The sequence below is a fragment of the Streptomyces sp. NPDC001153 genome (genome assembly GCF_053598315.1).
Genome location: NZ_JBSFJZ010000058.1, coordinates 1 through 49,018, shown reverse-complemented (window position 1 = coordinate 49,018; position 49,018 = coordinate 1). Strand labels below are relative to the sequence as shown.

Sequence of the window (49,018 nt, the reverse complement as noted above, 5' to 3'; positions counted from 1 at the left end):
TCGGAGACCACGCCGACCACCCGGCCCTCGCCCTCGATCACGGGCAGGGCGCTGACCTGCCAGTCCTGCATCAGCTGCACGATCTCCTTGAAGGGGGCACGACGGCCGACGACCGCGACCGTCCGGGTCATGACGTCGCAGACGATGTGCGGGGTGCCGTACATGGTGACCTCCGTACGGTCCTGGCGGCGGCCGGTCCGTTCCCAGCATGTGCCGGTGCCGAAGAACCGGCCAGGGGCCACCGGTCCTCGGGGTGGGCCGGTCGGCCCCGCATGGGGACCTGCGGCCCTTCGCCCCGCGAACGCGGCGGCACCACGCTGGAACTGGATCCCTCGACCCGGGAGGTGGAGACGATGCCCCGAACGGTCACGGCAGGCCTCGACGGCTCGTCCGAGAGCCGGGCCGCCGCCGAATGGGCGGCGCGCGAGGCAGCGTTGCGCGGTCTGCCGCTGAAGATCGTTCACGTCTGGAAGCCGGTGCCCGACCCCGTGACCCAGGCCCCGCTGCTCGGCGGCGAGGCCCAGCAGCACTGGACCGAGGAGGTTACCCGTGAGGCCGCCGAAGGGCTGCGGCTGCGCCATCCCGGCGTCGAGGTGGTCACCGACCGGGTCACCGGGGAACCGGCCCACGCCCTGACCGAGGCGGCGGACGCCGCCGAGCTGATGGTGCTGGGCTCGCGCGGCTTCGGCGGGATCGCGGGCTTCATGGTCGGCTCGGTCAGCCTGGCGGTGCTCGCCCACGCCGAGCGTCCCGTGGTACTGGTCCGGGCCGGGGAGCAGGCCGCCGACGAACACAAGCCGGACCCCGCGGGTGTACCGTCCGCCGCGACCCCCTTCCGGCCCGTCGTGCTCGGCCTCGACATCGGCACCCCCGACGAGACGCTGCTCGGATTCGCCTTCGAGGCGGCCGCCCGGCGCGGCGCGTCCCTGCGGGTCGTGCACGCCTGGAGCGAACCGCCCACCTCCTTCTACCGCTTCTACGGGGACGCCGAGCTCTACGACGACATCGCCCGCGGGCAGGCCAAGGCCCTGACCGAGCTGCTGCGCTCCTGGCGGCAGAGGTTCCCGGACGTGGAAGTGATCGAGGCGAGCCGGTGCGGCAGCGCCGCGCAGGTTCTCGTCGACGCCTCCCGTGAGGCCTCCCTGGTCGTCGTGGGCCGGCGCGTCCGCACCAGCCCGCTCGGCATCCACATCGGCCACGTCGCGCATGCCGTGCTGCACCACGTCGTGGGCCCGGTCGCCGTGGTTCCGCACGACTGATCCCCTTGATCCCCCTGATCCCCCTGATCCCCCGAGGGAGCGGTGAACTCGATGGAGCTTCCGGTCGTCGTCGGCGTCGACGGTTCCGAGCCCAGCCTGCGGGCCGTCGACTGGGCGGCCGACGAGGCCGCCCTGCGCGGGGCCCCGCTCCGGCTGGTGTACGCCTCCCTCTGGGAGCGCTACGAAGGCGCCCTGCTCGCACAGGAACTCGACAAGCCGCTGGAGGAGGTGATGGCCCGGGATGTCCTCGGTACGGCGGAGGAGCGCGCCCGACGCCGCCGGCCGGAGCTGAAGGTCACCACCGATGTGCTGCCCGAGGAGCCGGAGTACGGGCTCGTACGGGAGAGCAGCACCGCCCTCGCGCTGGTGCTGGGCTGTCGTGGCCGCAGCGGCATGGCCGAGGCGCTGCTGGGGTCCGTCAGCCTCGCGGTCGCCGGGCACGCGCACTGCCCCGTGATCGTGCTGCGCGGCACCCACGACAGCCAGGCCCGCACCGGGATCCGGGGCCGGATCGCGCTGGGGGTGGGTGAGAAGCCGGCCGGCTCGGCCGCCGTACGGTTCGCCGTCGAGGAGGCCGTCCTGCGCGGGGTGCCCCTGGAAGCCGTACGGGCCTGGCGGTGCCCCGCGCACGCGACCCCGCATTCCCAGAGGCGGCAGGCCCTCGGGGTGCTGGAGGAGGCTTTGCGGGACGTGCCGGCCGAGCTGAAGGCGGACCGCCGCACCGTCGAGGGCCACGCCCGCGACGCCCTGATCGCCGTGTCCCGCGAGTCCGACCTGCTCGTCGTCGGCGCCCGGCGCAGGCACGGTCCCTTCGGCCTCCAGCTCAGCCGCGTCGCCCACGGGGTGCTGCACCACGCGGCCTGCCCTGTGGCCGTCGTCCCCGAACACGCCTGAGGGAACGCCGGACGGATGGCGAGACCCGTGCGGCGGCGGTGCGGATCAGCCCGTCCGGTGGCCCCAGCGGGGTTCGACCAGGTCCCACTCCCGGTCCCAGCGGGCCATGCGCCGCCGGTCGAGCCACACCCTTGCGAGCGCTCCGGCCCCGTAGACCGGGGCGGCGACGGCCAGGCCGGCCGCCGCACCGAAGAGACCGGCCTCGATCGCGCCCTCGGTGGGGTTCACCGGCTTCGCGGGGGTGAGACCGCCGTGGTCGTCCTGCCAGACCACCACCCGCGCACCCGCCCCGAGACCGCTGTCGACCAGCGTGTCTCCGGTGCGGGAAGTACCGTCCGGTGCGGTCCAGCGCACCGTCGCCCGGACCAGTCCGCCCGCCGGCCAGGCGGCCGTGGTGCCGTGCGGTGCGTCGGTGAGGAGCACGGCACGGACGGGATGCCGGTGGGCGCGCTGAGCCGCGAACACATCTGCGGCAGCGCGTGCCGTCAGCAGACCCGCGACGGCCCCGCCGACCACGACCGCGAGCCAGACGGCCAGGACGAGCCAGGCCTCCACGACGTCCCCGCGTCGCCGCAGCGGATTGCTCCGCCAACGCCACAGCCCGGGCCTCGCGTTCATCGCGCCGGTCCTCACGGGGGCCCCGGCAGCGGCAGGGGGAGTCGCGTGTGCACCTCGAAGACGTCCCCCAGTCCCGTGACCCGCAGGATGCGCCGGAACTCCGCACTCTCGGTGATCAGCCGCAGCCGGCCCTGCCGGGCCAGCGTCCGGTTGCGTGCGCGGCACAGGACCCCGAGTCCGATGCAGTCGATGAACGTGACCGGCCGCAGGTCGAGCACCAGGTCGGGCCGGGGGGAGGTGGTGAGCGCGTCGAGCCGGCGCGACAGCGCGGGGGCGGTCAGCACATCGATCTCGCCGTGCAGGGCCACGACGGTCGCTCCGCCGGCCACGCGATCGGCCGCGAGCACTTCCGGTGCGGTGTGGTGCTCCGCCGCGCGGGCCGCGTCGTTCTCGGACATGGCACGAGCGAACCGGGCGTGCCGGGCGGGGGACTAGGGCCATCCGGCCCCTGTCGCCGGTCCGTACGGGGCACCCCTCGTCCTCGCGACGGGCGCGGCCCCGATCGGCACCGTCCGGCCGCGGGGCGAGGGCCGGACGGCCCAAGCGGCACCGGTCCCCCGCTGGGGAAGCTGGACGTGCGGGCGGTCCCGGCGCCGTGCCGGAACCACGATCCCGCGGCGGAGTCGACGAAGAGCGACAGGGAGCTGCCATGAAGGGCTTCGTGTTCCACGGTCCGGGGCAGGCGTCCTGGCAGGACGTCCCGGACCCCGCCGTCAAGGAACCCACCGACGCCATCGTCAAGGTCGGCGCCGTGACCATCTGCGGGACGGACCTGCACATCCTCAAGGGCGATGTCCCCGAGGTCCGCTCCGGCACGGTGCTCGGGCACGAGGCGGTCGGCGAGATCGTCGAGGTCGGCAGCGACGTGCGCACCGTACGGCCGGGGGACCGGGTGCTGATGTCCTGCATCACCTCGTGCGGCCGGTGCCGCTTCTGCAGGGACGGCTCGTACGGCCAGTGCCGGGGCGGCGGAGGCTGGATCCTCGGCCATCTCGTCGACGGCACCCAGGCCGAGTACGTCCGCGTCCCCTACGCCGACCTGTCCGTGCATCCGCTGCCCGCCGCCGTGCCCAGTGAGGAGGCCGTCCTGCTCGCGGACATCTTCCCGACGTCGTACGAGGTCGGTGTCCTCAACGGGCATGTGCGGCCCGGCGACACCGTCGCCATCGTCGGCGCCGGGCCCATCGGACTCGCGGCCGTCGCGACGGCGCGACTGTTCGCCCCGGAACGGATCATCTCGGTCGACATGGCTCCGGCCCGGCTGGAGGCCGCCCGGCGGCTCGGCGCCGACGCCGTGGCCGACGCCCGCGAGGAACCCGGCCAGCTGGTCGCCGATCTGACCGACGGTCTCGGCGCGGACGTGGTCATGGAGGCGGTCGGCGTCCCGGAGAGCTTCGAGCTGTGCACCCGCATGGTCCGCCCCGGCGGGCACGTGGCCAACATCGGCGTGCACGGCAGGCCCGCGACACTGCACCTCGAAGACCTCTGGATCAGGAACGTGACCATCACGACCGGCCTCGTGGACACCTCCTCCACGCCCACCCTGCTGCGGATGGCCGCCGCCGGCCGGCTGCCGACCGGGCAACTGGTCACCCACACCTTGCCGCTGGACCACATGGAGGAGGCCTACGACGTCTTCTCCCGGGCCACCGAGACCGGCGCGCTCAAGATCGTGCTCGGCGGGGAGCAGCACGCGGAAGTGGCCGTTCCCGCGGCCTGACGGAGACGCCGCCGGGCGATCCGGGCCGCCGCCTGGCCGCCCGGCGCGCCCAACTCGGCCTGTCGCGAAGGGAGGTGGCCGCCCGCACCGGCATGGCCGTCACCTACCTCGGGTATCTGGAGGAGCATCCCGGTGCCGCCCCGGGCCCCGGCCCCCTGACCAGGCCGGCCCAGGCGCTGCAGACCACGGTGACCGAGCTGACACCGGACGAGTGCCGGGCGTTGCTCGGCTCGCACGGGGTGGGCCGACTGGTCGTGCCCACGGATACGGGCCCGGTGATCGTGCCCGTCAACTACAGCTTCGCCGAGGGTGCGTTCGTCTTCCGGACCGCCCTCGGCGCGACACCGTCCCTCGCGGCCGGCCAGGCAGTGGCCCTCGAGGTCGACGGCATCGACGACACGTTCAGCCAGGGCTGGAGCGTCCTGATCCGCGGCAGTGCGCGGTCGGTGACGGACCCGCAGGAGCAGCGGAGGTTCACCGGGCAGGCGTACAGCGCCCCTTGGGCGGCGTGCGTGACCTGTGGGTGCGTGTCGAACCCCGCACGGTGACGGGGCGCCGGACCACGGTCTGACGGGTCCGACGGTCCGAGAGCGCCGCTCGCCGAGGAACATGTTCCGGGGAGCGCGTGAAGGCGACGCCGCTGCCGGAGTCGGGGCCGAGGTCGTCCGGGATGTGCTCGCGCCGCCGGTACGGGCGGGCGCGCTCGGCGTTCCAGGACCGGAACACGGCGAGGACGGCCTGCTGGAGCGGCTCCAGGGTCATGGCCTCGTCGAACCGGACCGGGGCGACGCCCTCACCGTGCTGCCGTCGTCACGGCCTCCCGCGCCGAAAGGTCCGGGAGAGCTCCGCCGGCAGGCCGTCCGGCTCCTCGCCGGTGGCGAGGAGGGCGCGGCAGGCCTCGGTGGTGACGGTGAAACCGGGCGGCACCGGCAGGCCCAGCCGGGTCGTCTCGGCCAGGTTGGCGCTTGCCGTCGAGCAGGCCGGCCGGGTCGCGGCCGCCGTCCTGGAAGTCCCGCCGGGCGGGCCGATCGGCCCCACGGCGCCGGTGCGGGGCTCGGCGGGCGCGGGCCGGCGGACCGGTTCGCGGATCCCGTGCCCACCTGGCCCGGGAGGCGCTACGGTGTGGGAAGACCCATCGGTTCCGGGCCATGTGCTGATGGGGACTGGAGGACGTGGTGACCGATTCGGAGGAGCCGCGCGTACGACTGCCGCAGCTGAAGCTCGACGAGCTGCTGGAGGAGCTGCAGGCCCGGATCAGCGCAGCCCGCGGCACACAGGATCGCGTGCAAGGTCTGCTGGAGGCGGTCCTCTCCGTCGGCCGGGAGCTCGACCTGGAGCAGGTCCTGCACTCCATCGTGGAGGCGGCCGCGGTGGTCGTGAACGCCGGGTACGCCGCCCTCGGTGTCATCGGACCGGACGGCACGCGCCTGTCCGCCTTCCACACGGTGGGCGTCACCGAGGAGCAGATCGCCGCGATCGGCCCCTTTCCGGAAGGGCACGGCATCCTCGGCGAGCTGATCCGGCACCCGCAGCCGCTCCGACTCGGCAAGATCTCCGCACATGCGTCCTCCTACGGCTTCCCCCCGGGCCACCCGCCGATGAACAGCTTCCTCGGCGTCCCGATCCGGGTCCGCGACCAGGTCTTCGGCAACCTCTACCTGACCGAGAAGCGCGGCGGGCGGGAGTTCGACGAGGAGGACGAGTCGGTGCTGTCCACGCTGGCCGTGGCCGCCGGCGTGGCGATCGACAACGCCCGCCTGTACGAGGACTCCCGGCTGCGCGAGCGCTGGCAGCGGGCGAACGCGGAGATCAGCCACAGCCTGATGTCCGGCATCGACCGGGCCGAGTCGCTGAACCTGATCGCCGAGCGGGCCAGGGAGATCTCGGGCTCGGCCCTGGCGGCGGTCGCCATGCCCATGGAGGGCACGAAGTCGCTCACCGTGGAGATCGCCGTCGGAGTCGACGCGGAGGCGCACCGGGGACTGGTGCTGCCCATGGACGCGAGCCTCATGGGGCTGGCATACACCGCGACCGCCCCGGTCACCAGTGACGACGTGGTCCACGATGCGCGGATCACCCCCGAACCGCCGCGCTTCGAGGGGCTCGGACCCGCGGTGGCCGTCCCGATCGGCACGGGCGAGAACGGGGTGCGTGGCGTGGTGCTGGTGGCCCGCGAGGGCGGCCGGCCGGCGTTCCTCCGTAAGGAGACCGAGTTGCTGCAGGGGTTCGCCGCCCAGGCCGCGATCGCGATGGAGCTCGCCGACCGCAGGCACGACGCCCAGCAGATCGCGTTGCTGGAGGACCGTGACCGCATCGCCCGGGACCTGCACGACCTCGCCATCCAGCGGCTGTTCGCCACCGGGATGACCCTGCAGAGCGCGGGCCGTTTCATCGAACATGCCGAGGCCGCCGAGCGGGTGCGGCGGGCCGTGGACGACCTCGACGAGACCATCAAGATCATCAGGTCGACGATCTTCGGACTGCGGGCGCGCACGGGCACCGCCGGCAGCGGCCTGCGGGCGAGGGTCGTCCGGACGGTCGGCGAGGCCGCCCCCGTGCTGGGCTTCGCCCCCAGCGTGCGCATGGAAGGCCTGGTCGACACCGATGTGCCGCTGGAGATCGCCGACCACGTGGTGGCCGTGCTGACCGAGGCCCTCACCAACATCGCCCGGCACGCCCACGCCAACCGGACCCAGGTGGTCCTGATCGCCGACGGCCGCGAGGTGCGCCTGCGGGTCGCGGACAACGGCGTGGGCATCCCTTCCGGCGGCCGGCGCAGCGGGCTGCTCAACATGGCCGAACGGGCGGACAGCCTCGGCGGGCGGCTGGAGGTGACCAGCCCCGAGGGAGGCGGTTCGGCACTGGACTGGTACGTCCCGCTGCCCGCCGAGTAGGCCGCGCCGTCCTCGGTTCCCTCGCCGCGGAGCGCGCAGGGCCGACGGGGCAGGGGATCGGGACCACTCGGCCCATGTCACGAACGGCTCCGCCGCCGCAGCCTGAAGGTGTCCGAAGACGGCACCCACGCCCTGGAGGACGCCATGAACGGCACTCCGGCCCTGGTGAACGACGTGATGACCCACCGGGTCGTGGCCCTGCGCGCAGGGGCGGCCTTCAAGGACATCGTGAACGTCATGCGCGACTGGCAGGTCAGCGCCCTGCCGGTGCTGGACGATGCCGGCCGTGTCGTCGGTGTCGTCTCCGAGGGCGATCTGCTGGCCAAGCAGGAGTACCAGGACGGTGACATCGGCCGGTACGGTCAGATGAGCCACCCCGCCGAGGTCCGCAAGGCGGACGCGGTGACCGCGGCCGAGCTGATGACCTCGCCGGCCGTCACCGTGGCAGCGGACGCCACGCTCGCCCATGCCGCGCGCCTCATGGCCCGCGCCCGGGTCAAGCGGCTGCCCGTCGTCGGCCGTGACCTCGCTCTCCGTGGCATCGTCAGCCGCTCGGACCTGCTGAAGGTGTTTCTGCGGGACGACGAGGACATCGCCGAGGAGGTCCGGCACGAGGTCGTCGTACGCCTCTTCGGCCCGCGCGCCGTCACCGTCCGGGTGGAGGTGTGCGACGGTGTCGTCACGCTGGCCGGCCGGGTCCGTGAGACGGCCCTGATACCGCTCGCCGCCCGGCTCGCACGGGCCGTGGCGGGTGTGGTGGATGTGCGCTGCGCACTGGCCGGACCGCCCCGCCGTCCTGACCTCGACCCCGACCTCCCCGAGGCCGGCAGCGTGCGCACGCCCTGACAGACGACGTCGGGCCCACGACAGGAGGCGGCGACGATGACGCGGACACCTCCCACGACGGCCACCCGGGTACGGCTCTGGCGCTGGCGCCGCAATCCGCTCAGGCGGCACAGCGACGTCGTCGAGGGCTGGATCGTGCTCGCGGCCTGGCTGTTCACCCTGGTCGGCGGAGCCCTCGCGGGCACGGTGGCGGCCCAGATCACCGACGCGGCGTTCGCGGCGCGGGCGGCCCGGGCCCATGCCGTGTCCGCCGTGCTCACCGACGATGCGGCGAAGACGCCCGCCACCGCCGGTGGATACGACGACGGCCGCGTGCCGGCCACCGTGCGCTGGACGGACCCGGACGGCTCCGTGCACACGGGCCGGACCCAGATCTACCCGGCAGCCCCGGCGGGCACCCCGGTGGCCGTGTGGGCGGATCGCGCCGGCCATCTGGTGTCGGCACCGGTCACCGGCGAGGCGGCGAGCGTGCAGGCGGCCCTGACCGGCGCCCTCGTGGCGGTACCGGCCGGTGCGGCCGTCTGGACCGTGGGGTGGGTGGTCCGCTCCCGGCTCGTGCGGCGGCGCATGGCCGAATGGGACGAGGAGTGGCGGCAGATCGGGCCGGAGTGGGGGAACCTCAGCGGCGGGCGGGGCTGAACACGGGCAGCTGAGGCCACATTTGTCGTCTTGTCGTCAAAAGGTTCGGCTCGTCACCGAGTTCGTCGTCCTGTCGTCACCCGGCCGTCACTCGCGGCCGTCACTCGGCACCGGCCACGGTGAGCCGGCAGTCCACGCCCACGACACCCTCCACGCCGCGCGCCATGCGTGCGGCGAGCTGAATCCGCGCGGGGTCCTGCACCCGCCCGGTCAGGGTCGCGACGCCATCGGTGACCACGACATGGACCGGTTCCACCGGGGCCGGGAAGAGCGGGTCGACGACATCGCGCCGGATCTCGTCGGCCAGGTCGTCGTCCGGCCGCAGGAACACCTTCAGCAGGTCCCCGCGGCTGACCACGCCTTCCAGCACGCCCTCCGCGTTCACCACGGGCAGGCGCTTGACGTGCCGCAGCGCCATGATGCGCGCGGCCTCGGCCAGCGCGGCGTCGGCGTGCACGGTGACCGCCGGGGTGCTCATCAGCTCCTCGGCGCACACGGCCCCCGCCTTGGCCAGGTCCGGCAGCCGGCGCAGCTGCGTGAACCGGTCCGGATCGCTGTCCCGGAACTCCTCCTTGGGCAGCAGATCGGCCTCGGACACCACGCCGACCACCCGTCCGTCGCCCTCCAGCACGGGCAGGGCGCTGACCTCCCAATGCTCCATGCGCTCGACGATCTCCTTGAAGGGAGCCTTGCGGCCCACGGCGACGACGGCTCGCGTCATCACGTCACTCACCCGGTGCGGGCTGCTGTCCATCGCGCTCTCCTCACAGGACCAGGGTCACGTCGGACTGCCGCTGCCGTAGGGGGCGTAGAGGTCGAGCAGCCGGACCCGGGAGGCATGCAGCCGTTGGGCGACCACGCGCCCCAGCCAGACGGCGATCGCCCGCCCGAGTTCCGGGTCCTCCGCGCACTTCGCCCGCACGGCCCCGGCGTCGAACTCCCAGGCCCGCACGGGGCTGATGGCCTCGGCGCCCAGGTGCCAGAGGTACGGCGGGAAGTGCCAGGACCAGCCGACCAGTTCGCCGTGACCGAGGGTCTCGATGACGGCGGGCCGACGGCCCGGTACGTGCAGGTCGAGGGCGACGGTGCCGGTGCGCACGATCCAGAACCGGTCGGCGTGCCGGCCCTCCTCGAACAGGCGGGTCCCTGCCTCGAAGGAGATGTCGTGGGCCAGGCGCATCAGCTGTTCGCGGTGCAATGGCTCAAGAGCCGCACTCATGGTGGTGGTGGAGGTCATCGCACCGGCTCCCTTCGTGGCTTCTGCTCCCAGCGTGGGCCCGTGCGGCCGGGGGCGCCACGGGCCACTCGGGCCGGGCCGGGGGTCCTTCGGCCCCGAGCGCACACCACGAGAACCGGCGGCCCGCCAGGGACGCCGAGGGCCCCGGCGCGGAACTCCGCGCCGGGGCCCTGTCGAGCGGTGGGTGCCTGATCAGTCGCCGTGGCCCTTGGACCCCGTCGCCGTCTTGGAGTAGGCGTCGTGCCAGGCGGCCTTCGCTCCGGAGTCGCCGATCCGGTAGACGTCCACGACCGCTCCCACCGCGACGGCCAGCGAGAGCACGCCGACGACGATCCGTACCGGCAGGGCGGACCAGCGCGTGCCGCGGCCCTGTCCAGGCTCGGCGGGAGCGCGCCGCCCCGCCCACCACACGACCGCCGCCAGCGCGAACAGACCCAGGGCCCACGGCAGCAGTCCGTCACCCAGCTCGGTGTGCCGGCGTACCAGGGGGTCATCGCCCACGTGCCGTTCGAGCCACTCGCCGGCGTGTGTGGTCAGCGGCACGCCGGCCAGTGCCACGAAGGCGAGCACCGGGAGCAGGACGCCCAGCCGCCGGGCGGCGCGCGGCCAGAGCGCGGCCGTCACCAGGGCCAGCGCGGTGAGGGGTATCAACACGACGACCACGTGGACGAACAGGACATGGGCGGGCAGACCGTTGATCAGAGTCATCCGGAGGCTCCTGAGGGGGGTGTGGGCGCGCGCCAGCCTTACACAGCCACCTCTCAGTCAGCTCTGAGCCGCTGGAACCCGGGAGAAGGCACCGCGACCGGTGTGTCCTCGCGGCGGTGGACGGCGGTGAGGCAACGGCTGCCCGGCGTGCCGCTCCTCCCCGACGACGGAGATGCTCAGAAGGCGGACTCGTCCCACTGGTCCAGCGCGGCGTCGCCCATGGCTTCAAGCCCGCCCTCGGCGGCCTCCAGTGCCTGTTCGCACCAGATGACCTTGCCTCGAGCGGTGTACCGGACTCCCCAGCGGCGGGCGAACTGGGCGACGAGGAACAGGCCGCGGCCGCCCTCGTCGGTGGTGGCCGCGCGGCGCATGTGCGGTGATGTGCTGCTGCCGTCGGCGACTTCGCAGATCAGACTGTCCCGGTCGAGCAGCAGACGGAGCCGGATGGGCTCGCCGCCGTAGCGGATGGCGTTGGTGACCAGTTCGCTGAGGATGAGCTCGGTCGTGTAGGAGATCTCGTCCAGACCCCAGGACTCAAGGCGGCGGGCGCAGGCGGCGCGCAGGGGAGCGATGGCGGCGGGCTCGGAGGGCACGTCCCAGTCGGCGACCCGGTCCGGGTCCGTGAGCCGGGTGCGGGCGACCAGGAGGGCGATGTCGTCGCTGGGACGGTCGGGCAGCAGGGCGTCGAGCGCGGCCTGACAGTCCTGTTCCGGTGTCCGGTCGGGCTCGGCCAGGGCACCGGCGAGGAGCCGGAGGCCGGTGTCGAGGTCCCGGTCGCGGTTCTCGACGAGTCCGTCGGAGTAGAGAGCGAGCCGGGAGCCCTCGGCCAGGTGCAGTTCGGCGGTCTCGACGGGCAGGCCGGCGCAGAGGCCGAGCGGCGGGGAGACAGGAACGTCGGGGAACGTGACCGTGCCGTCCGGGCTGACGAGGGCGGGTCCGGGATGACCGGCCCGGGCGATGCAGCAGCGGCCGGAGACGGGATCGTAGACCGCGAACAGGCAGGTGGCGCCGGTGATGCCGGCGCCCTCCTGCCCGGCGGCCTCGGTCTCGTCGATCTGCGCGACCAGTTCGTCCAGGTGGCTCAGGAGTTCGTCGGGGGGCAGATCGAGGGCGCAGAAGTTGTGGACCACGGTGCGCAGGCGGCCCATGGTCGCGGCGGCGTGCAGTCCGTGGCCGACGACATCGCCGACGACGAGGGCGACCCGGGTCCCGGGCAGGGGGATGACGTCGAACCAGTCCCCGCTCACCGTCGCCTGGGCGGGGAGGTAGCGGTAGGCCACGTCCAGGGCCGACTGCTCGGGCAGGGCACGCGGCAACAGGCTGCGCTGCAGGGTGGCCGCCATGGTGTGTTCACGGGTGTAGCGGCGGGCGTTGTCGATCGCGACCGCCGCACGGGCCGCCAGTTCCTCGGCGACGGCCAGATCCTCCTCCGTGAAGGGATCCTGGTCCGCGCGCCAGAAGTCGGCCACTCCCAACGCGATGCCGCGGGCCTGCAGCGGCACGGTGACCAGCGAGCGGATGCCGACGTCCAGCATGCGCCGCGCCCGCTGGGGATCCTGCGCCTGCCAGCTTCGCGTCGCCAGCAGATCGCGCTCGAGCACGGCATGGCCACGGCGCAGCCCCTGCGCCTGCGGCATCTCCGGCAGCCAGGTGATCACCTCATCCACCCGGTACAGCGGATGGCCGTCGTGGACGCCGCGTACGGCCGTACGGTGCATGGTGAGGCTCGTACCGTCGGGTTCCTCACCCCGGCGCACCGCCTCCAGCAGCGCGACGGTGGCGAAGTCCGCGAACCGGGGCACGGCGATCTCGGTCAGTTCCTCCGCCGTGCGCACCACGTCGAGTGTGGTACCGATCCGCACCCCGGCGTCGTAGAGCAGTTGCAGGCGTTCCCGCGCGATCCGGGCACGGCCGGCCAGCTCGCGCAGCTCGGTGGTGTCCCGCAGGGTCGCCACGCTGCCGCCCGGCCCGCCGTGCGGGGCGGTCGGGCGCACGTTGACCGCGAGCAGCCGCTCCCCCGCCAGGATCACCTCGTCGCTGACGGTCCGGTCCGAGGCGAGCAGTGCCGCGGCGCTCGGGGACAGACCGAGCTCGGTGATGCGCCTGCCCGTCGCGTCCGGGGGCAGCTCCAGCAGTCGGCTCGCCTCGTCGTTGGCCAGCTCCAGCCGCCCCTTGCCGTCGAGGACGAGCACGCCTTCGCGGACCGAGTGCAGGACCGCGTCGTGGTGCTCGTACATCCGCGTCATCTCGGCCGGTTCCAGACCGTGCGTCTGCCGTCGCAGTCGCCGGCTCACCAGGGCCGACCCGCCCGCGACCAGCACCAGCCCGGCGGCCGCGGATCCGAAGAGCAGCGGCAGCTGTTTCATCACCATGCGGTCCACCCGCTGGACCGAGATGCCGACGGAGACCAGTCCGACGACCTTGCCGTTCGCGTCGGTGACCGGGACCATCGTGTCCACGGCCCGGCCCACTCCGGGCGTGTTGTACGTGGCCTGGTGCACCTTGCCCGCCAGCGCGTCGGCGAAGGAGCCGACGACGCGCCTGCCGATGAGGTGCGGGTCGGGGTGGGTCCAGCGGATGCCGGCCGGGCTGAAGGCGATGACGTAGTTGACCCTGGCCAGCTTCCGGGCCTCCTCCGCGCGCGGCTGCAGCAGTGCGCTGGGGTCGGTGGACTTCATGGCGGCCGCCGTCCCCGGGGCGTGCGCGAAGGTCTCGGCGCCGACGAGTGAGCGGTCCCGGGCCATCTGCAGGCTGGAGCTGCGGGCCTGCAGCACCAGGGCCACCACCGCGGCGACGACGAGCAGCAGCACGACCCCCACCTGGAGGATGAGGACCTGGCCGGCGATGCTGTGCGCGTTCAGGACCGAGGGCAGCCGCGCCGGCGGCCGCTGCGGGGCGTGCCCCTGGTCCCTGGGCCCCGCCGCCTGTGCGGTGCCTGGCCTTCGGGTCGCACGCCGTTGCATGGCCATACCTCCAGTATGGGTGGCTGCCCGCAGGACCTGTCCGAACCGGACGCCGGACGGCGCGTCCACCTGCCGGAAGGCCGAGCGGCGGGTGCACAGGCGGAAGGTTTGTTGCGTATGGCGCATCTTCTCGCGCCTTTAAGAACAAGCCTCTTGACCGGCCGCCACCCACACCGGACGATGTTGCGTATCACTCTTATCGTTGCGCATTGCGCACTAACGGAGGATGCCATGACCCCTCGCCCGCAGCCCGGCCGCGAGTTCGTCCTCACCCTCTCGTGCCCCGACCGGGCCGGCCTCGTCCACGCGGTCACCAGCTTTCTCGTGAACCAATCAGGAAACATCCTGGAGAGCCAGCAGTTCGACGACCGCCTCCAGGACCGCTTCTTCATGCGGGTGCACTTCGAGGTCTCGCATCCGGACACGTCGCTGGAGCGGCTGCGTACCGGCTTCGGCCCGGTCGCCGACGCGTACCGGATCACCTGGCAGCTGCGCGACGCCTCGACACCGACCCGCGCGCTGATCATGGTGTCGAAGTTCGGCCACTGCCTGAACGACCTGCTCTTCCGCCAGTCCACGGGCTCGCTCCACATCGAGATCCCGGCGATCGTCTCCAACCACCGCGACTTCGAGCCGCTGGCCCGCAACTACGGCATCCCCTTCCACCACATCCCGGTGAGCCGGGAGACCAAGGCCGAGGCCGAGGCCCGGCTGCTGGAGCTCGTCGCCGAGCTCGACGTCGACCTGGTGGTGCTCGCCCGCTACATGCAGATCCTCTCGGACGACCTGTGCAAGCGGCTCGACGGCCGGGCCATCAACATCCACCACTCCTTCCTGCCGAGCTTCAAGGGCGCCCGGCCGTACGTGCAGGCGCACCGGCGCGGCGTCAAGCTCGTCGGAGCCACCGCGCACTACGTCACCCCCGACCTCGACGAGGGCCCGATCATCGAGCAGGACGTCGTTCGCGTGGACCACTCCCACGCTCCGGACCAGCTGGTCGCCATGGGCCGCGATGTGGAGGCCCGGGTCCTGTCGCGCGCCGTGCAGTGGCACAGCGAGAGCCGCGTGCTGACCAACGGCAACTGCACGGTCGTCTTCCGCTGACCCCGTGGTTCGCGGGGCCTCCGAGAACACCGCCGACGACGGCTCCCCCGGCCGGGGAGCCGTCGTATACCCTCCCCCTACGCAGCACGGGGCCAAGCGGCCGACACTGCGTATAGTTGCGCTATGAGCAACCATGTTGCAGATGGCGAAACAACGGCTCCGGCGGTGAACGGCGTGCAGTCCGTCGACCGTGCCGTCAGCGTCCTGGAGATCCTCGCCCAGCGCGGGGAGGCGGGTGTCAGCGAGGTCGCCGCCGAGATCGACGTCCACAAGTCGACCGCGTTCCGGCTGCTCGGGGCGCTGGAGGCGCGCGGCCTGGTCGAGCAGACGGCCGAGCGCGGCAAGTACCGGCTCGGCTTCGGGATCGTGCGCCTGGCCGGCGCGGTCACGGGGCGCCTCGACATCACGCAGCTGGGCCGGGAGGTGTGCGAGCGGCTCAGCGAGGAGATCGGCGAGACCGTCAACATCGCCGTCCTGCAGGAGCACTACGCCGTCAACCTCTACCAGGTGCGCGGCCCGGGCGCCGTCGGCACCCACAACTGGGTCGGGCAGCTCACCCCGGTGCACGCCACGTCCAGCGGCAAGATCCTGCTCGCGCACCTGCCGGCGAAGGCGTGCGCCGAGGTGCTCGCGGCCTGCGGACTGCACAAGCTCACGCCGCACACCCTGACCGCGAAGGCGAAGCTGGAGAAGAACCTCACCGAGGCGCGGGAACGCGGGTACGCGGTGACGCTGGAGGAGCTCGAGATCGGACTGCACGCCATGGCGGCGCCGGTCCGCTCCCACCACGGCGAGGTCGTCGCCGCCCTCAGCGCCTCCGGCCCCGCCTACCGCTTCACCGAGGAGCGCATGCACGAGCTGGCGCCCCTGCTGCTCAAGGGCGCGGAGGAGATCAGCCACCGGATGGGGTACGTGGGCTGAGTCCGTGTGGACCGGCGGTGCCGGGCCGACCGTTCGCGTCGGCCCGGCACCGCCGGTCAGCTCTGCCGCCCTGCCGGGCCGCTCACCGGTATTCGACGGCCGCGTCCAGCAGCCAGTCCGCCAGGTAGCCGGCGAAGGAGGAGCGCACCAGCACCCAGAAGCCGGCCCGGGGTTCGTCGCGGGCCACCAGGACGACCTGGGTGCGGGCCAGTGTGGTCTGGGCGCAGCGGCCGGGGCCGAAGGCGCGCGGGTGCAGGTCCAGCGCGCAGCCGTGGGCCAGCAGGTCGCGGGCGCGGGGTCCGCCGACCAGGAGGGTGGTGCGCTGTGCGGAGACGTCGGTGACGGAGACGGGTTCGTCACCGGCAGCCGCACGGATCCGGCTCTCCAGGTCCCGCTCGGTGCCGCGCAGGCCCACCACGAGCCATTCGTCGGGGCCGAGCCACACCGCGGTCAGGTGCCCCGCGTGCACGACGGTGTTGGGCTGCAGGGGCAGTGGGAGTCCCAGGGCCAGTCCGACGGCGTCCGCCGCCGGACCCTTGGCGTCGAGGCGGACGTTCACCTGGGCCAGGAAGGGGAGTTCGGCCAGCCGGATCGCGCCCCGGGAGGAGCGCGTCGCGGCGGCCAGGCGGTGGGCGGCGTCGGCCAGGGGGCTGCGCTGCCGTGCGGTCAGGGCGGTGTCAGCCATCGCGGCGGGCTCCCTCGGGGTCGTAGAGGACGGGGGCGGCGACGGTCACCGGGACCAGGTGGTCGCCGACGGGTGCGTAGAGGCGGTCGCCGATGCGGTCCCGGCCGCCCTTGACCAGGGCGAGCGCGAAGGTCCGGCCGAGCGCCGCGCTGCGGTAGCTGGAGGTGACATGGCCGAGCATCGGCACCGGCGGGGCGGGCAGTTCGCTGTCGGCGACCAGGTGCGTGCCTTCCGGGAGGAAGGCGGCCGGGTCCTCGGGGAGGAGCCCGACGAGGTGCTTGCGGTCGGGGCGGACGGTGTCGGCGCGGGCGTAGGAGCGTTTGCCGACGAAGTCGGGCTTCTTCTTCGACACCGCCCAGCCCATGCCGAGGTCCTGCGGGGTGACCGTGCCGTCGGTGTCCTGGCCGACGATCGGGTAGCCCTTCTCGGCCCGCAGGACGTGCATGGTCTCGGTGCCGTACGGGGTGATGCCGTACGGCGCACCGGCCTCGTACAGCGCCTCCCACAGGGCGAGGGCGTCCCACGGTGACACGTTGATCTCGTAGGCGAGTTCGCCGGAGAAGCTGATCCGGCACACGCGCGCGTCGATGCCGGCGACGGCCGTCTCCCGCCACGCCATGAAGGGGAAGTCCTCATTTCTCACGGCCAGTTGGGGCGCGACGGCGCCGAGCACCGCACGCGAGCGAGGGCCGACCAGGGCCACCGTGGCCCACTGCTCGGTGACCGAGGTGCAGCGGACCCGCAGTTCGGGCCACTCGGTCTGCAGCCACTCCTCCATCCAGTCCAGGACGGCCGCCGCGTTGCCGGTCGTGGTGGTGACCAGGAAGCGGTCCTGGGCGAGCCGGATGACCGTGCCGTCGTCGAAGACCATCCCGTCCAGGCGGCACATCACGCCGTAGCGGATCATGCCGACCTTCAGGGTGCCCATCATGTTGGTGTAGAGCCGGTCGAGGAAGAGTGCCGCGTCCGGGCCCTGTACGTCGATCTTGCCCAGCGTGGAGGCGTCCATGAAGGCCACGCCCTCGCGGGCGGCGCGGCACTCGCGCAGCACGGCGGTCTCCATGTCCTCGCCGTCCTGCGGGTAGTACCAGGGCCGCTTCCACTGGCCGACGTTCTCGAACAGCGCGCCGTGCGTCACATGCCACTGGTGCAGGGCCGTCGTGCGGACCGGGTCGCTCAGCGCGCCGCGGTCGCGCCCGGCGAGGGCGGCGAAGGAGACCGGGGTGTACGGCGGCCGGAAGGTGGGCAGGCCGAGCGCCGAGATGTCCACGCCGAGGAGTTCGGCGACGACCCCGCTCGCCAGCACGCCGGCCGTCCTGCCCTGGTCGCCCCCGGTGCCGGCGGTGGTGTAGCGCTTGGTGTGCTCCACCGAGCGCAGGCCCGCGCCGGTGGCCCGCGCCAGGTCGTCCACCGTGACGTCGCGCTGGAGGTCGACGAAACGGGGGGCGCCGGTGTCGGTGGGGACGGTGAAGACCTGCATGGGCGGGGTGTGCGGCTGGGCGGCCGTGGCCGGGAGGGCGGGCGCCCCGGCCGGGTAGCCCTCCGCCTCGACTGCTCGGGCGCCGGCCGCCGCGCCTTGTGCGAGGACCGTGGCGAGGTCGAAGGCGCCGTTCGCGCTGCCCGCGACCTCCACCGCCTGACGGCCGGTGCCGGGCACGAACGCGCCGAGCGCGTCGTCGTGGCGGAGCTTGCCGCCCGACTGGCTGAACAGGTGCGCGACCGGGTTCCAGCCGCCGGAGACCAGGAGCAGGTCGACGGCGAACTCCCGCTGTCCGGGGGACTGCCGGTCTCGGGCGGTCTCCCCGTACGGGGCCGCCGTCACGGCGGTGAGCCGGTCCGCGCCCTCCGTGCCGGTGACCGCGTGCCCGGCGAGCACCTCGATCCCGGCGGACCGGGCCCGCTCGGCCCACTCCCCCGGCTCGGGCCGGGTGTCGACGATCGCGGCGATGTCCGCGCCCGCCGCCGCCAGGTCGAGCGCGGCGGCGTAGGCGCTGTCGTTGGTGGTGAACACGACCGCGTGCCGGCCCGGCAGCACGGCGTACCGGTGCAGGTACGTCCGGGCCGAGGACGCCAGCATCACGCCGGGCCGGTCGTTGTCACCGAACGCCAGCGAACGCTCGTGGGCGCCGGTGGCGAGGACCACGCGCCGGGCACGGATCCGCCAGACACGCTCGCGGGAGACGTTCGCCGGGGCATCCGCGCCGAGGTGGTGGGTGCGGCGTTCGACGGCGAGGAGGTGGTTGTCGTCGTAGTGGCCGAAGACGGTGGTGCGGCGCAGGACGCGCACCTCGGGGGCCGCTTCGAGCCGTGCGCGCGTCGCCTCGACCCAGTCGAGGTGCTCGCCGGTGCCGAGCAGGCTGCCGCCGGGCTCCGGCTGGTCGTCGGCGAGGATGACGCGTGCACCGGAGTGCGCTGCCGCCGCCGCTGCGGCCAGGCCGGCCGGGCCCGCGCCGACGACCAGCAGGTCGCAGTGGGCGTGTACGGCGTCGTAGCGGGCGGGGTCGGGCTCGGTGGCGAGCCGGCCCTGGCCGGGGAGGCTGCTCGCGACCAGGCCCTCGTACAGCTCGACGGTCGTGGCGGGGAGCATCGGCTCGGGGAAGGGTGCCTCGATCTGCACGACCGCGTTGGGTTCCTCCACGCCGGCCGAGAAGATGCCTCGGGGTCGGCCCAGTCTGATGCTGGTGGCGGCCTGGATGACGCCGTTGGCGAGGAGGGCGGAGGCGAGGGTGTCGCCCCGGTAGCCCTGGTATTCGGTGCCGTCGAACGTGAAGGTGAGGGGGGTGCCGCGGTCGATTCGGCCGCCGGTGGGGGTGCGGAAGGGATGGTCGCCCCCGCCGCCCCTACCCGTCCCATCCTCCAGGGGCTCTGCCCCTTCGACCCCGCCAGGGGGCTCCGCCCCCTGGACCCCCGTCGGCCCTGAACGGGCCTCGTCCTCAAACTCCCCCAGAGGGGGTACCCCCAGACAGGCTGGTTGCTCCGGACGGGGCTCCAGCGTCTCCGGGCGCGTCTCCCCCACCCGGTACACCGCCAGGATCTCGTTCGTCGCCGTGTCCCGCACCGCGTTGAACCACCGGCGGCAGCCCGCCGCATGGCTCCACCGCTCGGCGAACGGGCCCTTGGGATTGTCGCGGAAGAACAGATAGCGCGCCCACTCCTCGTCGGTGAGGGCGGCGGGGTCCTCGGGGTAGGGGACGTGGGCCTGGCCACCGTAGTGGAACTCTGCCTCGTCACGGGGCCCGCACCACGGGCAGGGGATGAGCAGCATGGTTCGGCTCCTCTCGTGGTCCTAGTGGGCCACCGCGGCGGCGCCGTGCTCGTCGACGAGCGCGCCGGTGGTGAAACGGTCGAGCGAGAAGGGGGCGTTCAGTGCGTGCGGGGTGTCCTGGGCGATGGTGTGGGCGTAGACCCAGCCGACACCCGGGGTGGCCTTGAAACCGCCCGTCCCCCAGCCGCAGTTGAGGTAGAGGTTGTCGACCGGGGTGAGGCCGACGATGGGCGAGGCGTCGGGGCTGACGTCGACGATGCCGCCCCAGGTACGCAGCACGTGGGCGCGGGCGAACACCGGGAACAGCTCCAGGGCGGCCGACATCTGCTCTTCGATGATGTGGAAGGCGCCGCGCTGGGTGTAGGAGTTGTACGCGTCGATGCCGGCGCCCATCACCAGTTCGCCCTTGTGCGCCTGGCTGACGTACACGTGGACGGCGTTGGACATCACCACGGTCGGGTGCACCGGCTCGAGCAGTTCGGAGACGAGTGCCTGCAACGGGTGGCTCTGCAGGGGGAGTTCGATGCCCGCCATGGCGGCAAGGACCGAGGTGTGGCCGGCCGAGCACAGGGCCACCTTGCCCGCGGCGATCGGGCCGAGCGTGGTCTGCACGCCGACCACCCGGCCGCCGACCACGTCCAGGCCGGTGACCTCGCAGTTCTGGATGATGTCGATGCCGGCTGCGTCCGCGGAGCGGGCGAAGCCCCAGGCCACGTAGTCGTGCTTGGCGATGCCGGCGCGCGGCTGGTAGGTCCCGCCGAGGACCGGGTAGCGCACCTCGGGTGAGGTGTTGACGATCGGACAGACCTCTTTGACCTGCTCGGCGTCCAGCCACTCGGCGTCCACGCCGTTCAGGCGGTTCGCCTCGACGCGGCGGACGCTGTCGCGGACGTCCTGGAGACTGTGGGCGAGGTTCAGGACGCCGCGCTGGGAGAAGAGGATCGGGTAGTCGAGCTCCTCCTCCAGCCCCTCCCACAGCTTCAACGCGTGCTCATAGATGCCCGCGCTCTCGTCCCACAGGTAGTTGGAGCGGATGATCGTGGTGTTGCGGGCCATGTTGCCGCCCGCGAGCCAGCCCTTCTCCAGCACCGCGACGTTGGTGATGCCGTGGTTCTTCGCCAGGTAGTGGGCGGTGGCCAGGCCGTGTCCGCCGCCGCCCACGATCACGACGTCGTACGACCGCTTGGGCTCGGGGGTGCGCCAGAGCCAGTCCGGGTGGTCGGGCAGGTCGGCGCCGGGGGTGCGGGGGCTCATCGGGCGTCTCCGTCGTGCGAGAGGTGCGGGTAGAGCGGGTGCCTGGCGGCCAGCGCCTCGGTGCGGGCGCGCAGTGCGGGCACGTCGGGCTCGGGCTGGAGGGCGAGCGCGATCACGTCGGCGACCTCGGTGAAGTCCGCCTCGGTGAAGCCCCGGGTGGCCAGGGCGGGGGTGCCGATGCGCAGGCCGGAGGTGACCATGGGCGGGCGCGGGTCGAAGGGGACGGCGTTGCGGTTGACGGTGATGCCGATCTCGTGCAGCAGGTCCTCGGCCCGCTTTCCGTCGAGTTCGGAGTCGCGCAGGTCGACGAGGACGAGGTGGACGTCGGTGCCGCCCGTCAGCACCTTCACTCCGGCGGCGGCCGCGTCGGGCCGGGTGAGGCGTTCGGCGAGGATGCGGGAGCCGGCCAGGGTGCGGGCCTGGCGTTCGGCGAACTCGGGCGAGGCCGCGACCTTGAAGGAGACCGCCTTGGCCGCGATGACGTGCTCCAGCGGGCCGCCCTGCATGCCCGGGAAGACCGCCGAGTTGATCTTCTTGGCGAGGTCGGCGTCGTTGGTGAGGATGACTCCGCCACGGGGACCGCCGAGCGTCTTGTGCGTGGTGGTGGTGACCACGTGCGCGTGCGGGACGGGGCTGGGGTGCAGTCCGGCGGCGACCAGGCCCGCGAAGTGCGCCATGTCGACCATGAGGAGGGCACCGACCTCGTCGGCGATACGGCGGAAGGCCGCGAAGTCCAGCTGCCTGGGATATGCCGACCAGCCCGCGATGATCATCTTGGGGCGGTGCTCCTTGGCGAGCCGCTCCACCTCGTCCATGTCCACGAGGTGGTCCGTCCCGGAGACGTGGTAGGGCACGGCGTCGAGCATCTTGCCGCTGTAGTTGATGCGCATGCCGTGGGTGAGGTGGCCGCCGTGCGCGAGGTCGAGGCCGAGAATCGTGTCGCCGGGCCGGAGGAGGGCGAAGAACACGGCGGTGTTCGCCTGGGCGCCCGAGTGCGGCTGGACGTTGGCGTAGGCGGCTCCGAAGAGGGACTTGACCCGCTCGATGGCCAGGCGCTCGGTGACGTCGACGTGTTCGCAGCCGCCGTAGTAGCGGCGGCCGGGATAGCCCTCGGCGTACTTGTTGGTCGCGACCGAGCCCTGTGCCTCCATCACGGCGGTGGGCGCGAAGTTCTCGGAGGCGATCATCTCCAGGGTGGACTGCTGGCGGAGGAGCTCGGCGCGGAGGGCTTCGTGGACCTCGGGGTCCAGCTCCGCCAGGGGCGTGTTCAGGGCGTTCATACGGCGGTCGCGTTCCTCTCGGCGGCCTCGACGACGTTGGCGAGCAGCATGGCTCGGGTCATGGGTCCCACTCCCCCGGGCATCGGCGCGAGCCATCCGGCGACCTCTGCGGCCTCCGGGTGGACGTCGCCGACGAGCCCGTGCCCGGTGCGGGTGATGCCGACGTCCAGGACGGCCGCGCCGGGGCGCAGCATGTCCTTGGTGATGAGTCCGGGCGAGCCGGCCGCCGCGACGACGATGTCCGCCTCGCGTACGTGCCAGGCCAGGCCCTTGGTTCCGGTGTGGCAGAGGGTGACGGTGGCGTTCTCGGAGCGGCGGGTGAGCAGCAGTCCGATCGGCCGTCCTACGGTGATGCCCCGGCCGACCACGCACACGCGCGCTCCGGCCAGCGGGACGTCGTACCGCCGCAGCAGTTCCACGATGCCGCGCGGGGTGCAGGGCAACGGGGCGTCGACGCCGAGGACGAGCCGGCCGAGGTTGACCGGGTGCAGGCCGTCGGCGTCCTTGGCCGGGTCCATGCGGGCGAGGACGGCGTTGGTGTCCAGGTGGCGCGGGAGCGGGAGCTGGACGATGTAGCCGGTGCAGGCGGGGTCGGCGTTCAGTTCGTCGATGACGTCCTCGACCTGCCGCTGGGTGGCGTCGGCGGGCAGCTCGCGGCGCAGGGAGGCGATCCCGGCCTGCGCGCAGTCGCGGTGCTTGCCGGCGACGTAGGCCTGGCTGCCGGGGTCGTCGCCGACGAGCACGGTGCCCAGGCCCGGCTGCCGTCCGGTGGTCGCGGTCAACTTGGCTACGCGCTCGGCGAGTTCATGGCGGACGGCGGCGGCGGTGGCCTTGCCGTCGAGGAGGTGTGCGGTCACCGGCGGAGCTCCTTCCCGAGGGCTAGCCACGGAGGCGGGACATGGTCGGGTCGAACAACGGCTCCTCGGCGACGACGGCCTGCACGCGCTGGTCGAAGTAGCCGATGTGCACCGTCGTACCGGGCTCGGCCAGTTCCGCCGGGAGCCAGGCGTAGGCGATGCCCTTGCCGATCGTGTAGCCGTACGCGGCACTGGTGACATAGCCGACGGCACGGTCACCGTCGTACACCGGCTCCTTGCCCATGACGACCGCCCGCGGGTCGTCGATGGTGAGGCAGCTCAGCCTGCGCCGCACGTTGGTCCTGCGCCGCTCCAGCGCTTCCCTGCCGATGAAGTCGCCCTTGTCGAGCTTGACGGCGAAGCCGACGCCGGCCTCGTAGGGGTCGTGTTCGTAGGTCATGTCGGTGCCGAAGGAGCGGTAGCCCTTCTCCAGCCGGAGGCTGTTGAAGGCGCCGCGGCCGGCGATGATCCCGCCCAGCGGCTCGGCCGCGGCCCACAGGGTGTCCCACAGCTTCAGGCCCTGGTCGGCGGTGGTGTACAGCTCCCAGCCGAGCTCGCCGACGTACGACAGTCGCATCGCGGTGACCGGGACGCTGCCGATGTGGGCGTGCTGGGCGCGGAAGTACTTCAGGCCCCCGTTGGAGAAGTCCGCGTCGGTGAGGGGCTGCAGCACCTCGCGGGCGAGCGGGCCCCACAGGCCGATGCAGCAGGTGCCGGCGGTGATGTCGCGGACCTGGACCGTGCCGTCGGCGGGCAGGTGGCGGGTGAACCAGTCGAGGTCCAGGTTGCCGTTGGCGCCGACCTGGAAGCGGTCGCGGGCGAGGCGGGCCACGGTGATGTCGCTGCGGATGCCGCCGTCGTGGTCCAGGAGCAGCGTGTACGTCACCGAGCCGACGGACTTGGCGACCTTGCCGGTGACCAGGCCCTCCAGGAAGCCGGCGGCTCCGGGGCCGCTGACCTCCAGGCGCTTGAGGGCCGTCATGTCGTACATCGCGACGGTCTCCCGGGTGACCTGGGCCTCGGCGCCGACGACGGGCGACCAGTAGCGGGCGGCCCAGTCGTTGGGGGTGGGGATGGCGCGGCCTTCGGCCAGGCCCGCGTTGGCCTCGTACCACTGGGGCCGTTCCCAGCCGTTCGCCTCGAGGAAGAACGCGCCGTGTTCCTGCTGCCGGGCGTAGAAGGGGCTGGTGCGGATCGGGCGCGGCTTCCCGGACGGCTGGAGGGGGTGGAGGATGTCGTAGACCTCGACGAAGTTCTGGCAGTCGCGGGCCAGGACGTACTCCGGGGACAGCTGGTGCGGCTCGAAGCGGTTGACGTCGCACTCGTGCAGGTCGAAGGAGGAGCAGTGGCCGTCGACCAGCCATTCGGCGACGGCCCGGCCGACGCCCGCGGAGTGGGTGACCCAGACCGCCTCGGCGACCCAGAAGCCCTTGACGTCCGGGGACTCGCCGAGCAGCGGGTAGCCGTCGGTGGTGAAGGAGAACAGGCCGTTGATGCCCTCCTCGACCTTGGCCTCGCGGGTCGCGGGCAGCAGGGACTGCGTCTCGGTCCAGGCGTCCTCGAAGTCCTCCTCGGTGAACTTCAGGACCGAGGGCATCTGCTCGGCCTCGTCCACGGAGAGGATGTCGTCGGCGGAGACCGGCATGGGGCGGTGGCCGTAGTAGCCGATGCCGAGGCCGTCGAAGCGGTCGCGGTAGTAGAGGTCGGCGTCCTGGTGGCGCAGGATCGGGCGGACCGCCTCCTCGGTCTGGCCGGCGAGCGCGGGGACCGGGCCGGTCCAGGCGAGCTGGTGGGCGAGCGGGGTGAGCGGCAGGTTCATGCCGACCATGCGGGCGATCTTCGGCCCCCAGATGCCGGCGCAGCACACGACGATGTCGGCTTCGATCTCGCCCTGGTCGGTCACCACGCCGGTGACGCGGCCCTCGCTCTGCCGGACGTCGAGGACCTCGTGCCGGGCGAGGAAGCGCACGCCGCGCTCGGTGGCCCGGCGGATCTGGGCCTCGACGGCGAGGACGGCCTTGGCGAGGCCGTCGGTGGGGACCAGGAGGCCGCCCAGGATCTTGTCGCGGTCGACCAGCGGGTGCTTGTCCACGCACTCGTCCGGGGTCAGCAGGCGCGCCTCGATGCCCCAGGCGGTGATCCAGCCGTGGCGGCGGTGGAGTTCGGCGAGGCGCTCGGGGCTGGTCGCCACCTCGAGGCCGCCGACCTGGAGGAAGCAGGGCCTGCCGTCCACCTCGAGGGAGCAGAACTTCTCGACCGTGTACCGGGCCAGCTCCGTCATGGTCTTCGAGGGGTTGGTCTGGAAGACCAGGCCCGGGGCGTGCGAGCTGGAGCCCCCGGTGGCCGGGAGGGGGCCCTGGTCGACCACGGTCACCTCGGTCCAGCCGCGTGCGGAGATCTCGTCCGCCAGCGCGGCTCCCACGACGCCCGCTCCGATGATGACCACTCGGGGTCCCGCCATCGCCCAACCTCCGAACTTGAGACCGGTTCAGTTGCTTGTTGCGCAACTTGATTCAGGCTGCGCAACTCAATGTGCCTGTCGCCATGGAGGGTGTCAAGGGGTCGGTGACGTCGGGAAACGGCCCGGAACACGGCAATGCCCGGCGGGCGGTGCGCACGGGTGCACACCGCCCGCCGGGCGTCCTCGGCCGGCGTTCCCGACCCCCTGCTACTTCAGCCAGGCGGCGACCTTGTCGCGGTTGGCGTCGACCCACTTCCTGGCCGCCGCGTCGTCCGACATCTTGTCCACGGCGATGTACTTGGCCACGGTGTTCTGGTCGTCGTTCGTCCAGTTGAACTTCTTCACCAGGTTGTAGGCGGGGCTGCCGGACTTGGCGAACCGCGCACTGACGATCTTGTCCAGGTCGTAGACGGGATAGTCACAGGCGACCTTCGCCGCGTCGGCGTCGCAGCCCTTGGTGTACGTGGGCAGGTTGACCTTCACGAGCGGCACTTCCGACATGAACCACTGCGGTTCGTAGAAGTAGCCGATCATCCATTGCTTGTTCTTCTCGGCGGTGCGGAACGCCTGGATGAGCGCCGTCTCGCTGCCCGCGTACACCACCTTGAAGTTCAGCTTGAGGTTCTTCACCAGGGCGGCGTCGTTGGTGACGTACGACGGGTCGCCGTCGAGCAACTGGCCCTTGCCGCCCGACTCGGAGGTCTTGAATTTGTCGGCGTACTTGTTGAGGTTCTTCCAGTCGGTGATGTCCGGATGGGCCTTGGCCAGCCACGGCGGCACGAACCAGCCGATGACGCCCTTGTTGCCCGTGGACCCCGCTTCGACGGCGGTCTTCTGCCCGGCGATGTACTTCGTCTTCAGATCGTCGTGGCCCCAGTTCTCCAGGACGGCGTCGACCTCACCGGTCCCGAAGCCCTGCCAGGCGATCTCCTCCTTCAGATCCTTCTTCTGGACCGTACAGCCGAGGTCGTGCTGCGCCACGTACGCGACGACCGCCGCGTCCGCCTCGTAGCCGACCCACGGGTTGACGGCCAGGTTGAAGGTGCCGCACTTGCCGCCCGAGGACTTCGCGCCCGCGGAGGTGCTGTCGCCGACCTTCGCGCCCGAGCAGGCCGTGAGGGTGAGGCCGAGGACGGCCAGGCCGGCCGCGCCGGCTCGCCAGTGTCTTGCCATGGTGTCGTGCTCCTTATGCCCTGGTGCGTCGCGCCGCAGCCTGTGTGATCCGGTCGAACATGACTCCCAGCAGTACGATGGCGAGCCCCGCCGCCAGCCCCTTGCCGTACAGCTGTCCCTGCGAGAATCCGGCCACGACGTCGTAGCCGAGGGCGCCTGCCCCTACCAGGCCGCCCACCACAACCATCGACAGCACATAGATCAGACCCTGGTTGGTCGCGAGGGTCAGGGCACTGCGCGCCATCGGCAGTTGGACCTTGGTGATGATCTGCCAGGTGTTGCACCCGGCGGAGGTGGCCGCCTCCACGGTGGACGCGGACACGTTCCGGACCCCGTCCGCGATGATCTTGATCGCGACGGGTGCCGCGTAGACGACGGCCGCTACGATCGCGGTGAACCGGGTGGCCCCGAAGAGGGCCAGGAACGGCACGAGATACACGAACGGCGGCATGACCTGTGCGGCGTCCAGGGTGGGCCGCACGATCCGGTCCACGAATTGGCTTCGTCCCATCCACACGCCGAAGACGACGCCGAGCAGCATCACCAGCACGGTGGCCACGGCGGTGGAGGCGAGGGTCGTCATGCCGTCCGACCACACGCCCGTGCCGACCAGCAGCCCGACGCACACGCCGGCCGTCACCGCGGCACGCCAGCCCCCGAGCACCGCGCCGAGCCCGACCAGGATGACGCCGACGAGCCACCACGGGGAGTCCGTGAGCAGCGTCTGGAACGGGTTCAGCAGACCGTTGGTGATCACGTCACGGACGCCGTTGGTCAGTCCGGAGAGGTGGTCCTGAAGCCAGGTGGTCGTCGTGTCGGCGGCGCTCGCGATGTGGCTGCCGGTACTGCCGTTGCCGGGGAACTCGGCCGCCCAGACGTAGGTGTGGGACAGATAGACGAGGACGGCGGCGCCGATCCCGCCCGCCACCAGCAGCGGGCGGCGCCACTGCGTCAGCCGGCCACCGCTGCGGCGGGCCGCGTCGGCGCGTCCGGCCGCCGCGGTGGTGACCCGGTCGAGCACGATGGCCATGACGACGATGGCGAGTCCGGCGTTGAAGGCCGTGCCGACGTCGAGCGACTGCAGGGCCTGTACGACGGTCTTGCCGAGGCCGGGCGCGTCGATCAGGGCGGCGATGGTCACCATGGCCAGGGCGGCCATGATGGTCTGGTTGACGCCCATGACCACCGTGCGCTTGGACATCGGCAGCAGCACCTTCAGCAGTTGCTGTGTCCGTGTGGTGCCGAGCGAGTCGGCCGCCTCGACGGTGGTCTCGGGCACGGAGCGGATGGCGTGCGCGGTGATGCGGATGGCGGGCGGTGCCGCGTAGATCACCGTGGTGATCACGGCGGAGGCCCCGCCGATGAGGAAGATCAGGGTCAGCGGGGCGAGGTAGACGAAGGTCGGCATCGTCTGCATGAAGTCCAGGAAGGGCGTCATGATCCGGTTGAACCGGTCGGAGAGACCGGCCCACACGCCCAGCGGGATGCCGATGAGCAGCGCCACCAGAACCGCCGACAGGGTCAGCGCGAGGGTGTCCATGCTCTCCTGCCACAGGCCCTGCAGCCCGAAGAAGGTGAAGCCCGCGACCGCCAGCAGCGCGACCCGCCAGTTGCCCACGGCCCAGGAGACATAGCCGGTCAGTCCGACGACGCCGAGCCAGCCGATCTGCGGGACCGGGCGGGTGCCGGCGGGCTGGGAGATCAGGGACTGGACGAAGGTCACCAGGTTGTCGATGACCAGCCGGATCTCGTTGAAGAAGTACAGGAAGAGCGGGTTGGAGTTGCGGTTGGCCCCGATGCTGTCGTTGAGGTCGTTCAGCCGGCGGTGCAGGCCGGTGAGGTCGGCCGCCGCGAGGGTGAGCGTCTGCCGGCCGCGCAGCACGGCGAAGAGCACCAGCCAGGCGAGCAGGATCGCCGCCACCACCATGGGGCGGCTGACCTTCTTGCGCAGCGTCGCAACCGGCGCGGTCGCGTCGGCGACGACGGCCATCACGCGCCGCCTTCCTGACCGGCTGCCTGTCCCGCGACGACGGAGAGGATCTCCTCGTCGCCGACGATGCCGAGCAGCTTGCCGTTCTCCACGACCTTGACCGGCTTCTCGGCGGCCAGGACGGCCCGGGTGGCCTCGCGCACCACGACGTCCGGTCCCAACTCGGGCCCGTCGAGGGCGTCGTCGGGTTCGGCGGGGCGCATGATCCAGCGCAGGGTGAGGACGTCGCCGCGCGGCACGTCCTTCACGAAGTCCCGTACGTAGTCGTCCGCCGGGGCGCCGACGAGCTCGTCGCCGGTGCCGCACTGCACCATCTTGCCGTCGCGCATGATCAGGATGCGGTCGCCCAGCTTCAGGGCCTCGGAGAGGTCGTGGGTGATGAACACCATGGTCTTGCCGACCTCGTGGTGCAGGCGGATGACCTCGCTCTGCATGTCGCGGCGGATCAGCGGGTCGAGCGCGGAGAAGGGCTCGTCGAAGAAGAGGACGTCGGGGTCGCCGGCGAGGGCGCGGGCCAGGCCGACGCGCTGCTGCATACCGCCGGAGAGCTGGTCGGGGTAGGAGTTCTCGTATCCGGCCAGGCCCACCAGTTCGACGGTCTCCAGGGCCTTCCTGGTGCGCTCGGCCCTGCCCATGCCGCGTATCTCCAGGCCGAACGCCACGTTGTCGACGACCTTGCGGTGCGGCAGCAGACCGAAGTGCTGGAAGACCATGGAGAACTTGCTGCGGCGCAGTTCGCGCAGCCGCCGGGCGTCGGCGCCCCGGATGTCCTCGCCCTCGAAGACGATCTCTCCGGCGGTGGGTTCGATCAGCCGGGTCAGGCAGCGCACCAGAGTGGACTTGCCGGAGCCGGACAGGCCCATGACGACGAAGACCTCGCCCGGCGAGACCTCGAAGTCGATATCCCGTACGGCGGCGGTGCAGCCGGTGCGGTCCATGAGCTCGCGGCGGGTGAGACCGCACAACTCCTCGGAGCCCGGCACCTCGTCGGCCTTCGGCCCGAACACCTTCCACAGCCGGCGCACGGAGATGACCGGGGTGCGGTCCTTGGGATCCTGGGACGTGTCGCGCCGCTGCGACACCTCGGTCTGTGCTGGGGTCATGATCGACCTCTTTCGGCGTTCAGCCGCGGAACCAGTGCTGCGGCCGGGGTTGGATGTTCTGCCAGACGTGCTTGGGCTCTCGGTACTCGTCCAGGCCGGTCGGTCCCAGCTCGCGGCCCACGCCCGAGTGCCCGAAACCACCCCATTCCGCCTGCGGCACATAGGGGTGGTAGTCGTTGATCCACACGGTGCCGTGGCGCAGCCTGCGGGCCACGCGCTGGGCCTTGCCCGCGTCCTGCGTCCAGACGGCGCCGGCGAGGCCGTACTCCGTGTCGTTGGCGATGCGGACGGCGTCGTCCTCGTCGTGGAAGCGCTCGACGGTGAGCACGGGCCCGAAGGACTCCTCGTGCACCACGCGCATGTCCTGCCGGCACTCGTCCAGGACGGTGGGCGGGTAGTAGAAGCCGTCCGCCAGCGCGGGGTCGTCGGGACGTGCGCCGCCGCAGCGCAGTACGGCGCCCTCGGCGAGCCCCGCGGCGACGTACGCCTCGACCTTCTCGCGGTGCTGTGCGGAGATCAGCGGACCGGTCTCGGCGTCGGGGTCGAAGGGTCCGCCGAGGCGGATGAGCCGGGCACGGCGCACGACCTCGTCGACGAAGGCGTCGTGGATCGAGTCCTCCACGATGAGGCGGGCGCCGGCCGAGCAGACCTGCCCGGAGTGCAGGAAGACGGCGGTCAGCGCGAAGTCGACGGCGGTGGCGAAGTCGGCGTCGGCGAAGACCACGTTCGGGTTCTTGCCGCCGAGTTCCAGCGCGACCTTCTTCACCGTCGCCGCGGCCGTGGCCATGATGTGCCGCCCGGTCTGCAGGCCTCCGGTGAACGACACCATGTCGACGGCCGGGTGCTCGGCGAGGGGCGCGCCCGCCTCGGCTCCGGCGCCCAGCACCAGGTTGGCGGCACCGGCCGGGAGACCCGCCTCCTCGAGCGCCCGCATCAGCAGGATGGAGGTGGAGGGGGTGAGCTCGCTGGGCTTGAGGACGACGGTGTTGCCCGCGAGAAGCGCGGGGGCGACCTTCCAACTGGCCTGCAGGAGCGGGTAGTTCCAGGGGGTGATCAGTCCGCACACGCCGACGGGCTCGTAGGTGACCCGGCTGAGGGCGTCCTCGCGGCCGGTGTCGACCACCCGTCCCGCGCTGGTGCCGGCGATGCCGCCGTAGTAGCGGAAGCAGGAGACGACGTCGGCGATGTCGTACTCGCTCTCCGCCAGGCGCTTGCCGGTGTCGAGGGATTCGGCGCGGGCCAGCTCCTTGGCGTCGCGCTCGAGGATGCCGGCGGTGCGCAGCAGCAGGGCGCCGCGCTCCCGCTCGGGGGTGCGGGGCCAGGGGCCCTCGTCGAAGGCGCGCCGGGCGGCGCCGATCGCCGCCTCGGTGTCGGGGCGGGTCGCCTCCGAGACCGTGGCGACCGGCGTACCGTCCGCGGGACAGCGGATCTCCCGGTGGCCGCCGGCCACCGCAGCGCGCCATTCTCCGTCCACGTACAGATCTGCCACGGTCGCGCCCTTCGAAGGAGCTCGTTGCGTAATGTGAACTGCATTGCTTGTGGTGGAACACCCTGGCCGACTGGGCCGACACCCGTCAAGGGGTCGGGGTATGCCGATTTCAGGCGGCCAGGCGGTTCAGCAGGGCCCGGCGCCAGCGCTCCGTCTCGGCGATCTGGTTGAAGGTGAAGAGGTGAAGGCCGACGACCGCTGCCGCGGGCCCGGAGAACGTCTGCGCGCCGCGGCCGAGCAGCCGCTCGGGGGCGTATCCGCCGGGTGCCGCGAACCGCAGGAACCAGGAGGGGTGCCGGGTGAGGAAGCGGGTCGACTCCCCCACCCCGATCTTCGTCGCCATGGCCAGCAGCTTCGCCCGCTGGACGGGCCCGGCGACGCCCACGTACACGGGCAGGGTGATGGCGCGGCGCCGGATCCGGGTGATCCAGTCACCGAGCACGCGCGGGTCGAAGCACAGGTTGCTGACGATGTACGTGGCGTGCGTCCGCTTGTCCCACATCGACTGGATGGTGATGTCGTCGTGGATGAGCGGATGACTCTCCGGATAGCCGGTGATACCCAGGTCGGCGAAGGGCCTGCCCAGGTCGCTCAGCGCGCGCAGCACCGGCAGCGCTCCGTCGTACGGCCCGGCCGGCACCTCGGCGTCGCCCGCCGGCACGAAGACGTCGTCGACCCGCGCCGCACGCAGCCGCTCGGCCACGTCCTTCAGGTGCGCGTCGTCGCGCAGCAGCCGTGCGGGCACATGCGGGACGACGCGGTATCCCTGTGCCGCGAGCCGCTCGGTCAGGCCGAGCGTGGGCTCCAGCCCCTTCACCGGCGACGCCGTGACCGTGACCACGACGTCGCGGGGCACATGGGCGAGGACCTTCTCCTCCGTCGCCCTCGCCGGGAGCACCTCGTAGCGGACGCGGCCGAGCAGCGCCCGCAGGGCCTCGGCGCCCATGGTCTACCCGGCCTGCTTCTGGCCGTCGCGGTGCCGGTAGTACGCGGCCTTGGAGGGCTCCAGCGGCTCGTTGCCGAGGATGAGGTCGGCCGCCTTCTCGGCGATCATCATCACCGGCGCGTAGATGTTGCCGTTGGTGACGTACGGCATCACCGAGGCGTCCACCACGCGCAGTCCGGCGAGGCCGTGCACCCGCATGGTCTGCGGGTCGACGACGGACATCTCGTCGGTGCCCATCTTGCAGGTGCAGGACGGGTGCAGGGCGGTCTCGCCCTCCTTGGCGACCCAGGCGAGGATCTCCTCGTCGGTCTCGACCGAGGGGCCGGGCGAGATCTCGCCGGCGTTGTAGGGGGCGAGGGCGGGCTGGCCGAGGATCCTGCGGGCGACACGGATCGCCTCGACCCACTCCCGGCGGTCCTGCTCGGTGGACAGGTAGTTGAAGCGCAGCGCGGGCTTGTCCCGCGGGTCCCTGCTCTTGATCTTCACCGAGCCGATGGCGTCCGAGTACATGGGTCCGACGTGCACCTGGTACCCGTGGCCGCCGGCCGGCGAGGAGCCGTCGTAGCGGACGGCGACCGGCAGGAAGTGGAACATCAGGTTGGGGTAGTCCACGTCCTCGTTGCTGCGGGCGAAGCCGCCCGCCTCGAAGTGGTTGGTGGCCGCGGGGCCCTTGCGGAACAGCCACTGCAGCCCGATGAGGGGAGCGCGCCACTTCGCCATGTACGGCTGCATGGAGACGGGCTGCTTGCAGGCGTACTGGACGTACACCTCCAGGTGGTCCTGCATGTTCTCGCCGACGCCCGGCAGGTCGTGGACGACGTCGATGCCGAGGGCGGACAGTTCGCCGGCGTTGCCGACACCGGAGAGCTGCAGCAGCTGCGGGGAGTTGATCGCGCCGCCGCACAGGATGACCTCGCCGGCGCGGACCTGCTGGGGAGCGCCCCTGCCGCGCCGGTACTCCACGCCGACGGCCCGCTTGCCCTCGAAGAGCACCCGGGTGACGAGGGCACGCGTCCTCACCGTGAGGTTCGGCCGCTTCATCGCGGGCTTGAGGTAGGCCTTGGAGGCCGACAGCCGGCGCCCGCGGTGGACATTGCGGTCGAACTTGGCGAAGCCCTCCTGCCGGTAGCCGTTGACGTCGTCCGTCGGCGCGTAGCCCGCCTCCTGGGTGGCCTCGAGGAAAGCCGTGAACAGCGGGTTGGTCGCGGGGCCGCGTTCGAGGACGAGGGGGCCGTCATGACCGCGGAACTCGTCGTCCGGGTCGGCCGCCAGACAGTTCTCCATCCGGCGGAAGTACGGCAGGCAGTGGGCGTAGTCCCAGGTCTCCATGCCGGGATCGGCCGCCCAGCGCTCGTAGTCCATGGGGTTGCCGCGCTGGAAGATCATGCCGTTGATGCTGCTGGAGCCACCGAGCACCTTGCCGCGGGCGTGGTAGATGCGGCGGCCGCCCATGTGGGGCTCGGGCTCCGACTCGTACTTCCAGTCGTAGAAGCGGCTGCCGATGGGGTAGGTCAGCGCCGCGGGCATGTGGATGAAGACGTCCCAGGGATAGTCGGAGCGGCCGGCCTCCAGGACCAGCACCCGGTTGCCGGGGTCGGCCGAGAGCCGGTTCGCCAGTGCGCTGCCGGCCGATCCACCGCCGACGATGACGAAGTCGTACTGCAGGGGAGCCATGGTGCCTCGTCTCGCTCGCGCCGTTGATGTGCGGGCATGCTAGTACGGGTATCGCTATACGCACTAGGTTGCGAAACACGCAACTTGTAAGAACTTTGTTCACAGTGCGTTGCTTGCAGCAAAGTTGTTTACTGCGCGTATAGTTTCGCTATGAGCAACTACAGTCCGGATACCGAAACGAACGGGCCACCGTCCGGCGGAGTGCAGTCCGTCGACCGCGCCATCAGCGTCCTGGAGATCCTGGCCCAGCGCGGCGAGGCCGGCGTGAGCGAGGTGGCCGCCGAGATCGATGTGCACAAGTCGACGGCGTTCCGTCTGCTCGGCGCTCTGGAGGCGCGCGGCCTCGTGGAGCAGTCGGGCGAGCGCGGCAAGTACTCGCTCGGCTTCGGCATCGTACGCCTGGCGGGCGCCGTCACGGGACGCATCGACATCACCCAGCAGGGCCGGCCGGTGTGCGAGCGCCTGGCGGAGGAGATCGGCGAGACGGTCAACATCGCCGTGATGCAGGAGCACTACGCGATCAACCTCTACCAGGTGCGCGGCACGGCCGCCGTCACCGCACACAACTGGGTCGGCCAGCTGACCCCGCTGCACGCCACCTCCAGCGGCAAGATCATGCTGGCCCACCTGCCCGCCAGGGAACGCGGCGCGCTGCTGACGGAGACCGGCCTGAAGAAGCTGACCCCGCACACGATCTCCTCGAAGGCGAAGCTGGAGAGGAACCTGGCCGAGGCCCGGGAGCGCGGTTACGCCTGGACGCTGGAGGAGCTGGAGATCGGGCTGCACGCCATGGCCGCCCCGATCCGCGACCGGGAGGGCCAGGTCATCGCGTCGATCAGCGCCTCCGGGCCCTCCTACCGGTTCACCGAGGAGCGCATGCACGAGCTGGCTCCGGTACTGGTCAAGGGCGCGGAGGAGATCAGCCACCGCATGGGCTACCTGGGCTGAGCGCACACGGTACGACCGCCGTACGGCCCGCGCTCGCCCCCCGCGCGGGCCACGGGCACCCCGTCATTCCGGGTTGTGCGTGCCGAGGCGCTCGTTCACCCAGTCGTGGAAGGCGCCGATGTGGTGCTCACTGGGCACGAGCACACCGCCCTTGGCGTACAGCCGTGAGCCCATCCCCGGCTGGGTGCGTTCGCAGGCGTCGAAGTCCTGGCGGTTGACCCGGTCGAAGAGCTCCACGGACCGGCTGACGTCCTTGCCGCTCGCCACGACATGCGGCAGGTACAGCCAGTCGCACTCGACGATCGTGCGGTCGACGGCCACCGGGTACATCCGGTGGAAGATCACGTGGTCGGGCACGAGGTTGATGAACACCTGCGGCTTGACCGTGATCGCGTAGTACCGGCGGTCCTGGTCCTCGGACACCCCGGGAATGCGGTCCAGCCCCTCGGAGCCGTCCACGGTGAAGCCCCGGATGTCCGCACCGAACTCGGCGCCGTGCCCGACGTAGTACTGGGCGGCGTAGCCGTCGGCGAACTCCGGGAGGACCTCGGTGAGTTCGGGGTGGATGGTGGCGCAGTGGTAGCACTCCATGAAGTTCTCGATGATGAGCTTCCAGTTCGCCTTGACGTCGTAGACGATCCGCCTGCCCACCGAGAGGTTCGCGACGTCGTAGCGCTCGATCGACTCGGTGTCGCCCAGCCGCTCGACCACCGCCCCCATCACGTCCTCCTCGAAGGAGGGCGGGTTCTCCGCCAGGCAGATCCAGACATAGCCGAGCCATTCGCGGACGGCGACGCCGACCAGGCCGTACTCGGTGCGGCCGACGTCGGGCATCTTGGTCAGGTTGGGCGCCGCGACGAGCTTGCCGTTCAGGTCGTAGGTCCAGGCGTGGTACGGGCACTGGAAGGCCCGCTTGACCTCGCCCGTCTCCTCGGTGCAGAGCTTGGCCCCGCGGTGCCGGCAGACGTTGAAGTAGGCGCGGATGGAGTTGTCCCGTGCCCGGGTGACGAGGATGCTCTCGCGGCCCACGTCCACGGTGCGGAAGGCGCCGGGCCTGGCCAGGTCGGACGAGCGCGCGACGCAGAACCACATCGCCTCGAAGATGCGCTCCTGTTCCTGGGCGAAGATGCCGGGATCCGTGTAGGCGGAGCCGGGGAGGGTGGCGATCAGGCTGTCCGGCAGGCTGGTCGAGGTCACGGTGCACTCCTCGGGAAACGTCGTGGATCGATAGGTCACGCGCCGGGAAGAGCCACTTCGGGCGGCGTTGTGTATGGAGCAACACTGCGTTTCATGTGCAACGCAGAATGTGTTGCCGCAGGGGTGGTGTCAAGACGTGGCGGAGGCGAACTGCTTGCGCCGCCGGGTGAACAGCCGCGGCTGGTTCATGCCGAGGACGGCGACCGGGCGGTCGGCCCTGCGGTAGACGGCCAGAAAACTGCGGTCGTCGGTCGAGCCCTCCTCGACCGTCACGCTGTCGGCCCCGGCGGCATGGCCGACGAACTGGATCTTCACGCCGTACTGATCGGACCAGAAGTACGGCGGCCGGGGCACACCCGGCTCCGTCGCACCGTGGGCGAGAAGCGCGGCGACGGCGGCGTCCGGCCGTTCCAGCGCGCCGGTCCAGTGCTCGACCCTGCGGTGGGCCCCGGTGTGCGGGTCGTACCAGTTGGCGCAGTCGCCCACGGCGACCACCCCGGCCACACTCGTGCGGCCGTCGGCGCCGCACTTCACGCCGTTGTCGAGTGCGACACCGGAGCCCTCCAGCCACTCGACACAGGGGCGCGCCCCCACGCCGATGACCACGGTGTCCGCGGGGATGCTGCGACCGTCCTCCAGGAGCACCGCGTCGACCCGGCGCTCCCCGCTCAGCCCCTTGACCCCCACCCCGCACAGCAGCCGCACGCCGTGATCCGCGTGGAGGGCGGAGACGATCCGGCCCATGGCCTCGCCGAGCGGTCCGGCCAGCGGCGTTTGCGCCGCCTCGACCACGGTCACGTCGAGACCGAGGGCATACGCCGTGGAGGCGACCTCGGCGCCGACGAACCCGCCGCCGATCACCACCAGCCGTCCGCCCCGGGCCAGGTCGTCCCGAAGGGCGCGGGCGTCGTCGAGCGTGCGCAGCACATGGACGCCGGCGAGGCCCTCGGTGCCGGGCAGGGTGCGGGCGGCGGCGCCGGTCGCGATGACCACGCCGTCGGCGCGTATCTCCCGGCCGTCGGCGAGCCGGACCGCACGCTCGGTGCGGTCGAGCCCGGTGGCGCGGGCGCCGAGCACCCACTCCGCCCGGAGTTCCTCGTCGTCCCGCTCCAGTGCCAGTTCCGCTTCGCCGATGGCACCGGCAAGGAACTCCTTCGACAACGGCGGCCTGTCGTACGGGCGGTGGAGCTCGGCGCCGACGACGACCAGCCGGCCGTCGTACCCCCGCTTCCGCAGCGAGCGCGCGGCCGACAGACCGGCCAGCGAGGCGCCCACCACGGCGACGGTCCTCACGCCGGGCCTCCGGCCAGGCGGGCGGCGACGCACGGCGGCAGGTTGGGCGCCTGAGTGGACAGCCGCACATAGACCATGCCGTCCTCGACGACGACCTCGTGGGTGCGGACCGGGAGCTTGGCCGGCGGGGCGTCCACGGCTCCGGTCCTCAGGTCGAACTTCGAGGCATGCAGGGGACATTCCACCTCACAGCCCTCCAGCCAGCCGTCGGCGAGCGACGCGTCCTGGTGGGTGCAGGTGTCGTCGATGGCGAAGAGCTCGCCGTCGTCGGTGTGGAAGACCGAGACCGGCGGGTCGATGCCGAGCCGGTGGGCCTCGCCTCGCGGCAGATCCGCGAGACGGCACGCGGGAATCATCATGACACCTCGGTGCGTATAGCGAAACGGATTGCGATTAGCGCAACGTCAGTCTGCTGGCCGCTCTGAAGGCTTGTCAAGGCATCCAGAGGCCGGTTTCCGCGGCGTCCGGCGACCGATGTCCGGGCACGCCGGAGCGACCTCGAAAGCGCAGGTCAGCAGGCGTATCAGGGGCGGTGCGAGGCGCGCCGACGGCCCTGCCGCCGGTGCCGTCCGCATCGGTACGCCACCGGGGCAGGGCCGCCGTTCGCCGGGCGGTCAGAAGCCGCGCTCGATCCACTCCTGAAGATGCGGCGCCTCGGCGCCGACGGTGGTGGTGTCGCCGTGGCCGGTGTGCACGACGGTGTCGTCCGGCAGGGCGAGAAGCCGTTCCCTGATCGACCGGATGATGGTCGGGAAGTCGCTGTACGACCGTCCCGTGGCCCCCGGCCCGCCGGCGAACAGCGTGTCGCCGCTGAACAGCGCGGACAGGTGCGGGGCGTACAGGCAGACGGCCCCCGGGGCATGTCCCGGGGTGTGGAGGACGGTGAGCTCCACTCCGGCGACGGTGAGGCGCTGGCCGTCGGTCAGCTCGCCGTCGGGCGCCCGGTCCGGATGGGTCTGTTTCCACAGCGGCAGGTCGTCGGCGTGCAGCAGGACCGGGGCGCCGGTCCGGGCGGCCAGGTCGGGCGCGGCGTCGATGTGGTCGTTGTGCGCGTGGGTGCACACGATCGCCCGCAGGGTGCGGCCGCCGAGGGCCCGGACGATGGCATCGGCGTCGTGCGCGGCGTCGATCACGACCGCCTCGGTGTCGTCACCCACGATCCACACGTTGTTGTCGACGTCCCAGGTGCCGCCGTCCAGCGAGAAGGTTCCCGAGGTGACGAGACGCTCGATGCGGGCGCCCGCCATCAGAGGACCACCACCGAACGCAGCACGTCCCCGCCGTGCATCCGCTCGAAGGCCTTCTCGACCTCGTCCAGCGCGATGGTCTCGGTGACGAAGGCGTCCAGGTCGAGGCGGCTCTGCAGATAGAGGTCGATGAGCATGGGGAAGTCGCGGGAGGGCAGACAGTCGCCGTACCAGCTGGACTTCAGGGCGCCGCCGCGGCCGAAGACGTCCAGCAGGGGCAGTTCGAGCTTCATCTCGGGGGTGGGGACGCCGACGAGGACGACGGTGCCGGCGAGGTCGCGGGCATAGAAGGCCTGCTGGTACGTCTCCGGGCGTCCGACGGCCTCGATGACGACGTCGGCGCCGAAGCCACCGGTCAGCTCGCGCACCGCGTCGACCGCGTCGGTCTGCCTGGAGTTGACCGTGTGGGTCGCGCCCAGCTTCTTGGCGGTGTCCAGCTTGCGGTCGTCGATGTCCACGGCGATGATCTTCGCCGCGCCGGCCAGCCGCGATCCGACGACCGCCGCGGCGCCCACACCGCCGCACCCGATGACGGCGACGGTGTCCCCGCGGCCCACGTTCCCGGTGTTGATAGCGGCGCCGAGGCCGGCCATCACGCCGCAGCCGAGCAGCCCGGCGGCGGCGGGCGAGGCGGCCCGGTCGACCTTGGTGCACTGGCCGGCCGCGACGAGCGTCTTCTCGGCGAACGCGCCGATGCCCAGCGCCGGCGAAAGCTCCGTACCGTCGGCCAGGGTCATCTTCTGCCTGGCGTTGTGCGTGTTGAAGCAGTACCAGGGCCGCCCGCGCAGACAGGCCCGGCACTGACCGCACACGGCGCGCCAGTTCAGGATCACGAAGTCACCGGGGGCCACGTCGGTGACGCCCTCGCCGACCGCCTCGACCACACCCGCGGCCTCGTGCCCCAGCAGGAACGGGAAGTCGTCGCTGATGCCGCCCTCGCGGTAGTGCAGATCGGTGTGGCAGACCCCGCAGGCCTCGATCTTGACCACCGCCTCGCCCGGGCCGGGGTCGGGCACGACGATCGTCTCCAGACTGACAGGGGCGCCCTTGCTCCGCGCGACGACACCACGGACCTGCTGCGTCATGGCCACTCCTCGGCTCACAGAGGATCGAGATGTTGCCTATTACGGCACACCTCTCACGTTTCGCAACACAGCATCGCGGAGGCCGAAGCAGCGGTCAAGGATCCGTCAGCCGTCAAAGGTTCCGCCGACGACTCGGCCGGCCGGCTCCGCTGACAGGAGCCGGCGTACACGGCCGAATCGTCGGCGCCGGGAGATGCTCTCTTCCACGATCAGGCTGGGGCGTACACGCGATGGACGAACTCCGCGAGCTGGTCGTCGGTGAGGTGCCGGGCGATGTCGGTCTCGCTGATCATGCCGACCATGCGCTTGTTCTCCACCACCGGGAGGCGCTTGATCTGGTGGCCCTCCATCTCCCGCAGGGCGTCCGAGATGTCGGCAGCGGCGTCGATCCAGCGCGGCGTGCCCTCGCACAGGTCACCGCACGTCATCCGGGCGGGGTCGTGACCCGAGGCGATGCACTTCACCACGATGTCGCGGTCGGTGATGATGCCGCACATGCGGTCGCCGTTGCCGGGGTCGCTGACCGGAAGCGCGCCGACCTTGTGGTCCCGCATCATCTGCGCGGCCCGGTCCAGCGTCTCGTTCCGGGGTATCCACTGGGCGCCCGGGCTCATGATGTCCTTCGCAGTCGTCATCGCTCATCCCTTCACGGCTGTGCCGGTGCGAGCCGTCAGCCCGCCCGGTAGTCCTGGGTCGTCGGAGCGGATCGACGCGACCGCCGGCCGACGGAGGCCGCCCGTGTCCGCCCGTTCCGCTCCCTCAGGTAGGTGACCAGGTCGGTGCACAGATAGCGCCGGGCGGCGGCCGCCGCCTCCCGCGGATTGCGCTCGCCCATCAGCACGCACAGCGTGTAGCCCGAGTCCTCGAATGCGGCACGCGACGCGAGATCGGCGGGTGCCGCGACCATGGCGCGCTCGCACATCCGGTAGCGTCTCAGCAGACGGCGTACTTCGGATTTCGCCGGTAGCAGCATGGTGCTGGTCACCACCCCAGGGGACTCGGCGGACTTCCGGTGGTGGCGCCGATACCGCGGCGCACGATCACATCCATTTCCCCAACAAGGCCTTCAGCCATGGTGCACGAGGTGTGGAGCGCTGTCTTGTTGGCCTTTCAATCGGCGCCCGGCGAGCAGCAGAAGGCTGACGAACTGCACGGCGTCACGGCCGTCATCGCCGGGCCCAGCTCACCGGCCCGCACCCGCGAGCCCCTCCACGACGCTGAGCGTGCCGTCGGTCTCCAGCCCGATGCGCACACCGTGGCTGATCCGGTCGAGGGTCGAGCGCAGCCAGGCGCGGTCCCCGTCGTCGGCGGGCTCCAGCCGCATCCGCCGCGCCTGCCAGGGGAACATCCGCAGGGCGGTCGGGCGCCCCGTGTCCGCCTCCACCGAGACGAGGTAGCCGAGCCGCAGGTCGTCGCGATACTCCTCGTAGCCCGTGATGCCCTCGTAGTCGTCGATGAAGTCGCCGCAGCCATAGAGGATCAGCCTGCCTCGGTACACCTCCACGGGGCGCGGGTGGTGCGAGGAGTGCCCGTGGACGATGTCGACGCCGCCGTCGACCAGTGCGCGCGCGAAGCGCGTCTGCTCGCGGGGGACGAGATAGCCCCAGTTGGAGCCCCAGTGCACCGACACGACCACGATGTCACCCGGCCGCTTGTCGCGCCGCACCCGCTGGACGACAGCCTCGGCTGCCGACGCCGACAGCTCGCGGGCGTACGCGACACCGGAGCGGTCCGTGGTCGCGGCCCAGTCGGGCGGGACGCCGCTGGACAGTGTGCCGAGGGCGAAGACCAGGATACGGCCGCCGGGCCCGACAGGAAGGGCCGCGGGCGCGTCGGCCTCGTCGGCGTCACACCCCGCACCCACGGTCCGCAGGCCCGCGGCGGCGAGTGAGTCCAGGGTTTCCTCCAGGCCCGGACGGCCGAAGTCCAGCACATGGTTGTTGGCCAGGACACACACGTCGGGCCGGGCCACCGTCAGGGCGGGCAGATTGGCCGGATGCATGCGGTAGTGGACCGCCTTTCCCGGCACGAACGCGTCGCTGCGCGTGACGGACGTCTCCAGGTTCACGATCCGGGCGTCCGGCACGACCTCCTCCAGCAGCCGCAGCGCCTCGCCCCACGGCCAGGCGGGGTGGACCGGTGCGGGGATGGGACCGCTGACCGCCTCGGCCAGTTCCACGTACGACCGGGCATCCGTGACGTAACCCTCGCGCAGTTCCGGGCTTCCGGGGTGCGGAAGGATCTGGTCGACGCCGCGCCCGAGCATCACGTCACCGCAAAGGAACAGCGTCACCACGCCGCCGCCCATACACCCACCCTAGGCGACCGTGGGCGGCATCTTCCCGGCATGGTCCAGCCCAGGGCCTGTGTGAACAGGTCCGGCGCGAGGAGAGGCTCCGGCCGGTGGGATTCACTCCGCGCAAGGTGAACTTGTTCAGACACCTTTTCTCCATGAGGGGATCGCGAGAAGTTCCCCCGGCCGTACCGGCAGGCACCCTACAGTCGCTCTGTCATGTACGCGATCGAACAATCGGTCACGGTCCGGGGACTACCCACTTCACCAGGAGAGCGCATGGTCTCGCGTCGTACAGCTACCGCCCTCACCTCCGGAGCGGCAGCTCTGCTGCTCGGCTTCAGCGGCTACGCGGCCCCCGCCGCGAGCGCCGCCACCGGCACGGCCACCGGCCTCTCGGTGTTCGCCTGGAACGTCGATCTCGGCACCGCGATCGTCGACAGCACCCAGAACGAGAAGGCGGCGCAGCGCACCCCGACCATCGAGTCGATCATCCGCAAGCACAGCGCGGACGTGGTGGTACTGGACGAGGACTTCAACAACAGCTCGACCGCCGACATCACCGGCAAGCTCGCCGATCTCTACCCGTACCACACCCCCGTCGTCGGCCAGACCTGCTCCGGCGGCGGCTGGACGGGTATCAGCGGTGACTGTTCCAACTCGTGGTTCGTCATCAACGGCGGCACCATGATCCTGTCCAAGTACCCGATCACCGCCCAGTACGCCCACGTCTTCAGCAACTCCACCTACGGCACGTGGGACTACCACGCCAACAAGGGCGCGGCGCTGGTGCAGATCGACAAGGACGGTGTGAAGAGCTGGGTGGTCGGCACCCACCTGCAGGCCGACGAGTCCGACACCTCCACGGACACCACGCAGTCCACCCGGCTCGCCCAGCTCGGCGAGATACGCACCTGGGTGGACGGCATCGCCGGCTCGACCGCGCCGGTGCTGATCGGCGGAGACCTGAACGTGGAGTACTACGGCGGCCAGGCGCGCGGTGACTACACCAACGCCCAGACCGCGGTGAACGGTGTGCTCGGCACCCCGGCCACCGACGCCGGTCAGACCCTGAGGACCATGGACTGCCCGGTCGCCTCCTGGTGCCAGTACATGTCGGGCGTCGAGTCCTTCCCGAAGGACTACCGGGACGACCTCGACTACCTCGGCTATCTCAACGCGCCGGGCCGCCCGACGCCGGCCGCGATGTCCACCGTCAAGGTCGACTTCGACCCCCAGTCCGGCTGGACCACGGGCCAGACCGACACCAACGCTCCCAGCGACCACTACCCCGTCGAGGCGACCTTCCAGCTCGGCTGACGGCGCGTGAGTCCGACCGGCCGGACAGCGGGGAACCCCCGGGACCACGACCCGGGGGTTCCCGGCCCCGCGGGAGGCGCGAGGACGCGCGGCGGCCGGGCGGAACTTTTCGCCCAAACTGATGGTCGATACGCTGCCGAAGTGGGTCTGGATCACACCTCGCTGTCCTCCCTGGCCGCCCTCGGCGACGCCACGCGCCGCAGCATGTTCGAGTTCATCGGGCAGGCGCGGCGACCGGTGACCCGCGAGGAGGTCGCCGACAGCCTGGGCATTTCCCGCAAACTCGCGGCCTTCCACCTGGACAAGCTGGTGGCTGCGGGTCTGCTCCAGTCCGGCGTCGAACAGCCCGCGGGGATCCGCAAGGTGGGCCGCCGGCCCAAGGTGTACGAACCGGTGGCCGCGGCGATCGCCGTGCACATCCCCGAGCGCCGCTACGAGATGCCGGCGGACGTCCTCACCGAGGCCGTACTGACCGAGACGCAGGGGGAATCGGCCCGCGATGCCGCACTGCGGGTCGCCTACCGGCGAGGGGAGACGCTGGGCGGTGCCGAACGCGAGCGCGTACGCCCCGGGCGGCTCGGCGCCGAGCGGGAACTGAGCGTGGCCGCGCAGGCCCTCGAGGACTTCGGCTTCGAGCCGGAGCGCACCGCACCCGCCCTGGTACGACTGCGCAACTGCCCCTTTCATCCTCTGGCCGCCAAGGCACCGGAGCTGATCTGCCGCGTCAACCAGGCGTTCCTCGCGGGCTACCTGAACGGCCTGGGCAGCGACAGGACCGCGGCGGTGCCGGCTCCACAACCCGATGCGTGCTGTCGAACTGCGCGGGGAGGACACGGCCGGAGACACACCGGCGACGGAGACGGCCTGCGAGAGGTGAGCGACGCTCCCCGGGCGAGGTGCCGGCCGGCACCCCGGCCCTCCGTCCGCTCCGTCTCGCCGTCCCTGCGACGCATCCCCGAACCCCTGGGCGCAGGACGGGTGTTGGGACACATGGGTTGTGCGGTGAATGATCCACGCCTTGGCATGCCTACGCGGAAAGACAGACACGACTCATGGCCGACCCCGCGACGACGCCCGAGACGGCGATGGGCCAGAAGATCGACATATCGGTGCCGCACTCCGCCCGGATCTGGAACTACTGGCTCGGCGGCAAGGACAACTACCCCGTCGACGAGGAGGCCGGCGACGCCTACACCGCGGTCTTCCCGGCATCGTCACCATCGCCCGCAGCAGCCGTGCCTTCCTGCGCCGCAACATCACCTTTCTGGTCCGGGAGGCGGGGATCCGGCAGTTCCTGGACGTCGGCACCGGCCCGCCGACCGCCGAGAACACGCATGAGGTCGCCCAACGGCTCGCCCCCGAGGCGCGGATCGTCTACGTCGACAACGACCCGATGGTCCTGGCGCACGCCCGCGCCCTGCTCTACTCCTCCCCCGAGGGCGCGACCGCCTACATCGATGCCAACGTGGCCGCCCCGGAACGCATCCTCGAGGCCGCCGCCGAGACGCTGGACCTCGGCCGCCCCGTCGCGCTCATCCTCAGCAACATCCTGGGACACGTGGCCGACTACGATCAGGCCTGCTCCATCGCCAACCGCCTGATGGCCGCCCTGCCGTCGGGCAGTTACCTCTCCGTCAACGACGGCTCGCGCGGCATCGACCCGGTCTTCGAGCAGGCCCAGGACGCCTATGACGACAGCGGCGCCGTCCCGTACAACCTGCGTACGGCCGACGAGATCACCGGGTTCTTCGACGGCCTGGAACTGATCGACCCCCGCGTCGTCCCGGTCACCCAGTGGCGCCCGGAGCCCGGTTCCCCCGCCCCGGAGGTCGTCGCCGAGCACGGCGGCCTCGCCCGGAAGCCGTAGCCCATAGGCGGGGCGTGAAGAGGCGGGCGTAGCTGTTCACAGCCGCGGCGGGCCCGCCTCGATGCGGCGCAGCACCGGTGCCAGACGGTCCAGGTCGGGGCCGGTCTGGATCTGGCGCTCGTCCCACCAGGTGGCGCCGGCGTCGCGGAGCGGGCCGATCACGTCCCTGGCCCTGGCCGGGTCCGGGGGCGTGGCACCGCCGAGCACGAACTCGAAGGGGCGCTCGGTTGCGGCCGTACGCTGCTCGCGCACATAGGCGACCAGTTCCCGCACCTCCGCCGCATCCGGTACGTACCCATGGCGGGCCGTCTCGAAGAGCGGCACCGCGCCGTCCCACCGCGCCGCTCGGCGCATGGGCGGGCGGCGCGGCCAGAACCCGCCGATCCACACCGGCGGGCCGGGCCGCTGCACGGTGGCGGGCACCAGCGTCACGTCCCGCACCTCGTAGTGCCGTCCGTGATGGTCCACGGGCTCGCCGGACCAGAATCGCCGCACCAGCTCCAGTCCCTCGTCCAGCCGCTCGGCGAGGAGGCGCGGATCGGTGGCGTCGCCGAAGCTGCGGTACTCGTCCTCGATCGGACCTCCCAGGCCGGCGGCGAAGATCACCCGGCCGCCGCTGAGGTGGTCCAAGGTGGCCACCTGGCGGGCGAGTTGCTGCGGACGGTACCGCGGGACCGGCGTCAGCAGGGTGCCCAGCCGGATCCGGGAGGTCGACAGCGCGGCGGCGGTCAGCAGCATCCAGGGGTCCCCGAAGGGACGGCCCTGGTGCTGTCGGTGCAGTACGTGATCCCAGACGAACAGCCCGTCCCAGCCCGCCTCTTCGGCGGTGGCCGCCACGGTCGCCACGTTGCGGGGATCGGCGAAGTCACCGAAGTTGGGGATGTTGATGGAAAACCGCATCCCAGCAGGATGGGCACCCGGCGGTGGATGGGCAATCGGGTTTTCGCCCAGGCGAGTTGGAGCCCGGCCGGCTCGGCGTACGGCAGCGGCACGTGCCGCGGGTCGTGCCCGGTGTCTCAGAGTTGCGGGACGGTGGTGCCGCCGCCTGCCTTGACCGCGTCCACGGCAGCCTGGTGCAGTTGCCGGCTGTGCACCTCGGAACGACAGGGTACGGGGCTTCCGCTGAGGGTGAACCATTCGGAGGTGCCCGTGTACTGCACCGCCACGTCGGCCTCGTTGCCGTCCCAGGTGGTGTGGACGGTCAGGTCGCCGACGACGATCCCCGCCTCCTCGGTGCGCGCGCCGCCCCGGCCGGTGAAGACCCCGGGGGTGGTCCATGATGCCCAGACCATGACGTCAGCCTTCCTCTCTGGGTCAGCGGCCCCATGAGCGGAACCGCTACGGAATGACGATTCCGCGTCGCTGTGCGGGGCGGCGAGGCGGCAGCCCGTCCAGGGTGGCCCGTGCGGGACTCCGGCTGGCGGACCCGGCGCGGGTGTGCAGGCCTGCGGCGGCCGCCACGTAGTCCCGGGCCGTGAGCAGGCCGACCAGCCGTCCGCGGGGATCCGTGACCGGCAGGGCGTCGAGGTGTTCCTCGGTCATCACGGCTGCCGCGCGCAGAACCGACTCCTCGGGGTGGACCGTGACGGTCCGGCGGGCGTGGACGAGCTCGCGCACCTTGCGGCAGGACAGCGTCGCGGCCGCGGCAGCGCAGGCCACCGCGAGTTCGGCACGGTCCAGCAGTCCGGCGCAGCAGCCGTCCCCACGGACCACCGGGAGGTGAGGCTGCTCGGACCTCTCCATGACCTCCCAGGCCATCAGCACGCTCTCGTCGTCACCGACCGAGTACGGGGCGGCATCCATGAGACTCCGCACCGAGAGTTGCTCGTTCACGACTGCCTCCTCGTGCCGCGCGTCCGGCCCGGTCATCCCTCTCCTGCGGCGCTGGTGTCGCTCGCCGCGCTTCTTTCACGCTCGTTGGACAGGCGGCCCCTGTCAATTGGGCCACATGGCCCCACCGCGGACCATTGGCCCCACGCTCGGCCCCGCGTACGGGGCCACTCGGCCCAGCCTCGGTGGAGAGCCCACGACGACCCCCTGCGCGGGCTCAGGCGGGCTCCGGTACGACGGCCACCGGGCAGGCGGCGTGGTGGAGGCCGGCAGGGCCTCGCGGGCCGGGCCCTCCACCGTACGCGGCCGGGTCCGCAACCAGGCCGGGGCCTCCCGCAGCGCCTCCTCCACCGCCTCGATGGCCCGGCGCTCCTGGAAGCGGCCCGGTTCGCCGATGACCAGCAGACTCCCCGTGCTCACGGGCACGGGTCCGTGCCAGGCCCGTACGGCCTCCAGGGCAAGCCCGCGCAGCAGGGCCCCCTCGACCGCGTACCGCGCGGCGGCCGACCCGGCCGGCTTCTCGCGCACGCCCAGGACGATCCCGCCGCCCGTGCCGGAGCGCATACCTGTGGGAGTGCTACGAAGGCACAGCCCTGGCCCACGGCTCCGGGAAGTGGCGCGTACACCAGCCGGAGCGACGCCCCGCGCAGGGCCGCCTCGTCGGACGCCAGTGGCGGTCAGCCGTGGGCGACGACCGCGACAGGGGCGGCGATGTGGTGGATGGCGGCGTGCACGACATGGCCGATGCGGGCGCCGAACGAGCCGGTACGGATGCGCCGGCCGACGACGGCCAGCGAGGCGTCGCGGGAGCCCTCGACGAGGTTCTGTGCGGCGCTGCCGCTCCGGCTCGCCTCGATCACCTCGACGTCCGGGAACTTCTGCCGCCAGGGGCGCAGCACCTTGCTCAGCAGGTCGGCCTGTCCGTGCGCGAGCGCGTCGTACAGCTCGGCGTCATCGGAGAAGCGGTAGAAGGAGGGCGGCGGCTCGGGCCGGCTGTGGACGACCCGCAGGGGGGCGTCGCGGCGTGCGGCGGCGTCGAAGGCGAACTCCAGCACGGTGTCGTGCGGATCGTCGATGTCGAGACCGAGCACGACCGGCCCGACGGGCGCCGCGGCGGACGCCGCGCCCGCGCGATGGGACCCGTGCTCGTCCTGCTCCCCCGCCCGCACCAGCACCACCGGAAGCTCGGCGCGGGCCACGACGGCCAGACTCACCGAGCCGGCCATGAACCCGCCGATCCCACCGAAACCCCGTGAGCCCAGCACCAGCAGTTCGGCGAAGCCCGCCGCCTCGCACAGGACGTCGGCGACCGTTCCCGTGAGCTGCTCGATGACCACCGTGATGCCCGGGTGACACAGCTGGATGACTTCCGCGCACTCCCGCATCATCTGATCGGCCCAGTGCTGGTACCTCTCCGGGGCCGGCAACGGGTTCTCGGCCAGACACCTGGGCACCGGCTCCCTGACATACACGATCTTCAGCGGCACGCCGCGCAGCAGCGCCTCGCGCGCCGCCCACTCGGCCGCCGCCCGGCTCTCGGGTGAGCCGTCGATGCCTGCCGTGACGGTTCCGGACATGGTCTCCGCCTCCAGGGTGAGGGTTCCGTCTTCAGGCTGGCGCTGTGGTGGGGGCGGCATCAGGGGCCACATGACCCCCGCGGGAGCCGACCGACCCCAGGACCGGGGCCCGGTACGGCGGCAGGACCGGGGGCCGGGCGGCCCCTGGCCCGTCCTGCCGCCACCGGCACACCCTGGAAGAAACGGCACACCCACCGAGGCCCGCACGGAGGTCACCATGTACGGCACCTCGCGCATCGTCAGCGATGTCATGAGCCAGACCGTCGCCGCCGTGGGGCCGCGTGCTCCCTTCAAGGAGATCGTGCAGCTGATGCAGGACTGGCAGGTCAGCGCCCTGCCCGTGATCGAGGGCGAGGGCCGGGTGGTCGGCGTGGTCTCCGA

The 49,018-nt window shown here is 71.8% G+C and carries 44 protein-coding genes and 3 pseudogenes; 14 read left to right on the top strand and 33 right to left on the bottom strand.

Annotated features, from left to right (window positions below):
* Window positions 1-164 (bottom strand): CBS domain-containing protein (locus ACWDEN_RS41955; protein WP_450863203.1); only part of this gene is annotated, 164 nt, incomplete at its 3' end.
* A gap of 189 nt (window positions 165-353) precedes the next feature.
* Between ACWDEN_RS41955 and ACWDEN_RS41950 the strand changes: the two genes are divergently transcribed.
* Entirely contained in the window at window positions 354-1,259 is a 906-nt protein-coding gene (locus ACWDEN_RS41950; protein ID WP_351621727.1) for a universal stress protein, read from the top strand.
* Window positions 1,260-1,310: 51 nt separating this feature from the next.
* The gene (locus ACWDEN_RS41945; protein ID WP_450863198.1) at window positions 1,311-2,153 is read left to right on the top strand and encodes a universal stress protein; all 843 of its coding nucleotides are present in this window, start codon (window positions 1,311-1,313) and stop codon (window positions 2,151-2,153) included.
* Between the two features lie 45 nt (window positions 2,154-2,198).
* Here ACWDEN_RS41945 and ACWDEN_RS41940 read toward each other — a convergent pair whose 3' ends face one another.
* Complete coding sequence (locus tag ACWDEN_RS41940; RefSeq protein ID WP_450863196.1) at window positions 2,199-2,771, bottom strand: Rv1733c family protein; 573 nt, start codon at window positions 2,769-2,771, stop codon at window positions 2,199-2,201.
* A gap of 11 nt (window positions 2,772-2,782) precedes the next feature.
* On the bottom strand, window positions 2,783-3,169 hold the full coding sequence (locus ACWDEN_RS41935; RefSeq protein ID WP_450863194.1) for an STAS domain-containing protein: 387 nt from the start codon (window positions 3,167-3,169) through the stop codon (window positions 2,783-2,785).
* Between the two features lie 251 nt (window positions 3,170-3,420).
* Between ACWDEN_RS41935 and ACWDEN_RS41930 the strand changes: the two genes are divergently transcribed.
* Window positions 3,421-4,491, top strand: coding sequence for a zinc-dependent alcohol dehydrogenase family protein (locus ACWDEN_RS41930; RefSeq protein ID WP_450863192.1), 1,071 nt, complete (start codon window positions 3,421-3,423; stop codon window positions 4,489-4,491).
* A 74-nt stretch (window positions 4,492-4,565) separates the two neighbouring features.
* Window positions 4,566-5,039, top strand: a complete 474-nt coding sequence (locus tag ACWDEN_RS41925) for a pyridoxamine 5'-phosphate oxidase family protein (RefSeq protein ID WP_450863190.1) — start codon at window positions 4,566-4,568, stop codon at window positions 5,037-5,039.
* A 67-nt stretch (window positions 5,040-5,106) separates the two neighbouring features.
* On the opposite strand, the pseudogene ACWDEN_RS41920 reads toward ACWDEN_RS41925, so the two are convergent.
* Window positions 5,107-5,470, bottom strand: a pseudogene (locus tag ACWDEN_RS41920) (PEP/pyruvate-binding domain-containing protein); the annotation flags it as partial.
* A 196-nt stretch (window positions 5,471-5,666) separates the two neighbouring features.
* Between ACWDEN_RS41920 and ACWDEN_RS41915 the strand changes: the two are divergent.
* The 3 genes from ACWDEN_RS41915 (at window position 5,667) to ACWDEN_RS41905 (ending at window position 8,870) form a co-directional block, all read left to right on the top strand.
* Window positions 5,667-7,385 carry a GAF domain-containing protein gene (locus ACWDEN_RS41915; protein WP_450863188.1) on the top strand — a complete coding sequence of 573 codons (1,719 nt, stop codon included), beginning with the start codon at window positions 5,667-5,669 and terminating at the stop codon, window positions 7,383-7,385.
* Between the two features lie 144 nt (window positions 7,386-7,529).
* A complete protein-coding gene (locus ACWDEN_RS41910; RefSeq protein WP_450863201.1) occupies window positions 7,530-8,231 on the top strand; it encodes a CBS domain-containing protein in 702 nt (233 codons plus the stop codon).
* Window positions 8,232-8,267: 36 nt separating this feature from the next.
* On the top strand, window positions 8,268-8,870 hold the full coding sequence (locus ACWDEN_RS41905; protein WP_450863186.1) for an Rv1733c family protein: 603 nt from the start codon (window positions 8,268-8,270) through the stop codon (window positions 8,868-8,870).
* Between the two features lie 100 nt (window positions 8,871-8,970).
* Here the strand turns inward: ACWDEN_RS41905 and ACWDEN_RS41900 are convergent, their stop codons facing one another.
* From ACWDEN_RS41900 to ACWDEN_RS41885, 4 genes are all read right to left on the bottom strand, one after another.
* The gene (locus ACWDEN_RS41900; RefSeq protein ID WP_450863184.1) at window positions 8,971-9,624 is read right to left on the bottom strand and encodes a CBS domain-containing protein; all 654 of its coding nucleotides are present in this window, start codon (window positions 9,622-9,624) and stop codon (window positions 8,971-8,973) included.
* A gap of 24 nt (window positions 9,625-9,648) precedes the next feature.
* Complete coding sequence (locus tag ACWDEN_RS41895) at window positions 9,649-10,107, bottom strand: cyclic nucleotide-binding domain-containing protein (RefSeq protein WP_351621753.1); 459 nt, start codon at window positions 10,105-10,107, stop codon at window positions 9,649-9,651.
* Between the two features lie 192 nt (window positions 10,108-10,299).
* Window positions 10,300-10,815: a DUF2231 domain-containing protein gene (locus ACWDEN_RS41890; protein WP_351621756.1), complete on the bottom strand. Its 516-nt coding sequence runs from the start codon at window positions 10,813-10,815 to the stop codon at window positions 10,300-10,302.
* Between the two features lie 176 nt (window positions 10,816-10,991).
* Entirely contained in the window at window positions 10,992-13,784 is a 2,793-nt protein-coding gene (locus ACWDEN_RS41885) for a SpoIIE family protein phosphatase (RefSeq protein WP_450863182.1), read from the bottom strand.
* 225 nt (window positions 13,785-14,009) lie between these two features.
* Between ACWDEN_RS41885 and purU the strand changes: the two genes are divergently transcribed.
* Both purU and ACWDEN_RS41875 read left to right on the top strand, forming a co-directional pair.
* On the top strand, window positions 14,010-14,882 hold the full coding sequence (gene purU, locus ACWDEN_RS41880; protein WP_351621759.1) for a formyltetrahydrofolate deformylase: 873 nt from the start codon (window positions 14,010-14,012) through the stop codon (window positions 14,880-14,882).
* A 123-nt stretch (window positions 14,883-15,005) separates the two neighbouring features.
* The gene (locus ACWDEN_RS41875; protein WP_450863180.1) at window positions 15,006-15,803 is read left to right on the top strand and encodes an IclR family transcriptional regulator; all 798 of its coding nucleotides are present in this window, start codon (window positions 15,006-15,008) and stop codon (window positions 15,801-15,803) included.
* Window positions 15,804-15,885: 82 nt separating this feature from the next.
* On the opposite strand, the gene ACWDEN_RS41870 is transcribed toward ACWDEN_RS41875, so the two are convergent.
* The 12 genes from ACWDEN_RS41870 to betA form a co-directional block, all read right to left on the bottom strand.
* On the bottom strand, window positions 15,886-16,488 hold the full coding sequence (locus ACWDEN_RS41870) for a sarcosine oxidase subunit gamma (protein WP_351618003.1): 603 nt from the start codon (window positions 16,486-16,488) through the stop codon (window positions 15,886-15,888).
* Window positions 16,481-19,753 (bottom strand): sarcosine oxidase subunit delta family protein, encoded by a 3,273-nt coding sequence (locus ACWDEN_RS41865; protein ID WP_450863177.1) that lies wholly within the window; start codon window positions 19,751-19,753, stop codon window positions 16,481-16,483. The genes ACWDEN_RS41870 and ACWDEN_RS41865 overlap by 8 nt, the downstream gene beginning before the upstream one ends.
* A 21-nt stretch (window positions 19,754-19,774) precedes the next feature.
* Window positions 19,775-21,007: a sarcosine oxidase subunit beta family protein gene (locus ACWDEN_RS41860; protein WP_351618009.1), complete on the bottom strand. Its 1,233-nt coding sequence runs from the start codon at window positions 21,005-21,007 to the stop codon at window positions 19,775-19,777.
* Complete coding sequence (glyA, locus tag ACWDEN_RS41855; protein ID WP_351618012.1) at window positions 21,004-22,287, bottom strand: serine hydroxymethyltransferase; 1,284 nt, start codon at window positions 22,285-22,287, stop codon at window positions 21,004-21,006. Before glyA ends, ACWDEN_RS41860 begins: the two co-directional genes overlap by 4 nt.
* Window positions 22,284-23,144, bottom strand: coding sequence for a bifunctional methylenetetrahydrofolate dehydrogenase/methenyltetrahydrofolate cyclohydrolase (locus tag ACWDEN_RS41850; protein WP_351618015.1), 861 nt, complete (start codon window positions 23,142-23,144; stop codon window positions 22,284-22,286). Before ACWDEN_RS41850 ends, glyA begins: the two co-directional genes overlap by 4 nt.
* 22 nt (window positions 23,145-23,166) lie before the next feature.
* A complete protein-coding gene (locus ACWDEN_RS41845) occupies window positions 23,167-25,605 on the bottom strand; it encodes a GcvT family protein (RefSeq protein ID WP_351618018.1) in 2,439 nt (812 codons plus the stop codon).
* A 207-nt stretch (window positions 25,606-25,812) separates the two neighbouring features.
* Window positions 25,813-26,778: an ABC transporter substrate-binding protein gene (locus ACWDEN_RS41840; RefSeq protein ID WP_351618021.1), complete on the bottom strand. Its 966-nt coding sequence runs from the start codon at window positions 26,776-26,778 to the stop codon at window positions 25,813-25,815.
* A 13-nt stretch (window positions 26,779-26,791) separates the two neighbouring features.
* Window positions 26,792-28,768 (bottom strand): ABC transporter permease, encoded by a 1,977-nt coding sequence (locus ACWDEN_RS41835; protein WP_351618024.1) that lies wholly within the window; start codon window positions 28,766-28,768, stop codon window positions 26,792-26,794.
* Window positions 28,768-29,871 carry a quaternary amine ABC transporter ATP-binding protein gene (locus tag ACWDEN_RS41830; RefSeq protein WP_351618027.1) on the bottom strand — a complete coding sequence of 368 codons (1,104 nt, stop codon included), beginning with the start codon at window positions 29,869-29,871 and terminating at the stop codon, window positions 28,768-28,770. The genes ACWDEN_RS41835 and ACWDEN_RS41830 overlap by 1 nt, the downstream gene beginning before the upstream one ends.
* A gap of 19 nt (window positions 29,872-29,890) precedes the next feature.
* Complete coding sequence (locus ACWDEN_RS41825; protein ID WP_351618030.1) at window positions 29,891-31,360, bottom strand: aldehyde dehydrogenase family protein; 1,470 nt, start codon at window positions 31,358-31,360, stop codon at window positions 29,891-29,893.
* Window positions 31,361-31,469: 109 nt separating this feature from the next.
* Window positions 31,470-32,306: a methylenetetrahydrofolate reductase gene (locus ACWDEN_RS41820; RefSeq protein ID WP_351618033.1), complete on the bottom strand. Its 837-nt coding sequence runs from the start codon at window positions 32,304-32,306 to the stop codon at window positions 31,470-31,472.
* A gap of 3 nt (window positions 32,307-32,309) precedes the next feature.
* On the bottom strand, window positions 32,310-33,980 hold the full coding sequence (gene betA, locus ACWDEN_RS41815) for a choline dehydrogenase (protein ID WP_351618036.1): 1,671 nt from the start codon (window positions 33,978-33,980) through the stop codon (window positions 32,310-32,312).
* Between the two features lie 150 nt (window positions 33,981-34,130).
* On the opposite strand from betA, the gene ACWDEN_RS41810 reads away from it, so the two are divergent.
* Complete coding sequence (locus ACWDEN_RS41810; RefSeq protein WP_351618039.1) at window positions 34,131-34,928, top strand: IclR family transcriptional regulator; 798 nt, start codon at window positions 34,131-34,133, stop codon at window positions 34,926-34,928.
* 63 nt (window positions 34,929-34,991) lie between these two features.
* On the opposite strand, the gene ACWDEN_RS41805 is transcribed toward ACWDEN_RS41810, so the two are convergent.
* From ACWDEN_RS41805 to ACWDEN_RS41770, 8 genes are all read right to left on the bottom strand, one after another.
* Window positions 34,992-36,125 (bottom strand): aromatic ring-hydroxylating oxygenase subunit alpha, encoded by a 1,134-nt coding sequence (locus ACWDEN_RS41805; protein WP_351618042.1) that lies wholly within the window; start codon window positions 36,123-36,125, stop codon window positions 34,992-34,994.
* A 129-nt stretch (window positions 36,126-36,254) separates the two neighbouring features.
* Window positions 36,255-37,418, bottom strand: coding sequence for an NAD(P)/FAD-dependent oxidoreductase (locus ACWDEN_RS41800; protein WP_351618045.1), 1,164 nt, complete (start codon window positions 37,416-37,418; stop codon window positions 36,255-36,257).
* Window positions 37,415-37,777: a bifunctional 3-phenylpropionate/cinnamic acid dioxygenase ferredoxin subunit gene (locus ACWDEN_RS41795; protein WP_351618047.1), complete on the bottom strand. Its 363-nt coding sequence runs from the start codon at window positions 37,775-37,777 to the stop codon at window positions 37,415-37,417. The genes ACWDEN_RS41800 and ACWDEN_RS41795 overlap by 4 nt, the downstream gene beginning before the upstream one ends.
* 255 nt (window positions 37,778-38,032) lie before the next feature.
* Window positions 38,033-38,665, bottom strand: coding sequence for an MBL fold metallo-hydrolase (locus ACWDEN_RS41790; protein ID WP_351618050.1), 633 nt, complete (start codon window positions 38,663-38,665; stop codon window positions 38,033-38,035).
* Window positions 38,665-39,750 (bottom strand): S-(hydroxymethyl)mycothiol dehydrogenase, encoded by a 1,086-nt coding sequence (locus ACWDEN_RS41785; protein ID WP_351618053.1) that lies wholly within the window; start codon window positions 39,748-39,750, stop codon window positions 38,665-38,667. The genes ACWDEN_RS41790 and ACWDEN_RS41785 overlap by 1 nt, the downstream gene beginning before the upstream one ends.
* A gap of 209 nt (window positions 39,751-39,959) precedes the next feature.
* On the bottom strand, window positions 39,960-40,385 hold the full coding sequence (locus tag ACWDEN_RS41780) for a CBS domain-containing protein (protein WP_351618056.1): 426 nt from the start codon (window positions 40,383-40,385) through the stop codon (window positions 39,960-39,962).
* 35 nt (window positions 40,386-40,420) lie between these two features.
* Window positions 40,421-40,735 carry a DUF5133 domain-containing protein gene (locus tag ACWDEN_RS41775; RefSeq protein ID WP_450863170.1) on the bottom strand — a complete coding sequence of 105 codons (315 nt, stop codon included), beginning with the start codon at window positions 40,733-40,735 and terminating at the stop codon, window positions 40,421-40,423.
* 198 nt (window positions 40,736-40,933) lie between these two features.
* Complete coding sequence (locus ACWDEN_RS41770) at window positions 40,934-42,058, bottom strand: CapA family protein (RefSeq protein WP_351618059.1); 1,125 nt, start codon at window positions 42,056-42,058, stop codon at window positions 40,934-40,936.
* Between the two features lie 264 nt (window positions 42,059-42,322).
* Here ACWDEN_RS41770 and ACWDEN_RS41765 point away from each other — a divergent pair, with 264 nt between their 5' ends.
* The 3 genes and pseudogenes from ACWDEN_RS41765 (at window position 42,323) to ACWDEN_RS41755 (ending at window position 45,230) form a co-directional block, all read left to right on the top strand.
* Window positions 42,323-43,363, top strand: a complete 1,041-nt coding sequence (locus tag ACWDEN_RS41765; RefSeq protein ID WP_351618062.1) for a sphingomyelin phosphodiesterase — start codon at window positions 42,323-42,325, stop codon at window positions 43,361-43,363.
* Window positions 43,364-43,567: 204 nt separating this feature from the next.
* Window positions 43,568-43,630: pseudogene (locus ACWDEN_RS41760) on the top strand (hypothetical protein); the annotation flags it as partial.
* 785 nt (window positions 43,631-44,415) lie between these two features.
* Window positions 44,416-45,230 (top strand): annotated as a pseudogene (locus tag ACWDEN_RS41755) (SAM-dependent methyltransferase).
* Window positions 45,231-45,266: 36 nt separating this feature from the next.
* On the opposite strand, the gene ACWDEN_RS41750 reads toward ACWDEN_RS41755, so the two are convergent.
* The 5 genes from ACWDEN_RS41750 to ACWDEN_RS41730 form a co-directional block, all read right to left on the bottom strand.
* Window positions 45,267-46,130 carry an LLM class flavin-dependent oxidoreductase gene (locus ACWDEN_RS41750; protein ID WP_351618064.1) on the bottom strand — a complete coding sequence of 288 codons (864 nt, stop codon included), beginning with the start codon at window positions 46,128-46,130 and terminating at the stop codon, window positions 45,267-45,269.
* Between the two features lie 116 nt (window positions 46,131-46,246).
* Entirely contained in the window at window positions 46,247-46,522 is a 276-nt protein-coding gene (locus ACWDEN_RS41745) for a hypothetical protein (protein ID WP_351618067.1), read from the bottom strand.
* Between the two features lie 46 nt (window positions 46,523-46,568).
* The gene (locus ACWDEN_RS41740; RefSeq protein ID WP_351618070.1) at window positions 46,569-47,063 is read right to left on the bottom strand and encodes a CBS domain-containing protein; all 495 of its coding nucleotides are present in this window, start codon (window positions 47,061-47,063) and stop codon (window positions 46,569-46,571) included.
* A gap of 102 nt (window positions 47,064-47,165) precedes the next feature.
* Entirely contained in the window at window positions 47,166-47,624 is a 459-nt protein-coding gene (locus ACWDEN_RS41735) for a hypothetical protein (protein ID WP_351618073.1), read from the bottom strand.
* 113 nt (window positions 47,625-47,737) lie between these two features.
* Window positions 47,738-48,637 carry a universal stress protein gene (locus ACWDEN_RS41730; RefSeq protein WP_351618076.1) on the bottom strand — a complete coding sequence of 300 codons (900 nt, stop codon included), beginning with the start codon at window positions 48,635-48,637 and terminating at the stop codon, window positions 47,738-47,740.
* Window positions 48,638-48,707: 70 nt separating this feature from the next.
* Between ACWDEN_RS41730 and ACWDEN_RS41725 the strand changes: the two genes are divergently transcribed.
* On the top strand, window positions 48,708-49,018 hold a 311-nt coding region (locus tag ACWDEN_RS41725; protein ID WP_450863166.1), incomplete at its 3' end, for a CBS domain-containing protein.

Bases quoted from the DNA above. Each gene is read 5' to 3' on its own strand.
- ACWDEN_RS41895 (WP_351621753.1), bottom strand. From the start codon at position 10,107: ATGACCTCCACCACCACCATGAGTGCGGCTCTTGAGCCATTGCACCGC.
- ACWDEN_RS41830 (WP_351618027.1), bottom strand. From the start codon at position 29,871: ATGACCCCAGCACAGACCGAGGTGTCGCAGCGGCGCGACACGTCCCAG.
- ACWDEN_RS41950 (WP_351621727.1), top strand. From the start codon at position 354: ATGCCCCGAACGGTCACGGCAGGCCTCGACGGCTCGTCCGAGAGCCGG.
- ACWDEN_RS41870 (WP_351618003.1), bottom strand. From the start codon at position 16,488: ATGGCTGACACCGCCCTGACCGCACGGCAGCGCAGCCCCCTGGCCGAC.
- ACWDEN_RS41835 (WP_351618024.1), bottom strand. From the start codon at position 28,768: ATGGCCGTCGTCGCCGACGCGACCGCGCCGGTTGCGACGCTGCGCAAG.
- betA (WP_351618036.1), bottom strand. From the start codon at position 33,980: ATGGCTCCCCTGCAGTACGACTTCGTCATCGTCGGCGGTGGATCGGCC.
- ACWDEN_RS41885 (WP_450863182.1), bottom strand. From the start codon at position 13,784: ATGGCCATGCAACGGCGTGCGACCCGAAGGCCAGGCACCGCACAGGCG.
- ACWDEN_RS41840 (WP_351618021.1), bottom strand. From the start codon at position 26,778: ATGGCAAGACACTGGCGAGCCGGCGCGGCCGGCCTGGCCGTCCTCGGC.
- ACWDEN_RS41900 (WP_450863184.1), bottom strand. From the start codon at position 9,624: ATGGACAGCAGCCCGCACCGGGTGAGTGACGTGATGACGCGAGCCGTC.
- ACWDEN_RS41860 (WP_351618009.1), bottom strand. From the start codon at position 21,007: ATGAGCCCCCGCACCCCCGGCGCCGACCTGCCCGACCACCCGGACTGG.
- ACWDEN_RS41745 (WP_351618067.1), bottom strand. From the start codon at position 46,522: ATGGTCTGGGCATCATGGACCACCCCCGGGGTCTTCACCGGCCGGGGC.
- ACWDEN_RS41890 (WP_351621756.1), bottom strand. From the start codon at position 10,815: ATGACTCTGATCAACGGTCTGCCCGCCCATGTCCTGTTCGTCCACGTG.
- ACWDEN_RS41930 (WP_450863192.1), top strand. From the start codon at position 3,421: ATGAAGGGCTTCGTGTTCCACGGTCCGGGGCAGGCGTCCTGGCAGGAC.
- ACWDEN_RS41820 (WP_351618033.1), bottom strand. From the start codon at position 32,306: ATGGGCGCCGAGGCCCTGCGGGCGCTGCTCGGCCGCGTCCGCTACGAG.
- ACWDEN_RS41790 (WP_351618050.1), bottom strand. From the start codon at position 38,665: ATGGCGGGCGCCCGCATCGAGCGTCTCGTCACCTCGGGAACCTTCTCG.
- ACWDEN_RS41770 (WP_351618059.1), bottom strand. From the start codon at position 42,058: ATGGGCGGCGGCGTGGTGACGCTGTTCCTTTGCGGTGACGTGATGCTC.
- ACWDEN_RS41940 (WP_450863196.1), bottom strand. From the start codon at position 2,771: ATGAACGCGAGGCCCGGGCTGTGGCGTTGGCGGAGCAATCCGCTGCGG.
- ACWDEN_RS41735 (WP_351618073.1), bottom strand. From the start codon at position 47,624: ATGCGCTCCGGCACGGGCGGCGGGATCGTCCTGGGCGTGCGCGAGAAG.
- purU (WP_351621759.1), top strand. From the start codon at position 14,010: ATGACCCCTCGCCCGCAGCCCGGCCGCGAGTTCGTCCTCACCCTCTCG.
- ACWDEN_RS41905 (WP_450863186.1), top strand. From the start codon at position 8,268: ATGACGCGGACACCTCCCACGACGGCCACCCGGGTACGGCTCTGGCGC.
- ACWDEN_RS41945 (WP_450863198.1), top strand. From the start codon at position 1,311: ATGGAGCTTCCGGTCGTCGTCGGCGTCGACGGTTCCGAGCCCAGCCTG.
- ACWDEN_RS41845 (WP_351618018.1), bottom strand. From the start codon at position 25,605: ATGGCGGGACCCCGAGTGGTCATCATCGGAGCGGGCGTCGTGGGAGCC.
- ACWDEN_RS41795 (WP_351618047.1), bottom strand. From the start codon at position 37,777: ATGATGATTCCCGCGTGCCGTCTCGCGGATCTGCCGCGAGGCGAGGCC.
- ACWDEN_RS41935 (WP_450863194.1), bottom strand. From the start codon at position 3,169: ATGTCCGAGAACGACGCGGCCCGCGCGGCGGAGCACCACACCGCACCG.
- ACWDEN_RS41730 (WP_351618076.1), bottom strand. From the start codon at position 48,637: ATGTCCGGAACCGTCACGGCAGGCATCGACGGCTCACCCGAGAGCCGG.
- ACWDEN_RS41910 (WP_450863201.1), top strand. From the start codon at position 7,530: ATGAACGGCACTCCGGCCCTGGTGAACGACGTGATGACCCACCGGGTC.
- ACWDEN_RS41780 (WP_351618056.1), bottom strand. From the start codon at position 40,385: ATGACGACTGCGAAGGACATCATGAGCCCGGGCGCCCAGTGGATACCC.
- ACWDEN_RS41875 (WP_450863180.1), top strand. From the start codon at position 15,006: ATGAGCAACCATGTTGCAGATGGCGAAACAACGGCTCCGGCGGTGAAC.
- ACWDEN_RS41810 (WP_351618039.1), top strand. From the start codon at position 34,131: ATGAGCAACTACAGTCCGGATACCGAAACGAACGGGCCACCGTCCGGC.
- ACWDEN_RS41785 (WP_351618053.1), bottom strand. From the start codon at position 39,750: ATGACGCAGCAGGTCCGTGGTGTCGTCGCGCGGAGCAAGGGCGCCCCT.
- ACWDEN_RS41765 (WP_351618062.1), top strand. From the start codon at position 42,323: ATGGTCTCGCGTCGTACAGCTACCGCCCTCACCTCCGGAGCGGCAGCT.
- ACWDEN_RS41865 (WP_450863177.1), bottom strand. From the start codon at position 19,753: ATGCTGCTCATCCCCTGCCCGTGGTGCGGGCCCCGTGACGAGGCAGAG.
- ACWDEN_RS41750 (WP_351618064.1), bottom strand. From the start codon at position 46,130: ATGCGGTTTTCCATCAACATCCCCAACTTCGGTGACTTCGCCGATCCC.
- glyA (WP_351618012.1), bottom strand. From the start codon at position 22,287: ATGAACGCCCTGAACACGCCCCTGGCGGAGCTGGACCCCGAGGTCCAC.